Raw genomic sequence first — 43,031 nt, forward strand, 5'->3', positions numbered from 1 at the left:
ATGCAAGCAGTGTCGTTAAGACATGAAGCGTGGTTACGACTGACCGAAAGCGGAACACACGGTCACCTTATCATGCCAATCCTTGTTCATATCTTGGATGAGAGTGGCTCTTCCCCGCTAGAAATCCCCCAAGAAGAACTAGATCAAGTTCTCGACGATGCAGCTGAAGCAATTCCCAATACAGTTATCAATATCTTCCGCTACTGGCGTTCGAAATAGTGTGTCGTAACCTGTACAGCTTCAGATTTTGTTTACACTGAAGGTATATCGGGCGACATTCTTTACAATGCATTTCTAAAGTTGATTTGGTAGCCTAATGCCCCAGAAGCCCCTTGTTGACCTTACCAAGATGTCCCCACCTGAGTTTGCCCAATATGTGATGCAAGCAGATGTTGGTGAGAGAATGGTCTACATGAGGAAAAGACAGGGTGAATCTACACCATTGAAACGTGAGACATTGTACCTTTACGAAGGTGGGTATGTGCTACTGACACAGCGGCGCTGCGAAAAGCCTAACGACAAAGAGTTCGAATACATCGCTACACGAACGAAGAAGGTGGCAAAGAAAATCGGTGCTTAATCGAAAATCTTACTGTTGCCGTGGAAGATGTAACCAGCCTTCCTGAGTGACTTCACTAAGAAGAACCATCGACATGGAAGATGTCATACTTTGCGGAGAGATAGCTTGAAGATTTTATCGGTTTTATGTTTTTCCATTATAGCAATAGTGGCATCACAGGCCGCATTCGCTTCTTGCAATGGGAACAACCCACCTACCATCACATCTGTTAATCCTGCATATGGCTTGATCTCAGGCGGTACCGTTGTAACGATTTCAGGCACTTCACTTGGCTGTGTTAGTGTGAGTTTTGATAACGTTGCAGCCACTAATGTCACTGCCAGCGGTACAACAGTGACCGCCACAAGCCCATCAGGGGCGCAAGGAGTGGTTTCCTTAAAGGTCACCAACCCGAATGTAGGGCTTAACGCCAACGCATTTGATACTGTGCAATTTAATTATATCACTACCCCGACAGCACCTTCATCAGTAGTTGCGACGGGTGGTAACAACCAAGTTTCTGTAACTTTCTCTGCTCCGACTGACAACGGTGGGTCAGCGATTACAGACTACGACTACCAACTTGATGGTGGGTCGTGGGTGAGTGCTTCCACCACAAGCAGCCCTATTGTGATTACAGGTCTGACCAATGGCACCAGCTACTCCATTAAGCTCCGTGCAGTGAATGCTGCTGGGGATGGAACAGCCAGCATTGCAGTTCAAGTGACAACGCCTTCTCCTCAATCTGCATTTGATGCAGTCAAAGATGAAGTAGTGTCGCAGGTTCAAGCCGTAGCGCTTCAAAACTTGCGCAATAGTATTCAGGAAACGACTGATTTCATGTTCTCTACTCGTGATAGGTTTATTGCTTCTAGGCGCATGGACGAAACATCCGTGCTCTCAAGTCGGAATAATGTCCCGTTCGATATTGAAGGGTCTACATCGGTATCTACGAGTTCAGCGAATATTGATGGCAGCTTCTTTGGGCAGTTTGGTGACTTCGACGGAACCTACAGACGCATCACATCTGGAGATTTCAATCTTCAAAGGGATGAAGGTGGGAATACCACTGCTGCTTTGTCGGGCCGTATCGCTTGGGAATACCTAACATCAGACACGGCAATGTTAGGATGGTTCGTTGGTGCCGAATACGTTCAGTCTGACTTGAACGGTACATTCTCGGGTGACCAAACATCCTTTGGAGCTTCAATCGGCGGGTACTTTGTCTCAGAACTTCAGGATCAGCTATACCTAGATGGTCACCTGACACTGAAGCAAAACGAGCATGACTTAATGCTATCAAATGGCATGTTGGACCTAGAAAGCATTTATCACAGCACCACGGTTCTGGGGGGACTGACGCTTACAGGCGTATCAATGATTGATGAGAGTTCAGAACTCTGGCCAACACTTTCCATCAATGCTGCCCAGTCTGATCTAGGAACGATTGGCTTTACGGGTACGGCCTATGGCCTCACGGATAGCACACTCTCAATGGATGGCGGTGCCGTATCATATGCAGATGTGTCCGTTGCACCTAAGTACCGTGTAGCCATGGACGGCCAGACACTGGCAAACAGTCTTCTGGTTGCTACGGTGACACCTAAAGCCATGTGTGAGTACACAGAGCTTGGCAGCATAGCCTCTCGCAATTGTGGTACTGGCGTTGGTCTGGGCATCCTAGGCACAACAGACGATGGCAATGGTACCCTTGAGCTAGAACTAGGGCTGGACAATATCGGAGGTGTTACTCGCCATTCGATGGCTCTGAGTGCTGATCTGCGGTTCTGATTAGCGTCTTTTGCGAGTTTAAACCTAGGGGCGGCCTTCGGGTCGCCTCTTTTCGTTCAACGACACCAACAAGTATGTCTGGTCGTATCATCCTATCGCTTCAAAATACCTAAGCGGCTTGATCACAAGCCTCTCACTTCATCATGATAAAACGACAAGAATTATAATATACTAATCAGTTTAGATTCCGTAAAATGTACAGATTACCAATAGGGTACTTCTTGTATATTTATACATTTTTGGTGTCGTTAACTGGTAGAGTTAAAGGGCTATCGATAGAGCCGTCAGGCTATTTACCAAGCCGCTTGAAGTGTCCTGTTCGACCTCTACCACGTTCACCTGCTACAAATTGATACCCAAGCATCACCAGGTCCCAGTCGTTCTCGAGGATATGTCGATAGCCCCTGAGTTTGAAGCCTACTGCCTGTTCTACCTCGGTGAACGGAACGTCTTCTTTAGGGTGTCGTTCCCTCAAGTAGTTGATGATCTGAGGAATGCGACCAGTGGGTTTGTCGGCGTCGATGTTGGGGTATTCTAGTAGACCTGTCTTACAATCACGGTATTGGGCAGCAAGACGTTCAAAGTAGTTGGCAGAACAAAGGACATAAGCTGTCATAGAGTCGGCTATCGCATTGTCGTCAATTGCACGAACTCTTCCACGACCAATTTGCTGCATCATCGTGTCGATAATCTGAGCATCCCTGATGCGTTGGTAGTTCCCTGCGAGTTTACCACGATTTGCTTCAGCTAAAGCCTCGTCGGTAACTGGTTCATTAGCCAAAGTATGGAACCGTTGCACCGAGACCTGCTGCGGTTTGTAGTCTTCCCAGAGATAAACGACCGCTTCGCAATCCTTAAACTGATTAGAGCCGACAGACCTTGCGTGGGTTGATACCTGTACCGTCTTGCCATGTTTGGTTGTCGTGATCGGGAGGTTTGCAATTTCCCCTTTTTGCGAGATGCCGAGGTATTCTCGAAGACAGGTCTCAAGGACTTGCTTGGGGACAGTAAGGTAAACTGTTGTTTCTGGGATTTCTGATAGCACCCAATCAACATAGGTTGTTACCTCGTTCTTGTGACGCCCCCATATTCTGTACTGCCCGTCAAATGAAGGGGCCGTTAGGCGCACAAGCTTTAAGTTTTGATAGCTCGGCGGCGTCCAATAATGCTTGACGCCTTGGCTTTGGGTAAACGGACCAGCAATGTCGTAGACCATGCCCCCCGTGGCACTGAGAATGACTGTCTTATCGAGGCGTGGGATACCGAGCAGAGCCGCAGAGAACACTGGGTCGTATCTCTTGGCATCAATTGCGCCCTTGGTCAGGAATACCAACCCGACAAGCAAAGCCTCGCAAAACAGCTGTACAGCCCTCATACACTCCATATCATCTATGGTCTGACTGTACCTCTTCAAATCAAGCTGATTGGCAATTTCCTCAACCCAAGACTTGTCGTCGATCGAGGTGGGTGCAAGGTACTTTGCTGCCGATTGTCTCAGGTTTCGGTCAAGATCAGATGCATAATCTGCAAGCTCATTAAATGCTTCAGCAGAGATATTGTTACGTGTCGCCCAACTCCGTGCTTGCAGAATGTGCTCTAGCTTAAGGGTCGCCTCTCCTGTGGCATAGATAGCCTCATCTACAATGAACAGGTCACGATCATCCAACTTCTCTGGGTTGCTGGTGACAAATTGGTGGGTCAGGACGACGACCTGTTTCTTAAGTTCTTCGGCTTTGTCTGTGAAGGAAATGTGATGGAAGTGCCCAACGACATCCTCCCCTATTTGTCTCGCTAACTGTGCAAAGACGTTATCAACCGATTCAGTGTAGGGCGTCAGAAAGCAGATACGTTGTTCAGGGTATTTATGTACGACATCAACGATCCCCCAAATAGCACCTGTCGTTTTGCCTGACCCCGTCGGCATAGGCACATACAGTGGCCCTGTCTCATCGCCAGATGCCAGAGAGCCTATTGCGCCTGCTGTAATATGTGCCGAATGAACCTGCCAATCAGACAAATGGTCTAAGTCGCCATTTTGCTCCCTACGACGTTGAATGGCATCTTGGAACAGTCGGATTGGTCGCTTTTCATCTTCGTTTTGCATGTTCATGCCCAGCGCAATAATTGATCAAACAGTCAAAATATATTGAAGCCTGATCAAGAGACTGGGGTGGATTGCTTATGCTTGTCAAATGCTGATCTGTCGCATCAGGACAACGAAGCAGATTACCGCATTAGACGAAGTTACTGTTCGTCCTGCTTGATCATTTTCCACTGGCGGGATGTTAGGCACTTCACTAATCCTAAATGATGTCGCTTCTCTCTTTCTTGCTGATCGCTGATATGGATGAGGCTTACACATATAACCTGTCCCGCTTGGGTATACTCATCGAGGACACGACAATAGGACAGATATAGTGTCCGATTAGGGTAGCGAATCGTTTTATAAGACAGTATGATGTGAGTGTCTAAGACCCATATAGGACAGTTTCATCATGGCACAGTACGGCTACGCACGTGTGAGTTCGCAACTCCAAGACCTGACAATCCAAAGAGAGGCCCTCATGGCTGCTGGTTGTGATGTGGTCAGGGAGGAAAAGGTATCTGGAACAAGTCGAGATGGTCGCACGGAACTCGACACTCTGTTGCAGTTTATTCGTGAAGGTGACGTTCTGGTCGTTACCCGCCTCGATAGGCTTGCCCGTAGCATCTTGGACTTGTCGTCTATCGTTAAAGAACTTGAGGAAAAGGGTGCTTCACTGAAGGCCACGGAACAACCCGTAGACACTTCCAGTGCAGCAGGGAAAGCCTTCCTTCAGATGTTGGGGGTATTTGCTGAGTTCGAGACGAACCTACGTAAAGAACGACAGATGGAAGGCATCCTTAAGGCCAAGCAGCTTGGTGTCTACAAGGGTCGCCCTCAGAGTATTGATGCAGAACGTGTGAAGGCGATGAAGGCTGAAGGCATGTCCCCGACAGCGATTGCCCGTGAACTCAACATTGCACGGTCGTCAGTCTACAGGATGCTTTAACCTCAGGGCCACAGAGAGGCTCTTAGGGGGCCATAAAGTTTTGTAGTGCACGTAGTTGATTTGGTTCGAGATGCACCTTCATCGGGCCTCAGGATGCCTTGGGACCCTCCAAAAAATAGAGGATGAATCCGTCTGCGCTGGTTTCCCCCTCTACATCCGAGACAAGAAAATAGTTTCGGACAAAAAGACTTTCTCTGCTGATAAGCCTTCGAGGCAAAACAAGGGCTAGACTCAGGGCTAAATAATTTACTCATTTGGTTTCTTATTTAAAATTGATTGAACTGAATGAAATGACGCATTACGCTTTTTTCTAGCGTTGAAGTTATGCTACCCGTTAAAATTGAATTTTCAGTCAAAAATATTGGAGCGCAAAATGGTGATGCGTAGAAACCTGTGCCTAACTATGATAGCCTCGCTAACTATCAGCGGATGTGTAGATGACACACGCCAATCACCGAAGCAACAAAACTTGCAATATGACGTTGTCAGTCAACCTCGGACGGTCTTATCGAAAACAGACACGGAACGACTATGGTCTGCTTATCGGACTGCAGAAACCTGCATGGATCATACCGTTTACGGAGCAGGCCAAGGTTTTTCCATTGAGACCAAAAGCTCGATCTCATTTGAAAATTCACCTTGGCATAATCCTTTCTTTCGAGAGGAAGCTCTTGCAGGCTCCGCTAAGATTTCTGGTCGAAACCCTAATCCGATAATTATCGTGGATTTAGTTGAGGCATATGGAGAACGCTTGGGGGCTGTTGATTATGCAAGGCAGTGGTTTACGAACGCCAATCAACTAATGCTTAGAGAAACAAATATACAATCACGAGAGCAGGTCAAGCAGGTTCTATTAGACTGGGCCAGCCAAGATGCATTGTCAAAAGGCATCCACGTATCTTGGGGCACTAAACCAGTTGATTGGCAAATAATGTCTCTTATTAGCTCCATATTAGTTTCAGCATCAATTATTGGCCCCGATTTAACCCCGAACGAAAGAGTCCTGATCGGGCAGTGGCTAAACCCCTTGGTCCGAGACGTAGCAAAAAGTAGCTGGAGGCACCGCCAAGATAATAAGGCATACATGGCTGCATATATCACGCTTGTATGGGGATATATGACCTCTGACCATCAAGCAATTCAAAGCGCAATCAATGTTTATAAGACTGCAATCAACGATATGAGGCCCGATGGGAGCTTTCCAATCGACAGTCAGCGTGGAGGGATGGGTTTAAAATACAATGCAGACGCCCTAGGGTATCTTGTAATGATTGCAGCATTGGTTAAGAAAAATTCAAATCAAGACCTTTATGACTTTAGCGTAGATGGACGCAGTATACATAATGCAGTAGTGTTTGTTGCTAACGGCATTAAAAATCCATCCGAAACAAATCAAATATATGCAATATCTTGCCCAGATTCTGGTGATAGATGGGGAAGTATATCTCAGCCGAGCTTATATTTCAAAGAAGCCTCAACCTACCTGTCAGTATATGCATGGCATAATCCAAATGAAGAAATATCGGGATTCATTAGAAATTATTACGGCAATAATAAAACACCGTCAGAAGTCTTTGGAGCTGCACCTGTTTATTTAATTAGATAAGTGCTTCGATTATTTACTTTATAAATTGATTTAAGCATCAGTATGTCCATTCTACATTTACGAGAGAGCCACTTTTGACAACCATTTACGCAACTGTTCAACGTCGTAGCCTTGCCCGTACTTTGATCCCATTGTATTGATTGAGGACCACCCCCCAATCTGATCAATCATCTCCAATGGCGCTTCTACTGCTCGAAGTCGATCCCTCATGGTGTGACGAAGGCAATGAGCAGTAAGACCATTAAATCTACCTTTAATCCACTTATTCAGGGCATTGCTGGCGTGAGTAGACACAAAACCATCAGGCTTGAAATACTGAGGGAAAACATATCGCCCATCAGAGCCTCGTAGAGCCTCTCTCATGGCCCTTTCAGCATAGCCCACCAACGGAAGGCTCCGTTCACTACCTGTCGTCTTCAGCCGTCTGTGTGGGTGTGGGCGGATATGGATAATGTTCTTTTCCAGATCGACATCTTCGACCCTAAGGCCAACCACCTCTCCAATACGACACCCAGTTTCGCCTAGGATTGGGAAGAGGACACGGACATGGCTGTTAGAGCATAGTGCTTCAACATATCCCTCACCGAGTTGATCAATCGAGAAAGTCCCTCTCTTCTTCCGATCCTTCCCTTCACCTCTAATAACCACCCTCGTGAAAGGATTGCGCTTATCCACGTCTAGTTCGGCATACGCATAGTTAAGAATTGCCGAGATACTATTTATTCGTCGTCGTATTGTTGACGTGGATACGCCCCTATCCTCTAATGCTTGTACGAACGCCCGTGCATCATCTCGTGTGTAGCCTTCTACACATATATCGCCAGACACGGACGACAAAAGTTGAACTGCTAAACGAGGTGATAGTTCATCAATATCTTTGAGGTGAACGTATTCTTTAGCAATCTCAGACAAAGTGAAGGTTCGAGGTTTGATTGGTCTTATGAGCCTTTGAAAGTCTACGACCACACCAGTTCTAAAACTCGCATCAAGAATATCCGTCATCCGTACGGCTAACGCTCTAGCTTGTCTTTCATCTGAACCAAGATTCAGTCTTATCACTGAACCGTATGCACTTTTAAGTGGTTCTGGCACCCGCCTGTTGTAGTAGAAATTGTTACCTCGGGAAAAAGTGTGCTGAATGTGTGACAAAACTTGCGCTCCCATTTTGTGGAAACACGATATATTTCAGCAACTTAGTGGGATTCTTGGAGCGGGTGACGGGAATCGAACCCGTGTCATCAGCTTGGAAGGCTGAGGTCTTACCATTACACAACACCCGCGTGCAGGACCATATAGTCCAGCCTTTAGGGGAAGTTCAAGACGCAGTTTTCAGCCTTTTTCGCGCCTTATTTCTGCCGAATTACCTACCTAATCGTATACGTGATGCTCCGAATGGGAGCGTATTTCATTTATGGAGGCGATGATGCTTCGAATTGCTATGCTCGCGTCTGTGGCGGTTCTCTCGACGGCTACGATGCTCAATGCCGATAGTGAACAAACCTATCAAACTGTGGTTATCACCGATTTCGGGTTCTTCCCGCTTACCACTTACGTTGATCCAGGCGAAATTGTTCAATTCAATAACCAAGCTGACAACGCCCGCGTGATCAGCGCGATCCCGTTTGAGGACAGCCAAATCGTTCAATGGACCAGCCCTTCGCTGGAAAAAGGTGAAACCTTCCTCATTCAAGTGAACGCAGACACTGTGCTCGAATTCACATCGTCGCTTGCCGAAGAAGAACAGCACGGCGCTTTCAGCTTTGATGAACCCCCGATCGAAGAAGCACCGGACACCACCACGTCCAGCGGCAACAACTGATCATTCGTCTTCGATCAGTGGCTCGATCAGTTCTGGTCCTGTCGCACGATTCGAATTGACGGCTTTGGACACCCGCCGAAGGGAAAGGACCCCTTCTTTGGCGGGTGTCATCAATTTTGCTGCCCCATGTCCCGCTTCACCGAGCCATAGTGCCCAGTCATCAGGCGGCAGGATTAGTGGCAAACGGTGGTGGATCGGCGCCATATCCGCATTGGCATCGGTGGTGACAATCGCGCAGGTCGCCTGATCGCCCCACGTCTGCCAGATCCCGCCAAACACCATCGGCGCACCATCGGTTCGCGTCACCCAATAGGGCAGCGGCGTATCGCCATCACGGTGCCATTCGTAAAACCCATCCGCGGCGATGAGGCAGCGCCTTTGGCGGCAAGCCTCACGAAAGGCGGGCTTTTCCGCAATGGTCTCGGCGCGGGCATTGATCAACAATGGGCCGCCGTTCGGTTTGTCATACCACGACGGAATGAACCCCCAGCGCATTGGCCGCAAATGCCGCACGTTATCGTGGCTGGTCACTGCCGCGATGATGGTTGTCGGACAAACGTTCCAGTTCGGTTCATCCGCTGGCAATGTGTTGGACTTGGCCGCAGAGAACATCTGCGCCATCGCATCATGGGGCAGCGTGATCGCCATACGCCCACACATTAGCGGGCGAAAGCCTTGCGCGACAGATCAATCCGCGCCTCAAGCATCGACATATCCTTGAGCAATTGATGCCGCCGCGTGCGGTCCGACTCTTCGGCCAATTCCTCACGCAGTTTGCGCAACTCACGACCCAAGGTAACGAACTCTGGCACAGCGCCATTTTCGCGGATCACCCGATTGATCAGAGCGTTTTCAGGATCATCACAGGGCGGTAAAGGTTTCCCCGCGCCTTCGAGGTTGTCAAAGGCACCGTCTTTTTCCGCTTCGGCGATGCGGGCGTTGATCAGGTCGAGCAAGGGATGATCCATACCAGCAGTGTGCCACCCTCCCCCGCAAACGAAAAGCCCCCGCCGCATCCGGCAGGGGCCAAGTGTTTAGACAGTGAGGCCAGGATTATTCGCCAACAACCGTGATACGACCGTCAGTGTATGGGGTGAACGGCGATTGCGCGGCCAGGTATTCCGCCAGCACGTCAGCAAGGTCAGGACCAAAGTCATAGACGTTCGCCGCATTGACAAACATGCCATAGCCGTCGCCACCGTTACGCACGTAGTTGTTCGACACAACGCCGTAGGTCGCAGCCGCATCAATCGGCGCACCTGCAACCATCACGTCCGACACACGCTCGCCCGCTGGTTTTGACGGATCAACGGTAAAGCTCATGCCTGCGACCTGCGGGAAACGGCCTGCGCCTTCTTCCCACTGGCTCGCACCGTTTTCGAGAGCTGCAACCATCGTCTCGCCCGACACTTGGAAGGTCGAAAGCGTGTTCTGGAACGGCAGAACGGTCAGCACTTCGCCCATGGTGACAGGGCCCGCATCGATCGACGCACGAATACCACCGCCGTTTTGGATTGCGATCTGGATGCCCTGATCTGCAACACGCTCGAGCATCGCGTCAGCAATCAATGACCCCATCGCGCATTCGCGGGCACGGCAGTCTTCACGCACGCCAACGATTTCGGTCGCGGTTTCAGCCACAACGCGGTTGCGCACTTCTTCGAGCGGAGCCGCCAGTTCGCCGATACGCGCAACAACCGCTGCATCTTCTGCAACTTCGCCGTTGATCAGGATCGGTTGACCCGAAGCCTCGGTCAGGTTGCCGTCGTCGTCAAAGGTGACGTTCAATTCGCCAAGGAACTTGCCGTAAGCATAGGCCGACACAATCGCGGTGTTGTTCACCATGGTCGGATACGGGCCTTCGGCTTTGTCCATGTCACCCAACAAGGTGTTCGAGTGACCACCAACGATCACGTCAACGCCTGTGGTTTCAGCCGCAACGCGTTGGTCCACTGAATAGCCAGAGTGGGACAGAACGATGATCTTGTTCACGCCCTCAGCGGTCAGTTTATCAACCTCGCCCTGAACCGCATCCACAGGATCGGTAAAGATCACGTTCGGACCGGGGCTTGCGAGTTCGTCCGTGTCATGCGGTGTCAAACCGATCAGGCCGATCTTTTCGCCGCCACGTTCGATCACGGTCGACTTCAGCAGTTTGTCCGACAGCAGTGCCTCGCCCGAAAAATCGGCGTTCGACATCAGCACGGGGAATTCAACGCTATCCATAAATCCGCGCAGAACTTCGGGGCCGTCATCGAATTCGTGGTTACCAACGGTCATACCGTCATAACCCAAGAGGTTCATGAACTCCGCAGCCATCGCGCCCTTATAGAAGGTGTAGAACAGCGTGCCTTGGAACTGGTCGCCGCCGTCAACGAGGATAGAGTTGTTCGACCGGGCGCGAGCCTCGGCCACTGCCGTCACCAGACGCGCAGTGCCACCGAAACATTCACCCGCGGTGTTGTCCTCTGCAGAGCAGGTCGAATCGTATTTGCTGATCGGTTCAAAGCGAGCGTGGAAATCGTTCGTGTGCAAAATGGTCAGCGAATAATCCGCCATTGCTGCGCCGGCAGACAGCGCAAGAGCACAAGACGATGCTAGAATACGTGTAATCATTGGGATCCCCCTGGTTGATATTCGATCAGCTTGGGCAGAACTGACTATTGAGTCAAATATTGCCTGCATCCTTTCGACCTATTCCCGCCACGTAACAGGCTGGTGTCAGATGCCTGCCCGAAATTGATGCACTCTTGACCAAATCGGGGGACAAAGGCATCACCGCGCCATGCTGATCTACAAAATCTTCCGCGCCCCAGAGTGGGCAGAGCTGCAGGCCAAGGGCGAAACCCTCGGTGCGCCGATCGACGTGATCGACGGCTATGTGCATTTTTCCACCGCTGAACAGGCCCAAGAAACCGCCGCGAAGCACTTCGCTGGCGAGGACGGTCTGGTCCTTCTCGCGCTTGAGGCAGACAGCCTCGATCCGCTGGTCTGGGAGCCTTCGCGCGGTGGTCAGTTGTTCCCGCATCTCTACCGCCCCCTGCGGATGACCGATATTTTGTGGGACAAACCTCTGCCGCTTGTTGACGGCGCACATCAGTTTCCGGAGCTCGCATGACCCTGCTTGAACAAATCGGGATGCGCGTCCTGCGCTCCACCGACCCCGAAGTGGCGCATGGCCTCGCTCTGAAATCGCTTAACCTCGGCCTCGGCCCCAAGGCTGGCCCGTTCACCACGCCGCGCCTTGCCACCTCGGTTGCTGGCATGTCCCTGCCGAACCCTGTCGGTCTGGCCGCTGGGTTTGATAAGAACGCGACCGCACTGCACGCTTTGGCGAAATGCGGGTTCGGCTTTGTTGAGGTCGGCGCGATCACGCCGCGCCCACAGCCTGGCAACCCGAAACCCCGCCTCTTCCGTCTCACCGAGGATCAGGCCGCGATCAACCGCTTTGGCTTTAACAACGAAGGCATGGAGGCCGCAGCGACCCGCCTCGCCGCTCGTCCGCGTGGGGGCATCATTGGCCTCAACCTCGGCGCCAACAAGGACAGCGAAGATCGCGCGGCAGATTTCGCCCGCGTTCTGGCCCGCTGTGGTGCTCATCTCGATTTCGCGACGGTCAACGTCTCCAGCCCGAACACCGAAAAGCTGCGTGACTTGCAAGGCAAGGACGCGCTCGCAGCACTCTTGGCTGGTGTGATTGAGACGAACGCTGGTCTGGCAAAAACGCTACCCATCTTCCTCAAGATCGCACCGGATCTGACCCACGAAGAACTCGACGACGTGGCCGAAGTCGCCAATGCCTCTGGCATTGCGGGGATCATCGCGACGAACACGACGCTGTCGCGCGATGGTCTGCGGAGCCCGCACAAGGACGAAAAAGGTGGCCTCTCGGGGCAACCTGTCTTTGAAAAATCGACCCGCCTACTGGCGCGTCTGTCTGGACTGACCACCCTTCCGATCATCGGTGTCGGCGGCGTTGGCAGCGCTGAACAAGCCTATCAGAAAATCCGCGCTGGCGCGTCTGCTGTGCAGCTTTACACCGCGCTCGTCTACGGCGGCATCAGCCTCGCGGATGACATCGCACGGGGTCTGGACGCACTGCTGGCCCGCGACGGCTTTGCCAATGTTGCGGAGGCTGTCGGCACTGGACGGGGCGACTGGACATGATCAGCATCTGGCATAATCCCCGCTGTAGTAAGAGCCGCGAGACGCTCGCTCTTTTGACCGACAAAGGGATCGCGCCAGAGGTTCGTCTCTACCTCGACGATGTGCCGACGGCTGATGAACTGCGGTCGGCCCTCGCCACATTGGGCATGACGGCGGGTGAATTGGTGCGGCGCAAAGAGGCGCTGTTTAAGGAACTCGACCTCGCTAATGCCTACGACGATCAACTGATCGATGCGATGGTTGCCAATCCCAAACTGATCGAACGCCCCATCGTGTTTGCCAATGGTCGTGCCGCGCTTGGCCGTCCGCCTGAAAACGTGCTCGCAATCCTTTAGCGCGCTGCTCTTTCCAGCGCGGGGTAGCGGAGCGCAAGCGTCAGACCCCGTGCGCAATAGCTGACCATCATTGCCATCCAGAGCCCGTGATTGCCAAAGGCAGGCATTAGCGCTAGTGCGGAAACCAAATAGAACCCGAGCGACAGAATACTCATATTGCGCATGTCGCGGCTGCGGGTTGCGCCGATGAAAATGCCGTCGAACATGAACGCAGGCAGGCCAAGTATCGGTGCAACCGCCATATACGGCAGGTAAATCCGCGCTTCCTCGCGCACATCAGGTGCGGTGGTCAAAATGTCGATGATCGTGTCACCGCCCAACCAGAACCCTGCCGCCATCAGGACCGACGCCCCCAGCCCCCACGCTGAACTGCGCAACGCGGCCTGACGTAGCTCTGTCGGATCGCGCCGCCCAAAGGCCTTGCCCACCAGCGTTTCCGCCGCAAAAGCGAACCCGTCCAAGGCAAAGGCCGTGACGGAGGTGAACTGTAACAGCACTTGATTAGCCGCCAATGGCACGTCGCCGAACCCTGCGCCCCAAAAAATGAACAGCACGAAAACCGCGAGCAGTCCCAGCGAACGGATCAGAATATCGGTATTCACCGCCGCCATATTCTTTAGCCGCACAGGATCGAGGATCGCAGGCCAACCGACCTTTGTCCGCAGTGCATCACGGCAAAGCCATAGGCCCAGCGCCAACCCCAGCCATTCCGCGATAAAGGTCGCGCCAGCAACGCCAGCCACACCCCAGCCGAGGCCCAAGACGAACAGAACATCGAGCAGGATATTCGCCCCGTTCATCACGATCTGAAGGAGGAGCACCGCCCGCGTCCGCTCTGCCGCGATCAGCCAACCATTCACCGCATAGAGCGCAATCGCCGCTGGGGCCGACCACACACGCACCGACATGTAATCATGAGCCAGCGCCTCTACCCCGATACTTCCCGGCGAGAGGTAGAGCGAAAGCGCGAATATGGGCATTTGCAGCAGGATAATGACCGCCCCAAATCCACCGCCCAGCAGTAGCCCGCGAAAGAGAAGCGCCGAAACCTCGCCGGTGTGCCCTGCCCCGATCGCTTGGCTCGTGAGGCCCGTGGTCCCCATCCGCAGAAACCCGAACACCCAGTAGATCGAGGTGAGGATCATCGCACCAATAGCCACGGCGCCGATAGGCTCTGCCGCGCCCAACTGACCGACCACGCCCGTATCGACCAGCCCCAACAAAGGGACCGTCACATTGGCGAGGACGATAGGAACGGCGATCTTGAGGATGCGCCGATGGCTCAGGTCAGCCATTTCTGGACGGCATGAGGAAATGCCCTGTGGCCTGCGCAAAGAGACGCGACCGATTGTCCTGCCAGCCTTCGACATGAACGCTCGCGTAACGGCGGCCCGACCTGTTGATCGTCGCCCGTGCATAGGCATCACGCGGCAGACCCGACCGCAAGTAATCCACGGTGAAATCAATGGTCTTAGGCAAACGGATCGGCGCATCACCCAGTTGGAAATCTGGGGCAGAGCCGCTTTCCATCTCTTGCCACATCATCCCCCACGCCAATTCGATCAGCGCCGTGGTTTCGAGGAATGCAGCCGTCACGCCACCATGGATCGCTGGCAACATCGGGTTGCCGATCAGTTTGTCGTCAAACGGCAGAATTGCGGTCAATTCATCGCCACGACGGTCAAACTGGATGCCAAGGAACTGAATGTAGGGCACGCCACTGACCAGCTTTTCCAAGGCCGCATCGCGGCGCTGTTTGATCACCTGAACGGGTTCTGGTTTGCGCATCATTTGCCCCCCTTACTGCCGTCGACCGTAAAGGCCCCTGTCGCCGTGGCCACAGGCCGCGCTGTGTCCTCATCCGTCGCGGTCGCGCGCACAAAGGCCACGCTGCGGGTCACGTGATAGCATTCCGCCGTGGCAGTGATCTTTTGACCGGGGGTGGCAGGGCGCATGTAATCAATCCGCAAATCCAAGGTCGCCGTCCCACCCCCACAGGACGGATGGCTCATCACCGCCGCCCCACCGCAGGTGTCCATCAGTGCGGACACCGCACCACCGTGAATCACGCCCGTTTCGGGGTCGCCAATGAACCGCGTGTCATAATCCATCTCAATCGTCGCCATCCCATCCCCGATAGCTGTCATCCGCATCCCCAATGCCTTTGCGTGTGGCAGGGTCGCGATGAACTGGTCGGCAAGCCGAGCCTTGCGTTCTTGATGGTCTTGCGGTGCGTCAGTCATGAGCATTCCTTTCGGTTGCTCCATTGGTTCACGATCCAGAGCAAACGCGCAAGACTTGGTCTTAGATTTACCGTCGCGTCAGGAGCGGTTGCCCATCGTTTTTTTTCGCCCTAGTGTAGCCGCAAGGGAGAGATAGATGCCGGATACACGTCTGACATTCAAAGAAATGTGCGCGAAGTTCGATGTAACGCCGCGGACCCTACGCTATTACGAATATATCGAACTCATCTCCCCTGTTCGCGAAGGTCGGTCACGGTTCTACGGGGCCCGCGAGATCGCCCGAATGACGCTGATCCTACGTGGCCGCCGCTTTGGTTTTGCGCTCGAAGACATCCGTCAGTGGCTGTTGATCTACGAAAAAGAAGGCACCGACGCGCAGATGCGCCGCTGGGTCGAAATGGCGAATGGTCAGCTCGCTGAATTGGCAGAGCAAAAGATCCAGCTTGAACAGACCATCGCAGAGCTGGAATCACTCCGCGACGACACGCTGGCCTCGCTCGGCTAAACTGCCCCAAATTGAAAATTCGCGTTTCGCGTGTGGAAATTGATTTTCCGCACGCTCACATTATTTCGCCTTACGTAACGACAGCTTTAATGACCTTTCGTCATACTGAAAAATGACGCAGCGTTTCGTTTACGTTCTGGTAAACTTGGCTTGTATGGTGAAACTGTCTTTGCCGATTGCGCTACCATCACGTCAACGCATGAGTGAGACGAAAATGAACGAAACGAACAACCAGACCATGACCATCCGCGAGATGTGCGACGCCTACGACGTAACACCTCGCACTTTGCGGTTCTACGAGGCCAAAGAGCTGTTGTTTCCGATCCGTGACGGGCAAAAGCGCCTGTTTACCAAACGCGATCGGGCTCGCTTGAAACTGATCCTGCGCGGTAAGCGCTTCGGTTTCTCGCTGGAAAAAATCCGGCAGCTCCTCGACCTCTACGAACTGGACGACCAGCAAGAAACCCAGCTGGTTAAGACCTACGAAGTGGCCAAACAACATCTGGCCGAGATGGAGCAACAAAAGGCCGAGTTGGAAACCGCCATCGACGATCTCCGACAGCAGATCGAATGGGGTCGCCAACATCTGGCGAAATTACGCGCGGAACGGGCTGCTTAAGGCGCCCTTCCCACACCACCGGAGGAGAAGACCGCACAATGCCCAGCTACACCGCCCCCATCAAAGATATCCAATTCGTGCTGCACGACCTGTTGAAGGTTTCGGAACAAGATATCGCCGGATACGACGAGCTGGACCGCGATTTCACTTCTGCCGTGCTCGAAGAAGCTGGCAAAATCGCGTCGGAAGTTTTGGCCCCGCTGAATGCGGTTGGCGACACCGAAGGCTGCACCTATGAAAACGGTGTCGTCCGCACGCCGACTGGGTTCAAAGCGGCCTTTGACCAAATGAAAGAAGGCGGTTGGACCGCGCTCGACTGTGACCCCGAATACGGCGGTCAGGGTCTGCCCTATGTGTTCAACACCGCCGTGATGGAACCCTTCGTGTCGGCCAACATGGCCTTTAACATGTATCAGGGCCTCACCCACGGCGCATACTCCGCCATCCACGCCCACGCCTCGGACGACCTAAAGGCGAAATTCCTGCCCAAGATGGTCACCTGTGACTGGACTGGCACGATGAACCTGACCGAACCACATTGCGGCACCGATCTGGGCCTCATGCGGACCAAGGCAGAGCCGCAGGACGACGGCAGCTACAAAATCACTGGCCAAAAGATCTTTATCTCGGCAGGCGACCACGATCTGTCCGAGAACGTCATCCACCTCGTTCTGGCAAAAATCGTGGGCGGTCCCGAAGGCATCAAAGGCGTCTCGCTCTTCATCGTGCCGAAAATCATGGTGAACGATGACGGTTCACTCGGCGACCGCAACGCGGTTTCGGTCGGTAAGATCGAAGAGAAAATGGGCATCCACGGCAACGCGACCTGCGTGATGAACTACGACGGTGCGACGGGCTATCTGGTGGGCGAGGCGCACAAAGGCATGCGCGCCATGTTCACCATGATGAACGAGGCCCGTTTGGGTGTTGGCCTTCAGGGTTACGCCCAGTCCGAGGCGGCCTACCAAAACGCCGTCGCCTATGCCAAAGACCGCCTGCAGGGCCGCGCGGTCACGGGCGCTGAAAATCCCAACGGTCCAGCCGACCCGCTGATCGTGCACCCCGATATCCGCCGCAATCTGATGGACCAAAAGTCCTTTACCGAAGGCGCGCGGGCATTGACCTACTGGGGCGCAAACCTGATCGACCGTGCGCACCGCTCTGGTGATGCAGCAGCCGATGGCCTCGTCTCGCTCCTCACCCCTGTGATCAAGGGCTTCCAGACCGACAAAGGCTTTGAAATGGCCGTGCAGGCCCAACAGGTTTACGGCGGTCATGGCTATATCGAAGAATGGGGCATGTCCCAATTCGCCCGCGATGCGCGGATTGCGATGATCTATGAGGGTGCGAACGGCATCCAAGCGCTCGACCTCGTTGGCCGCAAACTGGCCCAAGACGGCGGCAAACACGTCATGGCCTTCTTTGAGATGGTCAAGGCAGAGTGCAAGTCCCACACCGATGAGCGGATGCAAACCTTTGTCGAGGCCCTGAAAAACGCGTCAAAACAGATGCAAGCGGCGGGCATGTATTTCATGCAGAACGGCATGAAAAACCCGAACAACGCGCTCTCTGGTTCTTACGACTTCATGCACCTCATGGGTCATGTTTGCCTCGGCCTGATGTGGACCCGTATGGCGGCAGCGTCTTACACCGCGCTCGACAACGGCGCCTCTGACACCGCGTTCTACGAAGGCAAAATCGCAACTGGCAAATACTACATGGCACGTCAACTGCCCGCCTGTGCGATGCACCTAGCCCGCATTGAAACGGGTGCAGAGACTGTCATGGATTTGTCAGCAGAGCAGTTCTAGAGTTTGGCATGTTACCGCCCTGCCCCGCGGTCGGAGCCTCCGGCGGGAGTTGTTACGGCAAGGTGAAACGAGAGTTCCACCCTGCCCGCGACATTCTCTCGGAGGACGCGGGACAGGGCTTCACCTTGCAGGGCCCTGGGTTCTCCAACCTGTACCTTGGGGTTTGAATAAGAGGGTGGCGTTAAAAAAGGATAAAGGTGGCCAGTTCACCTTGCTGCAACAACTCTCCGGGGGTCCGGGGGTGGAAAACCCCCGGCGCTCACGGTGAACTGAGGAGGATGAGACAGTGACCAAACAACTCTATTGTTTTGGGGAAAGCGGCCATTCGTACAAAGTGGCGCTAGCCCTGACCTTGGCCGAGGTCAATTGGGACCCGATTTTTGTTGATTTCTTCGCAGGTGGATCGCGCAGCCCAGAGTTCCGCTCCGTGAACGAAATGGGCGAATGCCCCGTTTATGTGGATGACGATCTGGTGCTGACCCAATCGGGCGTGATCTTGGATCACCTCTCAAAAGAGACAGGCAAATTCGGTGGCGCGAACGACCGCGAGGCCTCTGAAATTCTGCGCTGGGTTCTGTGGGACAACCACAAATTCTCGTCCCAAGCGGGGATGCTGCGGTTCCTGATGAATTTCCTACCCGAGGACAAACGCCCGCAAGAGGTCATCGCTTTTGTCAGCGGTCGACTAAAGACGGCTTTCGCAACGCTAGAGGCGCACCTTGAGGGACGCGAGTGGATCGTGGGCGACACGATCACCAATGCTGATCTGTCCTGCTGTGCTTACCTTTATTACCCTGAACCCTTTGGGTTCGAGCGCAAGGATTATCCCAATATCGACCGTTGGCTCGACCGCATTGCGGCCCTGCCCGGTTGGAAACACCCATACGATTTGATGCGCCGCGCATTTCCTGCGGCCTGAGGAGGACTGAATGACCGAAGCCTATATTTACGACGCGATCCGAACGCCGCGGGGCAAGGGCCGCAAAGACGGCAGCCTGCACGAAGTGACCTCGGCCCGTTTGTCGGCAAATGTGTTGAACGCACTGAAATACCGCAATGGCCTTGATGGTCACGCGGTTGAAGACGTGATCTGGGGCAACGTGACCCAAGTTGGCGAACAGGGCGGCTGTTTGGCGCGCACTGCAGTTTTGGCCTCTGACCTTGATCAATCAATACCCGGCCTTGCCATCAACCGGTTCTGCGCCTCGGGCATGGAAGCCGTGAACCTCGCCGCAAACCAGATCAAGGGCGGCGCGGGTATGGCCTATATCGCGGGCGGCGTTGAAATGATGGGCCGCGTTGCGATGGGCAGTGACGGTGCCGCAATTGCGGTTGATCCGTCGATCGCGATGGACACCTATTTCGTCCCCCAAGGCATTTCGGCAGACATCATTGCCACCGAATACGGGTTTAGCCGTGAGGACGCAGACGCGCTCGCCGTTGAATCCCAGCGCCGCGCAAAAGCCGCATGGGACGATAACCGCTTTGCCAAATCCGTGGTGCCTGTGATTGACCAAAACGGTCTCACCATCCTCGACCACGACGAATACATGCGCCCTGGCACGACCGCAGAGATGCTCGGCGCGCTGAAGGCGTCGTTCAAGGACATGGGCGAGGTGATGCCGGGCTTTGATAAAGTGGCCCTGATGAAATACCCGCATCTTGAGCGGATCAACCACATCCACCATGCAGGGAACTCATCAGGCATCGTGGACGGCTCGGCCGGCGTTCTGATCGGCAACAAAGAGTTCGGCGAAAAATACGACCTCAAACCGCGTGCCCGCATCCGCGCCACCGCGAAAATCGGCACCGATCCGACGATCATGCTGACAGGTCCTGTTCCTGTGACCGAAAAGATCCTCGCTGACAGCGGCATGTCGATCTCTGACATTGATCTGTTTGAAGTGAACGAAGCCTTCGCGTCGGTCGTTCTGCGCTTTATGCAGGCGTTCAACGTTGATCCGTCGGTCGTAAACGTCAACGGCGGTTCGATTGCGATGGGTCACCCATTGGGCGCGACAGGCGCGATCATCATCGGCACCTTGCTCGATGAACTTGAACGCACGGGCAAGGGCACTGGCCTCGCCACTCTGTGCATCGCATCCGGCATGGGTGCAGCAACCATCATCGAACGCGTCTGAGGGAGGTAAGACCATGACCGATTTCACCATGACCACAGACGCCGATGGCGTTGCCGTAATCACGTGGGACGTTCCCAACAAATCCATGAACGTGCTGAGCCTCGAAGGACTGGCGCATCTCTCTGATCTTATCGATCAGGCCCATGCCGACGAAGCCGTCAAAGGCATCGTAATCACCTCTGGCAAAGACACCTTTGCGGGCGGCATGGACCTCAACGTCATCGCCAAGATGAAAGAGAGCGCGGGCGACGATCCCGCAAAAGGCCTCTTTGAAGGCACCATGCAGATGCACGCGATCCTGCGCAAAATCGAACTCGCAGGGATGGATCCGAAAACCCAAAAGGGTGGCAAACCGACAGCAGCAGCTCTCCCTGGCACCGCTCTTGGCATTGGCCTCGAACTGCCACTGTCCACCCACCGTATTTTCGCGGCGGACAATCCAAAGGCCAAAATCGGCCTGCCTGAAATCCTCGTCGGTATTTTCCCAGGCGCTGGCGGCACCACACGCCTGTCGCGCAAGCTCGGCGCGATGGCAGCATCGCCGTTGTTGCTTGAAGGTAAACTGAACGACCCCAAGAAAGCCAAAGCCGCGGGCGTCATCGACGAAGTGGTGCAAGCCGATGACCTCTTGTCCGCAGCCAAGGCATGGGTGCTAGAAGCCAAAGACGCTGATCTGGTGAAACCGTGGGATCAAAAGGGATTCAAGATTCCGGGCGGCACGCCCTACCACCCCGCAGGCTTCATGACCTACGTCGGCGCCTCTGCGATGGTGAATGGCAAGACCCAAGGCGTCTACCCTGCCGCCAAAGCCATGCTCTCTGCCGTCTATGAAGGCGCAATGGTGCCGTTTGATACGGCCCTCAAAATCGAAGCCCGTTGGTTCACCAACGTTCTGATGAACCCGTCGTCTGGCGCGATGATCCGCAGCCTCTTTATCAACAAAGAAGCACTGGAAAAGGGCGCGAACCGTCCGAAGGTCGAGGACCAGAAGGTCAAAAAACTCGGCGTGATCGGCGCGGGCATGATGGGCGCGGGTATCACGCTCGTCTCTGCGCAGGCAGGCATGGAGGTCGTACTCATTGACGCGACCCAAGAGGCCGCAGACCGTGGCAAAGCCTACACCGAAAAATACATGGACGCGGGCATCGCCAAACGCAAAGCCACGCCAGAGAAGAAAGAACAGGTTCTGTCGCTGATCACCGCGACCACCGACTATGCGGCGCTTGCTGGCTGTGACCTGATTATTGAGGCCGTGTTCGAAGACCCAACCGTGAAGGCTGACGTGACGGCCAAGGTTGAGGCCGCCGTGGGCGAGGATTGCATCTTTGCCTCCAACACCTCGACCCTGCCAATCTCGATGCTGGCAAAAGCGTCCAAGCGTCCAGAGCAGTTCATCGGCATCCACTTCTTCTCGCCCGTCGAGAAAATGATGCTCGTTGAGATCATCAAGGGCAAAGCAACAGGCGAACGCGCCGTGGCTAAGGCTCTCGATTACGTGCGCCAGATCCGCAAGACCCCGATCGTGGTCAATGACGCCCGGTTCTTCTACGCGAACCGCTGCATCATCCCCTACATCAACGAAGGCATCCGCATGGTTGCCGAAGGGGTTGAACCTGCACTGATCGAAAACGCCGCGAAACTGGTCGGTATGCCGCTCGGCCCGCTGCAGTTGGTGGATGAAACCTCCATCGACCTCGGCGTCAAAATCGCCAAAGCGACCAAAGCCGCGATGGGCGACGCCTACCCCGATGGCGCTGTGGACGAGGTTCTGTTCTGGATGGCCGACGAAGGGCGTCTGGGTCGCAAAACCGCGGCTGGTTTCTATGCCTACGACGAAAAAGGCAAACGTCAGGGCCTCTGGACGGGCCTCGCCGCGAAATACCCTGTGGCCGACGAACAGCCTGATCTGCACACGGTTCAGCACCGCCTGCTCTTTGCTCAGGTCCTAGAAGCGGTCCGCGCGCTCGAAGAAGGCGTTCTCGAAGACATCCGCGAAGGTGACGTGGGCGCGATCCTCGGCTGGGGCTTTGCTCCGTGGTCTGGCGGTCCGTTCAGCTGGCTCGACATCATCGGCACGCCTTATGCGGCAGAGGTCTGTGATCAACTGACCGAAACCTACGGCGACCGCTTTGCCTGCCCCGCGTTGCTGCGTGAAATGGCGGATAAGGGCCAAGAGTTCTACAACCGCTTCGCCGCAGAGCAAGCAGCCTAAAACAACAAAGGGCGGGGAAATTCCCCGCCCTTTCTCTATCTGAAAACTTGCTGCTTACGCGTAAGCGAAGGTCAGCGCGGGAACGTCCGCCATGGTCAGACCTTTGAGGTAGACCATCGAATAAATCTCGCCGCTCCAATCGTCGGTCACAGTGACCATCAGACCGTCGTCGTCCTCTTTGAAGCCAAGGAAGTCGTCGATGTTGTCTTCGGTGATGTGGGTCAGACCCAGATCAAAGACGAGAACGTCTTCTTCGGGATCAAAGTCCTCAATCGTGGCCTCAGTCGCGATGTCGCCCATCACAACCTCATCCGCACCCGCGCCCAAGGTCAGACTCTCAACGACCGAACCATAGCCGAGCGTAACGCTGTCGTCACCCGCGCCGAGGTCAAGCTCATCCACGTGCGACCCGAAATCACCCTTCAGCTCAACAGTGTCGTCGTCAGCGCCCGCATCAACGGTGTTAGTGCTGTCCAGACCGTCCTGCTCTGCCGCGCCATCTAGGGTGATGTCGTCGTTGCCGTTGCCGCCGCTGATGTCAAAGCTGTAGACCACGTCTTCGTTGGTGTAGTCGTCTTCTTCGTCGTTGGTTTCAGCAACGATGGTATCGTCACCTTCGCCGCCATCAGCAGTGCCCTCATTGGTCAGTGTGATCAGATCGTCAAAGAAGCTGGAAAGATCAGTAGTCGCCGCGAGGTCGTCAGATTGCTCGTCAGCCGGCGCACTATCACCGTCTGTCTGCCCCATTAGCTCAGGGATCACGAGACCACTTGCGGCCGCAGCACCCAACAGTAGAAACAGGAAACCCATTCGAAACTCCAGCGAAACGAAATAGCACTATCTGCTGATCGCGTGGATACATCATATTTATCGAAGGTTTAAGATAGACTATCCTTTTGAATGCAAATCTCGGTGAATTTGTCAGTATTTTGACGAAATACACTCTATAGGTGCGCGAATTTTCAGAGTAGCGCACGTTATGAGTGAATACCAGCTGTGTCAGCGCCCTACAGCTTCGACTCAGGCCGCCAGTTGGGCGCACGTCGGAGCGACCGAACCATAGGTTTCGCTTTCGAGTTCGAGGAAGCTGACCAACAGATCGGCTTGCTCTTGCGACAGCACCGAATAGGACGGCTCATCCTTGTCAAAGAGATCCGACAGGATGTCAGTCGCCTTGGGGCAGTAGAACAATGCACCTGTGTTCGCGAAAACGATCTCGTCGCCAGCAAAGTGCAGGGTAACGATTTCGATGCGGTCGGCAGGGCGTGACGGTGTGATGCCACGGAAGCCTTCAAGTGACGCTACAGGGATCAACGCAAAGGGATCACCGAACACGTCCTCAGCGGTATCGCTTTCGATGAGAACAGCCTGACGGGCGGGGATACGCATCTCTTCGCGGTTGCCCAGTGCGCCAGCGGGAACCAACATCGGCCAGTCCTCAATGGCCGCTGCGGTTTCACCAGCAAAGATCACCTGACGGCGCACAGCCACAACAGTCTGCAAACCACCATCGAAAGTCAGCACTTGATCGCCTTCGCAGATCGCCTCAACCCGACGCCAGCCCATCGCGGTCGCGACGCGGGTACCAGCCAGCATCCCGTGATCTACATCGGAAAGGGTCGCATCATGGCCGAGAGCGGCATGGGCGTTTGTCCAGCTTTTGTCGTTCCAAGCATACATCGGCGTCTTCCTTAACCGTCGGGGCACGTTCTGCGTTCCCGTTAAAGAAGAATTCACCTATTCCCGCGTCAGAGTTTGGGACGGATCGTGGTTTAATTGGGGCATTGTTCGGAGATATGCGGCAAAACCCAGACCAAGCCCCCAGATTTCACCACAATCTCTCAACAATCGAACCGATATCCAAAGCGTTCGATGTCCGCAGCGCAGAGTGATTCCACGACCGCTTTGGTTGATTCTTCGTAATATCCGCGCCAGTCTTTTTCGCGCGTTGACGTGTTCACCACGGGAATTTCTGGCACAAATTCAAGGTGATCAGACAAACCCGCCAAATCCTCACCCAAATGTTCGATCCGGATGTAGGCGTTGCAATGCTCAACCCCAGCGGTATCCCTCATGTAGCTGTCATAGGGCGATGATTTCAGGCTCGCGTGAGTATGCGGATGGGCCATGAACCCCGTGAAATCCGTGGTCTTTGCCAGTGTCACAGCGGGATGGTCGAACGTTTGAGCCTGCAACCAGTGGTAATAACTCACCATCCGATCCCAAGGGTTCCGCACCAGCGTAAAGGTGAAATATTCCGCCATCTGCTGACGCGTGACCAAGCCTTCGATATCGGCCAGCCGCGAGTGTTTCCACAGCCGCCCCGAGCTCTCTACCCCGCGCAACCGACGCCGCCGTTTGATCGCCTTGGGCGTATCCCCAATCAACACATCATCCGCCATCGCCCGCGCCTCGAGCGCGAGAGCCAGCGAGGTTCCGCCGGTTTTGGGAATATGGACAAAGATATAACGACGACCGTGCGAGATTATCATTCCACGATGTTATCGGTTCTTGCCATCGGGGGCGAGTCTGTACGGATCGCAATGATGATCCCAGAGGCCGCAATCATCAGCAAACCGACGATCATCAGCGGCGTCGGGAATTCGCCCCAAAGAACCGCTGCCCAGATCGTCGCGAAAACCAGCAACGTGTTTTCAAACACCGACACGAATGTGGCGTCAGCGGCTTGATACGCGCGAATGGTCAGCCCCACGCCCAAGAGCGATCCAAAGCCGTGCAAGACGATCAGGCCAAGGAACACGCCAACAGGGGCAACCCATCCACGGGTCACATAACCCGCAGGGCCACCCACATCAGGCACCGCCATCCACGTCACAATCATGAGCCCAACAGCGCCCCAGATCGTGATCATCACCGTGTAGCCCGTCAAAAGCGACAGCGTCGTTTCGCCCTCGCACCAACGGCGCGTCGCCATATTCCCCATGGCATAGGCCGCCCCCGCAAGGATCGGCAGCAGACTGACCAATGACAGCTCCCCTGCCCCGCCGCCCAAGGCCAACACAGCACCGGTAAAACCGATCACCACTGCAAAAATGCGCCGTGGCCCGACCTTTTCGCCAAAGAACACCACCGAAATCAGGATCACCCAGATCGGAGAGGTAAAGAGCCCCGCAACGGCTTGGGCGATGGGCATGATGCCGAGGCAAGCAAAGTAAAGAACCAGCGCCCCCGATGACACCACAGAGCGCGCATAGACATTTCGCCGCCGCTTGGGTTTGAGGCTATAGCCCGTCACCAACGAAATCGCGCCCAGTCCTGCCAATGCGACCACACCGCGCAACAATTGGAACTGCCACAACCCTGCCTCTTCGGCGACCAAACGTACGAAGTTATCGATCAAACCGAACCACGCCATAGCGGACATGATCAGGAACGCGGCCAATCCAGCGCGGTTATGCGACGAGGCAGAGAGTGCAGTCATAAATTTCCCTCAAACTGTTGCTAGGGTTATGCAAAACCTAAAACGACCTGACTTGTCCCTTAGCGACATATTTGATCAAATTTTGTCCGATTGTCCGCCCTATCCAATATCGCTGGGACAGGTTAAAGTGACGCAAAATAGAATAAGAGCAGATGACAGCACTTAAACAGTATACTCGGTTAGAAAGTTTGGGCCTTTGGCGGGCCGACGGACAGGCACAGCGCCGCGAGGTGGCTGTGTGCTTTGGCGATGCCACATTGATCATCCGCGACACGGCCAATCGGCCTCTGACCCACTGGTCCCTCCCCGCGATTGAACGCCTGAACCCTAACGAAGTGCCTGCTCTCTTTGCACCCGATGACAGCGGTGATGAAACGCTGGAAATCGACGACGAACTGATGATCGAAGCGATTGAAAAGGTGCGCAAAGCGCTCTCCAAACGCCGTCCGAAACCGGGGCGTCTGCGCGGTGCGGGACTGTCGTTCTCTATCGCTGCGGTGCTGGCCTTGGGCGTTCTGTGGCTGCCCTCCGCGCTACGCACCCATACGCTCTCTGCGGTATCCCAAGCCAGCCGAGCCTCGATTGGCGCGACGCTCTTGGGGCATGTGCAGCGACTGACGGGATCCGTCTGCCGCAGCCCTCGTGGTATCCAAGCCCTCGAACGGCTTAAAGATCGCGCCTTGGGCGCTGACAGTGATGTGCGTGTGCTCATCGTCCCCGAAGGCATCGCAACCACCCTCGCCCTGCCTGGCGGGATCATCCTGATGAACCGCGCCCTCGTCGAAGATTACGAGGACCCAGGCGTCCCCACAGGGTTCCTGATCGCCGCCGAATTGGCGCGTCAGTCCGACGACCCATTGGGCCATTTGATGAAAACCTCGGGTATTCAGGCGACTTTCCAACTGCTGACCACGGGCGACATGAGCAGCGCGACCCTGCGCGACTATGCCGAAATCGCCGTGACCGACAAAGCGCCACCCATCTCGACCGATAGCCTGATCAAGGCCTTCGCTGACTCAGAGGTTTCAACGAAACCCTTCGCTTTTGCCTTGGATATCACGGGGGAACGCACGCTCGACCTGATCGAGGCCGATCCGGTGGACCCGTCTCAAGCGCCACTCATTTTGTCAGATGGTGATTGGGTCGCGTTGCAAGGGATCTGCGGAAACTAAGCCCAGCGGCTTAGTAGCCAGTCAAACCGCGCTGCGGGTTCAAACGACCGTCCGTCCACGCGCCGATATATCCTTCGGGTGGCGAGTAAGGTCCAACGCTGCTCACGCCCACTGGGTTCGATGCGGGCACAACAGGCCCGAACAACCCGCTCCCCGTCACAATCGAAGTCGCACGTGTCGCGTCCACACCCACAGCGCCCGTCACATAACGGCTGGCCGATGGGGACTGTTGTTGCGGGGTGCAGCGGACACCAGCGCCCCCTGCATATTGAGCGCTTACGCTGTCAAAATTGCAGCCGCTCGACCGCACAGCGGGGGCAGGCACGGTCACGGTCGGGACCGAGACAACAGGCGCAGCCATGGCAGGCTGGCGCGGCACATAGGTCGTCGTCGATACGCCGCTTGGAGCGGTGGTGTTGATCGCAACAGGATTGCTCGCTGGAACGCGGTTGCTGTAGCGCGAAATGGTTTGGGTCTGCGGACCACAGCGGACAGCCATGCCCGCGCCGCCCGTCAAATACGCCTGACCAATCGACGGACAGGCCGAGCCCCCCACCGACGGCACCATTGTCGGCGCAACAGTGGCAACCGCGACAGGACGCGCTGGACCGCAGTTGATCGGTTGACCATTTGCGGCATTCACATAGCCCGCCAAAATCCCACTCTGCCCCTGACAAATCTCAGCCAAGGTCACACGACGCGGCTCTGGCCGTGTCACTTGCGGCGTTGCAACAACGGGCGCAGGTGCAGGCGCGACGACACGCGGGGACACGCCAATCGACGCAACAGTCTGGATCGGATCACGGGTCGCAGCAGGCGCCACAACAGCAGGCGCCGCAGCCGCAACAGTGGTCGTCGGTTCGCTCACACCAATGATCGGCACATCCGCAGGCAGCGGCGACGCAACGCGGCCCCCAATCGACGGTTCAAACCCGCACAATTGCTTGCGATCACGGTTTACACGCGGCACCCAATTCAACGACCCCGCAAGGCCCGCACGAATGAACACGCAGCCCTTGCTGTCAACGTATTGGTTACCCGTAAAGGACGCGGGTGGGATTTCCGCAGGAAGTGTATCGGCCAGTACGCCTTGCGATTGAACGGCAAGACCAACAACGACAGCTGCAATAAAACGAAAATCCGACATGAATGTCCCCATTAATTAGCGGTGACAATGCCGCAGATCGGTGAATCTGTAAAGAGTGTGCACCCGCTAAACGCTAGTTTGCGCCCATTATTTTGTGCCAAACATACGGTCACCCGCATCCCCTAGACCCGGAACAATATATCCATGGTCATTCAGACGCTCGTCTACCGATGCTGTCACGATCGGAACGTCAGGATGCGCTTCTTTCATCCGCTCAACCCCTTCGGGTGCCGCGAGCAAGCAGAGGAACCGAATATCCTTAGCGCCCGCCTGTTTGATCAGGTCAATCGCCGCCGCCGAAGAGTTCCCCGTCGCCAACATCGGATCAACGACAATCACCGTGCGATCCTCTAGCTGGGTTGGCACTTTGAAGTAATACTGCACAGGCTGCAGCGTTTCCTCATCGCGATAGAGCCCGACAAAGCCAACACGCGCGGCGGGGATCAGCTCTAGAATACCGTCCAGCAACCCGTTTCCTGCCCGCAGGATCGATACCAGCGCGAGCTTCTTACCCTCGATCTGCGGGGCCTCCATGCTGCACATCGGTGTTTCAATCGTCCGCGTGGTCATCGGCAACCCGCGCGTCACCTCATAGGCCAGCAGCAGGGAAATCTCGCGCAGCAACTGACGGAACTGCGCTGTGGACGTGCGGGACTCGCGCATCAAGGTCAGTTTGTGTTGAACCAGCGGGTGATCCACAACAGTCAGATGGTCGGTCATTGGGCAGTCTCCAATCGTTTGATGATGATGTCGCGGGTGGCTGCATCGCAGAACGCAGCCTCAATCGCGGTCTTGTTCAATTCGTCAAAGTCCTCGTCACCCCAGCCAAAGGTCTGGGCCAACATGTCGTATTCTTTGGTCATAGTGGTGTGGAAAAATGGCGGGTCATCGGTGGACACGGTGACCTTAACACCCGCATCGCGGAGCGGTTTGATCGGGTGATCCGCCCAATCGCCCGACGCACCGAGGAACACGTTCGACCCTGGACAGACCTCCAGGACGATCCCTGCTTCAGTGATATCATCGACCAATTTGCGGTCCTTCATCGCGTTGATGCCGTGGCCGATGCGTTCGACCTTTAGATCGCGGATGGTGTCAGCCACCATATCTGGCCCGCCCCATTCGCCCGCATGACAGGTCAGACGCAGCCCAGCCTCGCGCCCCATGTCGAACGAATACGCGAAATCACCAGGGCGGTGCATCATCTCTGCCCCACCCATGCCGAGCCCGACGATAAAGTCACCCTTCGTCTCAGCCGCACAGAGCGCCGCCTTTTTCGCCTGTTCAGGTCCGAAATGGCGGATCGGCGTCACGATCCCACGCAGCGTGATGCCCATGTCGCGATCAGCCTTGTCCGCCGCTTCCTCGATCGCGTGCAAATATTCGCGCCACGCGCTCACATCCGCGCCACCGCAGAAATCGGGCGATAGGAACGTCTCGCAATAGACCACACCGTTTTCCGCGCTGCGTTCTAGCACCGCAGAGCAGAGCCGCGCAAAATGCTCTGGCGTTTTCAGGACCGAGGTCGCCGCCTCATAGACCTCAAGGAAATGGTCAAAGTCGCGGTATTTATAGCTGCCGTCCTCGTTGAAAATCTTGGACAAATCAACCTTCTGCTCAAACGCCAATTGGCGAATGAAATCAGGCGGTGCAGCCCCTTCGAAATGGAGGTGAAGCTCGACCTTTGGGGTGGATTTATAGCTCATATCACTGATTTTCCTGTGCCTTGGGCTGGAACGCCCAGATGGGCGGCAATCGTCGCGGCCACGTCGGAGAACCCGATATGCCCCAGCGCGCGCGGCCCGAAACCGTGGATCAAAACGGGCACTCGTTCACGGGTGTGGTCCGTGCCTGTCCATGTCGGATCATTGCCGTGATCGGCGGTGACAACCAGCAGGTCGCCGTCCCGCAGTCGCGGCAAAATCTCATTTAGTTTAACGCTAAACCATTCAAGGTGTGCCGCATACCCTGCCACATCCCGACGATGCCCATATTCGCTGTCGAACTCGACGAAATTGGCAAAGGTCAGCGATCCATCGACCGCCTCATCGACCAGATCGGACAGATGCCCCATCAGCACATCATCGCGGCCCTTTCGAACCTCATTGATGCCCCGCATAGAGAAAATATCTCCAATCTTACCAACGGCATAGACATGCCGTCCAGCGCCCTGCACCCACTCGCAGAGTGTCGACGCAGGCGGTTCAATCGCGAAATCTTTGCGGTTTGCGGTGCGGGTAAAGGCGCCGACCTCACCCACAAAAGGCCGCGCAATCACGCGCCCGATTTTCATCTCGTGCAGCATCGGCGCGATGCCTTTGCAGAGGTCCAACAACCGCTCTAGACCAAATGCCTCTTCATGCGCTGCGATCTGAAACACGCTATCGGCAGAGGTATAACAGATTGGATAGCCCGTCCGCAGATGCTCTGCCCCTAGGCGGGCGATGATCTCTGTCCCAGAGGCGTGGCAGTTGCCCAAAATCCCATCGACGCCCGCGACCTTACAGACCTCGGCAATCACGGCCTCGGGGAACGAATTCTCGTGATCTGTGAAATAGCCCCAGTCCCACGGCACGGGCACCCCCGCCAATTCCCAGTGACCTGACGGCGTATCTTTGCCCTTGGACACCTCGGTCGCTGCAGCCCACGCGCCCACGGGGTCAGCGCCTAGACCTTCGACCTCTAACCCAGAGGCCAGCCGCAACGCCGCGCCCAATCCCAGCGCATCCAAGGTCCCGACCTGCAACGGTTTCCCCGCCGCCGCCATCGCCTGCGCGATATGGCCAACGGTATTCGCGCCCGTATCAGGCCGCCCGTCGTTGAAATAGCTGTCCGCATCGGGCGCGCCACCAATCCCGACAGAGTCGATCACGACCAGAAACGCGCGGCTCATGGGTCGATCCTTTCATGCACCAAGGGGTGATCAGGGTCCGTCCCGCCAATCGTGATCGCCGCCTGAACTTCAGCCACCGCCCGGGCCGCATCGTCGTCTCGCCGCGCATGAACAAAGGCAATCGGATCGCCCTTTTGCACCTCACGGCCCAGCGGGATTGCAGCCGACAGACCGACCGCAGGATCGACCTTATCCGTCTCAACCTGACGTCCGCCGCCCACTCCTACACCGGTGAGCCCCAATGCCTGACCATTCCATCCAGTGACCAGTCCAGCCTCGGGCGCGGGCACAGGAACCACAAACGGCGCATTGGGCAAATGGGTGCGCCAGTCTTTGTCCATGTCAGGCGGTCCGCCCATCTCGAACACCATCTGGGCAAAGCGATCCATCGCGGCACCGCTTTCAATCGCAGCGCGGATTTTCTCTTCGCCCTCACCTTCGGCCCCGCCAGCCAACGCCAAAAGCCGCCCGCCCAGCGCAACCGTCAGGTCAAAGAGTCGAGGCGCCGCGAGCCGATCCCCACCCATCACCTCCAAACACGTCGCAACCTCGAGCGCATTGCCCAATGTCGGCGCGAGCGGTTCGTTCATGTCGGTGATCATCGCGGCCGTCGGGCACCCTGCGCCGTTCGCCGTAGCCACTAACGACCGCGCCAAGGCCCGCGCCTCGTCCGGTGTTTTCATAAACGCACCCGTGCCGACTTTCACGTCGAGGATCAGCCCCTCTAGACCTGCCGCCAATTTCTTGGACAGGATCGACGCGGTGATCAGATCAACACTTTCCACCGCCGCGCATACGTCCCGCACCGCATAGAGCCGTTTATCCGCAGGCGCGATTGACCCAGTGGCACCTACGACTGCACAGCCAACCTTGGCCACGATGCGGCGCAACTCTGCCTCGGAAATCTGAGCCGTCACACCGGGGATGGCTTCCATTTTGTCTAATGTGCCGCCCGTATGTCCCAGCCCCCGACCAGAGATCATCGGAACGAACACACCACAGGCCGCCAGCGCTGGCGCGAGGATCAACGACACGCAATCCCCGACGCCGCCCGTCGAATGTTTGTCCATCACAGGACCATCCATCCGCCATTTCAGCACATCACCAGAATCGCGCATACCGAGCGTCAGAGCGATCCGCCCCTCTTCGCCCAGCCCATTCAACAGCGCCGCCATCGCAAAGGCTCCCGCCTGCGCGTCCGATACCGCGCCAGAGGCAAGCCCATTGGCAAACCACCGCAGCTCTTCGGTCGTGGGCGACTGGCGGTCGCGAACTTTGGCAATGATTGCGCGGGCGTCCATTTTAGGTATTGGCCATATGATCTGCGGTGAACACACCAGGCAGCAGCTGCGCCACGGTCATATCCAGCTGCGCCCCACCCGTCGTATACATCCGCACGATCGTGTCAGGCTGCGCAAATTCTGCGATTTTCTGACGGCATCCGCCACAAGGCGTCACAGGCGTTGGGCTATCGGCGATCACCGCGACCTCAACAATCTTGCGGTCACCCGCCGCACACATGGCCGCAATAGCGCCCGCTTCGGCGCAGGTGCCTTCGGGATAGGCGACGTTTTCAACGTTGACGCCTGTATAGATCGTCCCGCTCGCGGTCTGGACCGCCGCGCCTACCTTAAAATTGGAATAGGGCGCATAGGCATTTTCGCGAACGGCTTTGGCATGATCGAGCAACGACATAGGACCCTCTTTGATCGTTTGGTAAAATGTGCAGCGCCAAGCGGACGGTTGCAAGCGCTATGACTTAAATACCGACTATATCAGCCGATAAGGTTTGCAACGAGAGGTCAATCCCCTGTATGGAGGCATTGGACCAACAGAAAATTTAGTTTAACGTTAAATAAAAAAGAATGACCACATGACCGACAAGAGCAAGGACAACCTGCGTCAGGCAGCGCTGGACTACCACCAGTTCCCGAAACCAGGGAAACTGGAAATCCGCGCAACCAAACCTCTGGCAAACGGACGTGACCTTGCCCGCGCCTACAGCCCCGGCGTGGCCGAAGCCTGCCTCGAGATCAAGGCCGACGCGGACACCGCACGCGCTTATACCTCGCGCGGCAACCTTGTTGGCGTTGTGACGAACGGCACGGCAGTTCTGGGCCTCGGCAATATCGGTGCCTTGGCGTCCAAGCCCGTTATGGAAGGCAAGGCTGTCCTCTTTAAGAAGTTCGCGAACATCGACTGTTTCGACATCGAACTGAACGAACCCGATCCCTACAAACTGGCCGAGATTGTCTGTTCGCTCGAACCGACCTTTGGCGCGATCAACCTCGAAGATATCAAAGCGCCCGACTGCTTTATCGTTGAAAAGATCTGCCGCGAACGCATGAACATTCCTGTGTTCCACGACGACCAGCACGGAACCGCGATTGTTGTGGGTGCTGCCGCCACCAACGCGCTGCACGTCGCAGGCAAGAAATTCGAAGACATTAAGGTCGTATCCACTGGCGGCGGCGCGGCAGGCATTGCCTGCCTCAACATGCTCCTGAAGCTCGGCGTAAAGCGTGAAAACGTATGGCTCTGCGACATCGCGGGTCTGGTCTATCAGGGCCGCACCGAAGAAATGACCCCGCAGAAAGAAGCCTACGCACAGGCCTCTGACCTGCGTACACTGGACGAGGTGATCGAAAGCGCGGACCTCTTCCTCGGCCTGTCTGGTCCGGGTGTTCTGAAACCCGAGATGGTCAAGAAAATGGCGACCCGCCCGATCGTCTTTGCGCTGGCGAACCCGACACCCGAAATCCTGCCCGACCTCGCCCGCGAAGCCTCGCCCGATGCGATCATCGCGACAGGCCGTTCGGACTACCCAAACCAAGTCAACAACGTGCTCTGCTTCCCGTTCATCTTCCGCGGTGCCCTCGACGTGGGCGCAACAGAGATCAACGACGAAATGCAAATCGCTTGCGTTGAAGGCATCGCCGCCCTCGCCCGCGCAACCACCAGCGCCGAAGCCGCTGCCGCGTATCAAGGCGAGAAACTGACATTTGGCGCCGACTACCTGATCCCCAAACCCTTTGACCCGCGCCTCATGGGCGTTGTGGCCTCTGCCGTGGCAAAGGCCGCGATGGAAACGGGCGTTGCGAAAACCCCGCTCGACGATATGGCAGAGTATAAGAAACGCCTCGATGGGTCGGTCTTTAAGTCCGCGCTCCTCATGCGTCCTGTCTTCGAAGCCGCCCGCACCGCGTCGCGCCGCATCGTATTCTCTGAGGGCGAAGACGAACGCGTTCTGCGCGCCGCTCAGGCCGTTCTCGAAGAAACCACAGAGACCCCGATCCTCATCGGTCGTCCCGAGGTCATCGAACGCCGCTGCGAACGCGCTGGCTTGAAAATCCGTCCGCAGGTCGATTTTGAGATCGTGAACCCCGAAAACGATCCGCGCTACTACGACTACTGGACCACCTACCACAGCCTGATGGAACGTCAGGGCGTCACGCCCGATCTGGCAAAGGCCATCATGCGCACCAACACCACCGCGATTGCGGCGATCATGGTGCAACGTGGCGAGGCCGACAGCATGATCTGTGGCACCTTTGGTCAATACCTCTGGCACCTCAACTACGTGACCCAAGTGCTGGGCCGTGACGGACATGAACCGACTGCCGCTTTGTCGATGATGATCCTTGAGGACGGCCCGCTGTTCATCGCAGACACCCACCTGCACCCTGAACCGACCCCCGCGCAGATCGCGAAAACCGTGATCGGTGCGGCACGTCACGCGAAGCGCTTTGGCATCACGCCGAACATCGCGCTGTGTTCGCATTCGCAGTTCGGTAGCCTCGACATTGACTCGGGCCGTCGGATGCGGGCCGCGATGGCGCTTTTGGACGCAGAGACACGTGATTTCTGCTATGAGGGTGAAATGCACATCGACGCCGCCCTTGATCCCGAACTGCGCGAACGCATCTTCCCGCAGAGCCGCATGAAGGGCTCGGCTAACGTGCTGATCTTTGCAAACTCTGACGCGGCCTCTGGCGTGCGCAACATTCTCAAAATGAAAGGTGGCGGCCTTGAGGTCGGTCCAATCCTCATGGGCATGGGCAACCGCGCCCACATCGTCACCCCGTCGATCACTGCACGCGGTCTGCTGAACATGTCGGCAATCGCGGGCACGCCAGTGTCGCACTACGGCTAAATTCGGGTTGTGGCGCTCTTGGCAACAGGGGCGCCACAGCTAGAATCTCTGCAAAGACAGATTTACAAAATCTGACACTAAACTTTGCAAACCTCGCCTATTTTTACCGAAATCCGTATATTTCTGTAAAGTTTGCAAAAGTTTGCAACCCACATCGCCGCTTTTCTGCAAATTTTTTGCGCCAAAGCGTCGCTCTGGACGCTAACATTGTTGCTTGCCTGATCCCCTCTCGCTTAGACCATTACCCAAGCAAGAGGAGGAGCTCTTATGACCTACAAAGACGTATACGACAGCTGGAAATCTGATCCCGAAGGGTTCTGGATGGAACAGGCCAAGGCAATCGACTGGGTCGAGGCTCCGACCAAGGCACTGTTTGATGACAACGCTCCGATTTACGAATGGTTCTCGGACGCGAAAGTGAACACCTGCTACAACGCCGTTGACCGCCACGTAGAGGCAGGTCGCGGCGAACAGGCTGCGATCATCTACGACAGCCCGATCACTCACACCAAACGGTCGATCTCTTACGTCGAACTACGCAATCGCGTGGCATCGCTTGCTGGTGCGCTCCGTGCCAAAGGCATCGAAAAAGGCGACCGCGTCATCATCTACATGCCGATGATCCCCGAAGCGCTTGAGGCGATGCTGGCCTGTGCCCGTATTGGCGCGATCCACTCGGTCGTGTTCGGTGGTTTTGCGGCACACGAACTGGCTGTTCGGATCGACGACGCGAAACCCAAAGCGATCATCGCGGCATCCTGTGGTTTGGAACCAAACCGCGTTGTGCACTACAAACCGCTCCTCGACGGTGCCATCGAACAAGCCACTCACAAGCCTGACTTCTGCGTTATTTTCCAGCGCGAACAAGAAGTCGCCGAACTGATCCCAGGTCGTGACTTTAACTGGCACGGCTTCCAATTCGGTGTTGAGCCTGCGGAATGTGTCCCTGTTGAGGGCAACCACCCCGCCTACATCCTCTACACCTCGGGCACCACAGGTCAGCCGAAAGGCGTCGTTCGTCCGACCGCAGGCCATCTGGTCGCGCTGAACTGGACGATGAAGAACATCTATAACGTCGATCCAGGCGATGTGTTCTGGGCTGCATCGGACGTGGGCTGGGTCGTAGGTCACTCCTACATCACCTACGGTCCGCTGGTGCACGGCAACACCACCATCGTCTTTGAAGGCAAACCCGTCGGCACCCCCGACGCTGGCACCTTCTGGCGCGTGATCGAAGAACACAACGTCCGTTCCTTCTTTACCGCACCGACCGCGTTCCGCGCGATCAAACGCGAAGACCCGAAGGGCGAATTCATTAAGAAATACGACACCTCCTGCCTGCGTGCGCTCTACCTCGCTGGGGAACGCGCTGACCCTGACACCATCGTCTGGGCGCAGAACATTCTGGGCGTTCCAGTGTATGACCACTGGTGGCAGACCGAAACGGGCTGGACCATCGCGGGCAACCCCGCAGGGATCGAAGCGCTCCCTGTTAAGATCGGCTCCCCAACCGTTCCGATGCCGGGTTATGACGTGCAGATCCTCGACGATGCTGGCCACCCTGTCCCAGACGGAGAGCTTGGCGCGATTGCGGTGAAACTCCCGCTGCCTCCGGGCACGCTGCCGACCCTGTGGAACGCCGAAGAACGTTTCCGCAAGTCCTACCTGAACACCTTCCCCGGTTACTATGAAACGGGCGATGCAGGGATGAAGGACGAGGACGGCTACCTCTACATCATGGCCCGCACCGATGACGTGATCAACGTCGCAGGCCACCGCCTGTCCACAGGCGCGATGGAAGAAGTGCTCGCCTCGCATGAGGACGTTGCAGAATGTGCTGTGATCGGCGTGAGCGATGACCTCAAAGGTCAGTTGCCGATGGGCTTCCTCTGCCTCAACTCGGGCTGCAACCGCCCGCACGATGAGATCATCAAAGAGGTCGTCAAACTGGTCCGCGACCAGATCGGCCCAGTGGCTGCGTTCAAACTCGCAACCGTGGTGGACCGCCTGCCGAAAACCCGTTCGGGCAAAATCCTGCGCGCGACGATGGTGAAAATCGCGGACGGCGAAGAGTTCAAGATGCCCGCTACCATCGACGATCCTGCGATCTTGGATGAGATCCGCGCGGCTCTGATCCCGATGGGCTATGCGAAGTCGTAAGCGACCGACAGACCAATAGACAAAGGCGGTAGGATCACCCTACCGCCTTTTCTTATTCTATACGAACTGTTCTTGGATCAGACGTTCCTCTAACCCGTGGCCCGGGTCGAACATGATGCGGTGCACCACATCCGTCGCCGTCTTAATCCGAACGCGTGCAACATCCCGCACCGACCGCCCATCCGCGTCCGCCATCACGGGACGCTTTTTAGGGTCGATCACATCGAACTGAACCTCTGCCGATTTCGGCAACAACGCCCCGCGCCACCGCCGTGGACGGAACGCAGCCACAGCAGTCAATGCCAGCACATCCGCACCAATCGGCAAAATCGGACCGTGGGCAGAATAGTTATAGGCCGTGGATCCCGCAGGCGTCGCAAGCAGCGCACCATCACAGACCAGTTCAGCCATCCGCAGCTTTCCATCGACAGTGATCCGCAAACGCGCCGCCTGAGGCCCCTCACGCAAGAGCGACACCTCGTTAATCGCTAGCGCATGATGCACTTTGCCATCATTGGTCTCTGCCGTCATGGAAAGCGGGTTGAACTGCTCTTCCTCTGCCGCGGCGAGACGGAACAACAGATCGTCCTCGTGATATTCGTTCATCAAAAACCCGACCGTGCCACGGTTCATCCCGTAAACAGGCAGGTCCAGATGTTCGGTCCCGTGCAAGGTCTGCAACATGAACCCATCCCCGCCCAAGGCGACGATGACCTCAGCCTCTTCGACGGGCACCGATTTATAACGCGCCAAAAGACGCTCCAGAGCATTCTGGGCGGTGGGTGCATCACTGGCAACAAAGGCAATTTTCGTCATTGTCCCCTCCGGTCAATGATCAATGGGTAGCAAAGGAACCGTCGCCCTGCACCGCCAAAGTTGCCTATGCGCGAAAATATCCCCGATCATGACCCCCTTTCCCGCCTTTGCTTCGCTTTCATGATGATTATGACGTTTTCGCGACTTTCCCCGCGGCGCTAGAACCCCTAAACAACACTCAATCAAAACTCCTACTCTGAGGACGTGCGTATGACTGCCACCGACGCTGGTTTTTTCACCGAAAGCCTTGAAACCCGTGACCCCGATCTTTTTGCTGCGATCCGCTCTGAATTGGGCCGTCAGCGCCACGAGATCGAACTGATCGCTTCGGAAAACATCGTATCCAAAGCTGTGATGGAAGCCCAAGGCTCTGTCATGACCAACAAATACGCCGAAGGTTATGCTGGTAAGCGTTACTACGGCGGCTGCGAATACGTAGACATCGCTGAAACCCTCGCGATCGAACGCGCAAAACAGCTGTTCAACTGTGAATTCGCAAACGTTCAGCCGAACTCTGGTTCGCAAGCGAACCAAGGCGTGTTCCAAGCCCTCCTCCAGCCGGGTGACACCATCCTCGGCATGTCGCTGGACGCTGGCGGCCACCTGACCCACGGCGCAAAGCCGAACCAGTCGGGCAAATGGTTCAACGCGATCCAATACGGCGTTCGCCAGCAAGACAGCCAGATCGACTACGACCAGATCCAAGCTCTTGCCACCGAACACCAGCCGAAGATGATCATCGCAGGTGGCTCGGCTATCCCGCGCATCATCGACTTCGCTAAAATGCGCGAAATCGCAGACAGCGTTGGCGCATACCTCCTCGTCGACATGGCACACTTTGCGGGTCTCGTGGCTGCTGGCCTCTACCCGTCGCCGTTCCCGCATGCACATGTTGCCACCACCACCACCCACAAGACTCTCCGTGGTCCGCGCGGCGGCATGATCGTCACCAACGACGAAGCCATCGCAAAGAAACTGAACTCGGCGATCTTCCCGGGTATTCAGGGTGGCCCGCTGATGCACGTCATCGCAGGCAAAGCGGTTGCCTTCGGTGAAGCACTGCGCCCCGAATTCAAAGAGTATCAGAAGCAGGTTGTTGCAAACGCTCAGGCGCTCGCTGACCAGCTGATGAAAGGTGGCCTCGACATCGTAACTGGCGGTACCGACAGCCACCTGATGCTCGTTGACCTGCGCCCCAAAGGCGTAAAAGGCAACGAAACCGAAGCCGCTCTGGGTCGCGCAAACATCACCTGCAACAAAAACGGCATCCCGTTTGACCCTGAAAAACCGACCGTAACCTCGGGCGTTCGTCTGGGTTCGCCAGCTGGCACCACCCGCGGCTTCAAAGAAGCAGAGTTCCGTCAGATCGCTGACTGGATCGTTGAGGTTGTTGACGGTCTGGCTGCTAACGGCGCCGACGGCAACGCAGAAGTCGAAGCTAAGGTCAAAGCCGAGGTCGAAGCCCTGTGCGAAAAGTTCCCGCTCTACCCGACCCTCTAAGGTCACCAGAGCTACATGATCAAAGGGGTCGCGATGCATGTCGCGGCCCTTTTTCTTTGCCCTATCGGTCGATATACCTGTGCCAAATTGGGGAAAGATTATGCTGAACACGATCCGTCACGGCGAACCGACCGACAAACCAAACCTCTTGATTGCGCACGGACTTTTCGGGTCAGGCCGCAATTGGGGCGTGATCGCGAAACGTCTTTCAGATGAACGTGAGGTCGTAGCCGTCGATATGCGCAACCACGGCAGCAGCCCTTGGAATGACAGCCACACCTATCCCGAACTGGCCGACGACATCGCGGAAGTCATTGAAAATAAATGGAGTATCCTTGGCCACTCCATGGGTGGCAAGGCGGCGATGATGGTGGCTTTGAATTACCCTGAAAAGGTTAACAGGCTGATTGTGGCAGATATAGCGCCGATTGCTTACAGCCATACGCAGACACAAAATATTGATGCGATGCGGGCTGTGGACCTAGATATTGTGGAAAAGCGGCAAGATGCGGTGGCTCAGCTGGCGCATTTGGACGAAGGGCTGCAAGCGTTTTTCCTGCAATCCCTTGATTTAAAAGAGAAACGTTGGAAGCTCAATCTGGATGCGCTTGAGGCGAATATGCCTGCGATTTTGGGCTTTCCAGACGTCACGGGCAAGCGATTTGAGGGCGAAACGCTGTTCCTGTCGGGCGCAAATTCCACCTATGTCCTGCCAGAATACCGAAACAAAATCAAAGAGTTATTCCCCAACGCGCATTTCGCTAAAATCCCTGGAACGGGGCATTGGCTGCATGCGGAAAAGCCGCGGGAATTTGAAATGGCGGTCAGGACGTTCCTCAACTTAGATTATTGAGGACGAATAGACCGCAGCGACCGATAAAGCGCTGATAATAAAGAGATAAATCGTTGGCATTGGCGTCTCCTTTATAGGTAAACGCCGATGCCACTGATTTCCGTCGAGATTTATGCGTTCTGGATCGCTTTAGCGACCAGCCACGTCACGGGCAGCGCCGCGACAAAGCCCACGCCAGCCGCCATCAGAATGGGGTTCAGCGTGTCGTAACCCATTGTAAGTGCTGCAACAACGAGCGAACCCGCGAGGGTGGTGCCGATCAAAGAATAAAGAATAGATGCAAGGCGGAGCATGGATGCCTCCTGTCAACAAATGCCAATGCATCAAGATTAACTCATATTAACGCCACTCCGCGTTGATCTGCATCAATCCCTACATCTTGTGGCCCCACCCCCTCCGCACGGTGGTGTAACGGGACGTTAGGAGCGTTTTGGTAAACCTAATCGCACCTGTTTGAGGCAAATACAGGACGTATTAACCGTGCACCGTCACGGTCCGTTACTGGGCCAAAACCCCGTAAAGAGTCCGATTTTCCGCAAAACAGGACGTATTTTGAATTCCTCATGGAAGGTTTTGCCCCAAATGCACCTCGACCCGTTGCCTCAGTTCAAAAAAGTGTCGCTCACCACGTTCCGCACCCGCGCCAATGCCTATGTCGAATGGATCGACCGCATGGGCACCCACGTCTGGATCACCAAACATCGCCGCCTCGTAGCAGGAGTGGTGCCGTTCTACCAACTCCGCGCGATGGAGCGGCTGATGGGCAAAGACATCACCGACCACGAACGAGACATCGACGCCAAACGCCGCCGCGTGATGTGGGCGGCCTACGACCACCAGATCGAGATGCTGATGCGCGAGCAGGAGTTGCGGACGCGGAAGAAGTGAGAGGCGGGCAGCGCCCGACCCGAGGGCGGAAAGCGAAGCGCCCGCCCGTGGGGGCGGGTCGGGCGCTGCCCGCTACGCGGGCTTTAGGATAAATTTGACAACTCCAGTGCTATCCTGTAGAAATAAAGCAACCCGATGCTACGGCGGTCGGTAAACAGATGGTACATAATCCACCGGATGGAGCCGCTAGGCTCCATTTTTGTTTTCAAGGCAATAGCTTGTACCCATAACCACGAATTTTCCCGTAGCGAGACCGGTCATACTTATTTTCGTTTAGAATGCTGATGGTTTCCGAAGCAAACGCCCCTAACTCAACTGCATGTCCTTCCATATAACGTACATTCATGTGACTAGGGTGGGCTAAAAGATCGCACAATTGTAAACCAGCGATGTTATCACCCTTGAATCGGAACTTAAGTTTTGAAGCACGAATATGGCTCTGAATGGTTGAAGAATTCACGTAGTGCGTTCCATTCTCGCGAACATACGAAAAAGCTTCTTGCAGCGCAGTGTCTTTCTTACCACGCCGCCCCTCAGGCATAATATCCCCTATATCATTGGCACGTTTGAGAAACTGAGCGTACTTTTCTACCATTACTTCCATCAAATAATGATAAGGGTGCTTGTTTTGCCAATGTGGCTGTCGAGTCATTTCTAGTTTATCAACCAAGATTGTGATGACTTTGTAATCGACGTCGCTGAACAGTTCCCTGACATGATTATCGAACTTTTGGCGCAGATCATTTTCATTTAACCGACCGAATACTCCCCTCCTCCGAACAATATCACTTCGGTGAAGGCAAATTGGTGGATCATCAGGATCAGGGGAAAAACAGTCATTTTGAATTGCGTTGATCTTGGGCTGCAAGACTTGTGTGACGTGCGAAATTTCAACAATGACACCCGTCAAACTAAAGAAACGATGATTATCTTCATCGAGCTTTACCAAATCATCTGTTCCGACTTCATCAAGGTACAAACGGAACATCAAAAGACCCCAGCTCAATCATAGATTGATCTGTGAGTACTATATCGAATTGGAACCGGCAAGTTCGAGATAAAAAAGCCCCGCTTCGGCGGGGCTTTTCGTATCAATCGTCCATTTTCAACGCAGAGATGAAGGCTTCCTGCGGGATTTCGACTTTGCCGAACTGACGCATCTTCTTC

At 55.6% G+C, this 43,031-nt stretch carries 42 protein-coding genes and 1 tRNA gene; 20 read left to right on the forward strand and 23 right to left on the reverse strand.

Annotation, left to right across the window (positions count from 1 at the left end):
- On the forward strand, positions 1-219 hold a 219-nt coding region (locus AC1QQ2_RS11435), incomplete at its 5' end, for a hypothetical protein (RefSeq protein WP_479713228.1).
- 444 nt (positions 220-663) lie between these two features.
- On the opposite strand, the gene AC1QQ2_RS11440 is transcribed toward AC1QQ2_RS11435, so the two are convergent.
- Positions 664-888, reverse strand: a complete 225-nt coding sequence (locus tag AC1QQ2_RS11440; protein ID WP_479713258.1) for a hypothetical protein — start codon at positions 886-888, stop codon at positions 664-666.
- On the opposite strand from AC1QQ2_RS11440, the gene AC1QQ2_RS11445 reads away from it, so the two are divergent.
- Complete coding sequence (locus AC1QQ2_RS11445; protein WP_479713256.1) at positions 806-2,350, forward strand: fibronectin type III domain-containing protein; 1,545 nt, start codon at positions 806-808, stop codon at positions 2,348-2,350. The genes AC1QQ2_RS11440 and AC1QQ2_RS11445 overlap by 83 nt on opposite strands.
- 289 nt (positions 2,351-2,639) lie before the next feature.
- Here the strand turns inward: AC1QQ2_RS11445 and AC1QQ2_RS11450 are convergent, their stop codons facing one another.
- A complete protein-coding gene (locus tag AC1QQ2_RS11450) occupies positions 2,640-4,454 on the reverse strand; it encodes a DEAD/DEAH box helicase (protein ID WP_479713229.1) in 1,815 nt (604 codons plus the stop codon).
- 391 nt (positions 4,455-4,845) lie between these two features.
- Between AC1QQ2_RS11450 and AC1QQ2_RS11455 the strand changes: the two genes are divergently transcribed.
- Together AC1QQ2_RS11455 and AC1QQ2_RS11460 are read left to right on the forward strand one after the other, a co-directional pair.
- Positions 4,846-5,382 (forward strand): recombinase family protein, encoded by a 537-nt coding sequence (locus AC1QQ2_RS11455; protein ID WP_249944841.1) that lies wholly within the window; start codon positions 4,846-4,848, stop codon positions 5,380-5,382.
- A 562-nt stretch (positions 5,383-5,944) separates the two neighbouring features.
- Positions 5,945-6,988 (forward strand): alginate lyase family protein, encoded by a 1,044-nt coding sequence (locus AC1QQ2_RS11460; protein ID WP_479713230.1) that lies wholly within the window; start codon positions 5,945-5,947, stop codon positions 6,986-6,988.
- A gap of 57 nt (positions 6,989-7,045) precedes the next feature.
- Here the strand turns inward: AC1QQ2_RS11460 and AC1QQ2_RS11465 are convergent, their stop codons facing one another.
- The gene (locus AC1QQ2_RS11465; RefSeq protein WP_479713231.1) at positions 7,046-8,152 is read right to left on the reverse strand and encodes a tyrosine-type recombinase/integrase; all 1,107 of its coding nucleotides are present in this window, start codon (positions 8,150-8,152) and stop codon (positions 7,046-7,048) included.
- Positions 8,153-8,194: 42 nt separating this feature from the next.
- Positions 8,195-8,268, reverse strand: a tRNA-Gly gene (locus AC1QQ2_RS11470).
- Positions 8,269-8,411: 143 nt separating this feature from the next.
- Between AC1QQ2_RS11470 and AC1QQ2_RS11475 the strand changes: the two genes are divergently transcribed.
- Positions 8,412-8,807, forward strand: coding sequence for a hypothetical protein (locus AC1QQ2_RS11475; protein ID WP_158664535.1), 396 nt, complete (start codon positions 8,412-8,414; stop codon positions 8,805-8,807).
- Here the strand turns inward: AC1QQ2_RS11475 and AC1QQ2_RS11480 are convergent, their stop codons facing one another.
- The 3 genes from AC1QQ2_RS11480 to AC1QQ2_RS11490 all read right to left on the reverse strand — a co-directional run bounded on the left by AC1QQ2_RS11480 (position 8,808) and on the right by AC1QQ2_RS11490 (position 11,423).
- A complete protein-coding gene (locus AC1QQ2_RS11480) occupies positions 8,808-9,455 on the reverse strand; it encodes an SOS response-associated peptidase (protein WP_479713232.1) in 648 nt (215 codons plus the stop codon).
- Between the two features lie 11 nt (positions 9,456-9,466).
- On the reverse strand, positions 9,467-9,775 hold the full coding sequence (locus tag AC1QQ2_RS11485) for a DnaJ family domain-containing protein (RefSeq protein WP_105235482.1): 309 nt from the start codon (positions 9,773-9,775) through the stop codon (positions 9,467-9,469).
- Positions 9,776-9,860: 85 nt separating this feature from the next.
- On the reverse strand, positions 9,861-11,423 hold the full coding sequence (locus AC1QQ2_RS11490; RefSeq protein ID WP_479713233.1) for a bifunctional metallophosphatase/5'-nucleotidase: 1,563 nt from the start codon (positions 11,421-11,423) through the stop codon (positions 9,861-9,863).
- A gap of 169 nt (positions 11,424-11,592) precedes the next feature.
- Between AC1QQ2_RS11490 and AC1QQ2_RS11495 the strand changes: the two genes are divergently transcribed.
- The 3 genes from AC1QQ2_RS11495 to arsC are packed head-to-tail and all read left to right on the forward strand — an operon-like array spanning position 11,593 to position 13,309.
- On the forward strand, positions 11,593-11,925 hold the full coding sequence (locus AC1QQ2_RS11495) for a DUF952 domain-containing protein (RefSeq protein ID WP_105235484.1): 333 nt from the start codon (positions 11,593-11,595) through the stop codon (positions 11,923-11,925).
- Positions 11,922-12,974: a quinone-dependent dihydroorotate dehydrogenase gene (locus tag AC1QQ2_RS11500; protein WP_479713234.1), complete on the forward strand. Its 1,053-nt coding sequence runs from the start codon at positions 11,922-11,924 to the stop codon at positions 12,972-12,974. Before AC1QQ2_RS11495 ends, AC1QQ2_RS11500 begins: the two co-directional genes overlap by 4 nt.
- On the forward strand, positions 12,971-13,309 hold the full coding sequence (gene arsC / locus AC1QQ2_RS11505; RefSeq protein WP_479713235.1) for an arsenate reductase (glutaredoxin): 339 nt from the start codon (positions 12,971-12,973) through the stop codon (positions 13,307-13,309). Before AC1QQ2_RS11500 ends, arsC begins: the two co-directional genes overlap by 4 nt.
- Here arsC and AC1QQ2_RS11510 read toward each other — a convergent pair.
- From AC1QQ2_RS11510 to AC1QQ2_RS11520, 3 genes are read right to left on the reverse strand one after another with little or no spacing between them, the layout of a single operon-like run.
- Positions 13,306-14,604, reverse strand: coding sequence for an MATE family efflux transporter (locus tag AC1QQ2_RS11510; RefSeq protein WP_479713236.1), 1,299 nt, complete (start codon positions 14,602-14,604; stop codon positions 13,306-13,308). The genes arsC and AC1QQ2_RS11510 overlap by 4 nt on opposite strands.
- Positions 14,597-15,100, reverse strand: a complete 504-nt coding sequence (locus tag AC1QQ2_RS11515) for a PaaI family thioesterase (protein ID WP_479713237.1) — start codon at positions 15,098-15,100, stop codon at positions 14,597-14,599. The genes AC1QQ2_RS11510 and AC1QQ2_RS11515 overlap by 8 nt, the downstream gene beginning before the upstream one ends.
- Positions 15,097-15,552: a PaaI family thioesterase gene (locus AC1QQ2_RS11520; RefSeq protein WP_479713238.1), complete on the reverse strand. Its 456-nt coding sequence runs from the start codon at positions 15,550-15,552 to the stop codon at positions 15,097-15,099. Before AC1QQ2_RS11520 ends, AC1QQ2_RS11515 begins: the two co-directional genes overlap by 4 nt.
- A 136-nt stretch (positions 15,553-15,688) precedes the next feature.
- Here AC1QQ2_RS11520 and AC1QQ2_RS11525 point away from each other — a divergent pair, with 136 nt between their 5' ends.
- From AC1QQ2_RS11525 to AC1QQ2_RS11550, 6 genes are all read left to right on the forward strand, one after another.
- Positions 15,689-16,057, forward strand: a complete 369-nt coding sequence (locus AC1QQ2_RS11525) for a MerR family transcriptional regulator (RefSeq protein ID WP_105235490.1) — start codon at positions 15,689-15,691, stop codon at positions 16,055-16,057.
- Positions 16,058-16,256: 199 nt separating this feature from the next.
- On the forward strand, positions 16,257-16,676 hold the full coding sequence (locus tag AC1QQ2_RS11530; protein WP_479713239.1) for a MerR family transcriptional regulator: 420 nt from the start codon (positions 16,257-16,259) through the stop codon (positions 16,674-16,676).
- Positions 16,677-16,714: 38 nt separating this feature from the next.
- Entirely contained in the window at positions 16,715-18,487 is a 1,773-nt protein-coding gene (locus AC1QQ2_RS11535; RefSeq protein ID WP_479713240.1) for an acyl-CoA dehydrogenase C-terminal domain-containing protein, read from the forward strand.
- A 286-nt stretch (positions 18,488-18,773) separates the two neighbouring features.
- Entirely contained in the window at positions 18,774-19,406 is a 633-nt protein-coding gene (locus tag AC1QQ2_RS11540) for a glutathione S-transferase family protein (RefSeq protein ID WP_479713241.1), read from the forward strand.
- Positions 19,407-19,416: 10 nt separating this feature from the next.
- On the forward strand, positions 19,417-20,628 hold the full coding sequence (locus AC1QQ2_RS11545) for an acetyl-CoA C-acetyltransferase (protein WP_249946491.1): 1,212 nt from the start codon (positions 19,417-19,419) through the stop codon (positions 20,626-20,628).
- 13 nt (positions 20,629-20,641) lie between these two features.
- On the forward strand, positions 20,642-22,840 hold the full coding sequence (locus tag AC1QQ2_RS11550; protein WP_479713242.1) for a 3-hydroxyacyl-CoA dehydrogenase NAD-binding domain-containing protein: 2,199 nt from the start codon (positions 20,642-20,644) through the stop codon (positions 22,838-22,840).
- 54 nt (positions 22,841-22,894) lie between these two features.
- Here AC1QQ2_RS11550 and AC1QQ2_RS11555 read toward each other — a convergent pair whose 3' ends face one another.
- The 4 genes from AC1QQ2_RS11555 to AC1QQ2_RS11570 all read right to left on the reverse strand — a co-directional run bounded on the left by AC1QQ2_RS11555 (position 22,895) and on the right by AC1QQ2_RS11570 (position 26,282).
- Complete coding sequence (locus AC1QQ2_RS11555; RefSeq protein ID WP_479713243.1) at positions 22,895-23,650, reverse strand: hypothetical protein; 756 nt, start codon at positions 23,648-23,650, stop codon at positions 22,895-22,897.
- Between the two features lie 210 nt (positions 23,651-23,860).
- On the reverse strand, positions 23,861-24,520 hold the full coding sequence (locus AC1QQ2_RS11560) for a Hint domain-containing protein (RefSeq protein WP_479713244.1): 660 nt from the start codon (positions 24,518-24,520) through the stop codon (positions 23,861-23,863).
- Positions 24,521-24,681: 161 nt separating this feature from the next.
- Positions 24,682-25,332: a sulfotransferase family 2 domain-containing protein gene (locus tag AC1QQ2_RS11565; protein WP_479713245.1), complete on the reverse strand. Its 651-nt coding sequence runs from the start codon at positions 25,330-25,332 to the stop codon at positions 24,682-24,684.
- Positions 25,329-26,282 carry a DMT family transporter gene (locus AC1QQ2_RS11570; protein ID WP_479713246.1) on the reverse strand — a complete coding sequence of 318 codons (954 nt, stop codon included), beginning with the start codon at positions 26,280-26,282 and terminating at the stop codon, positions 25,329-25,331. The genes AC1QQ2_RS11565 and AC1QQ2_RS11570 overlap by 4 nt, the downstream gene beginning before the upstream one ends.
- A gap of 152 nt (positions 26,283-26,434) precedes the next feature.
- On the opposite strand from AC1QQ2_RS11570, the gene AC1QQ2_RS11575 reads away from it, so the two are divergent.
- Complete coding sequence (locus AC1QQ2_RS11575) at positions 26,435-27,454, forward strand: hypothetical protein (RefSeq protein ID WP_479713247.1); 1,020 nt, start codon at positions 26,435-26,437, stop codon at positions 27,452-27,454.
- Between the two features lie 10 nt (positions 27,455-27,464).
- On the opposite strand, the gene AC1QQ2_RS11580 is transcribed toward AC1QQ2_RS11575, so the two are convergent.
- The 6 genes from AC1QQ2_RS11580 to AC1QQ2_RS11605 all read right to left on the reverse strand — a co-directional run bounded on the left by AC1QQ2_RS11580 (position 27,465) and on the right by AC1QQ2_RS11605 (position 33,189).
- Positions 27,465-28,601, reverse strand: coding sequence for a hypothetical protein (locus AC1QQ2_RS11580; protein ID WP_479713248.1), 1,137 nt, complete (start codon positions 28,599-28,601; stop codon positions 27,465-27,467).
- Between the two features lie 87 nt (positions 28,602-28,688).
- Positions 28,689-29,321 carry a uracil phosphoribosyltransferase gene (gene upp, locus AC1QQ2_RS11585; protein WP_067549546.1) on the reverse strand — a complete coding sequence of 211 codons (633 nt, stop codon included), beginning with the start codon at positions 29,319-29,321 and terminating at the stop codon, positions 28,689-28,691.
- Positions 29,318-30,307: an adenosine deaminase gene (locus AC1QQ2_RS11590; protein ID WP_479713249.1), complete on the reverse strand. Its 990-nt coding sequence runs from the start codon at positions 30,305-30,307 to the stop codon at positions 29,318-29,320. Before AC1QQ2_RS11590 ends, upp begins: the two co-directional genes overlap by 4 nt.
- The gene (locus tag AC1QQ2_RS11595) at positions 30,304-31,494 is read right to left on the reverse strand and encodes a phosphopentomutase (protein ID WP_479713250.1); all 1,191 of its coding nucleotides are present in this window, start codon (positions 31,492-31,494) and stop codon (positions 30,304-30,306) included. Before AC1QQ2_RS11595 ends, AC1QQ2_RS11590 begins: the two co-directional genes overlap by 4 nt.
- The gene (locus AC1QQ2_RS11600; RefSeq protein ID WP_479713251.1) at positions 31,491-32,795 is read right to left on the reverse strand and encodes a thymidine phosphorylase; all 1,305 of its coding nucleotides are present in this window, start codon (positions 32,793-32,795) and stop codon (positions 31,491-31,493) included. Before AC1QQ2_RS11600 ends, AC1QQ2_RS11595 begins: the two co-directional genes overlap by 4 nt.
- A gap of 1 nt (position 32,796) precedes the next feature.
- A complete protein-coding gene (locus AC1QQ2_RS11605; protein ID WP_105235506.1) occupies positions 32,797-33,189 on the reverse strand; it encodes a cytidine deaminase in 393 nt (130 codons plus the stop codon).
- A gap of 178 nt (positions 33,190-33,367) precedes the next feature.
- On the opposite strand from AC1QQ2_RS11605, the gene AC1QQ2_RS11610 reads away from it, so the two are divergent.
- Positions 33,368-35,647, forward strand: coding sequence for an NADP-dependent malic enzyme (locus AC1QQ2_RS11610; protein WP_479713252.1), 2,280 nt, complete (start codon positions 33,368-33,370; stop codon positions 35,645-35,647).
- A gap of 267 nt (positions 35,648-35,914) precedes the next feature.
- Entirely contained in the window at positions 35,915-37,807 is a 1,893-nt protein-coding gene (gene prpE, locus AC1QQ2_RS11615; protein WP_479713253.1) for a propionate-CoA ligase PrpE, read from the forward strand.
- Between the two features lie 57 nt (positions 37,808-37,864).
- Here prpE and AC1QQ2_RS11620 read toward each other — a convergent pair whose 3' ends face one another.
- Positions 37,865-38,623, reverse strand: coding sequence for an NAD kinase (locus AC1QQ2_RS11620; protein WP_105235509.1), 759 nt, complete (start codon positions 38,621-38,623; stop codon positions 37,865-37,867).
- 210 nt (positions 38,624-38,833) lie between these two features.
- Here AC1QQ2_RS11620 and glyA point away from each other — a divergent pair, with 210 nt between their 5' ends.
- Together glyA and AC1QQ2_RS11630 are read left to right on the forward strand one after the other, a co-directional pair.
- Complete coding sequence (gene glyA / locus AC1QQ2_RS11625; protein ID WP_105235510.1) at positions 38,834-40,123, forward strand: serine hydroxymethyltransferase; 1,290 nt, start codon at positions 38,834-38,836, stop codon at positions 40,121-40,123.
- 100 nt (positions 40,124-40,223) lie between these two features.
- On the forward strand, positions 40,224-40,976 hold the full coding sequence (locus AC1QQ2_RS11630; protein WP_479713257.1) for an alpha/beta fold hydrolase: 753 nt from the start codon (positions 40,224-40,226) through the stop codon (positions 40,974-40,976).
- A gap of 110 nt (positions 40,977-41,086) precedes the next feature.
- Here AC1QQ2_RS11630 and AC1QQ2_RS11635 read toward each other — a convergent pair whose 3' ends face one another.
- On the reverse strand, positions 41,087-41,269 hold the full coding sequence (locus AC1QQ2_RS11635; protein WP_479713254.1) for a CTP synthetase: 183 nt from the start codon (positions 41,267-41,269) through the stop codon (positions 41,087-41,089).
- 289 nt (positions 41,270-41,558) lie between these two features.
- Here AC1QQ2_RS11635 and AC1QQ2_RS11640 point away from each other — a divergent pair, with 289 nt between their 5' ends.
- A complete protein-coding gene (locus AC1QQ2_RS11640; RefSeq protein ID WP_249946505.1) occupies positions 41,559-41,864 on the forward strand; it encodes a hypothetical protein in 306 nt (101 codons plus the stop codon).
- Between the two features lie 205 nt (positions 41,865-42,069).
- Here the strand turns inward: AC1QQ2_RS11640 and AC1QQ2_RS11645 are convergent, their stop codons facing one another.
- Complete coding sequence (locus AC1QQ2_RS11645; RefSeq protein ID WP_479713255.1) at positions 42,070-42,852, reverse strand: DUF3800 domain-containing protein; 783 nt, start codon at positions 42,850-42,852, stop codon at positions 42,070-42,072.
- Positions 42,853-43,031: the final 179 nt, after the last annotated feature.

Origin of the sequence: Aestuarium sp. (assembly GCF_023253315.1) — a bacterium.
GTDB classification, from domain to species: domain Bacteria; phylum Pseudomonadota; class Alphaproteobacteria; order Rhodobacterales; family Rhodobacteraceae; genus Marivivens; species Marivivens donghaensis.

Bases quoted from the DNA above. Each gene is read 5' to 3' on its own strand.
- AC1QQ2_RS11450 (WP_479713229.1), bottom strand. From the start codon at position 4,454: ATGCAAAACGAAGATGAAAAGCGACCAATCCGACTGTTCCAAGATGCC.
- AC1QQ2_RS11455 (WP_249944841.1), top strand. From the start codon at position 4,846: ATGGCACAGTACGGCTACGCACGTGTGAGTTCGCAACTCCAAGACCTG.
- AC1QQ2_RS11460 (WP_479713230.1), top strand. From the start codon at position 5,945: ATGGATCATACCGTTTACGGAGCAGGCCAAGGTTTTTCCATTGAGACC.
- AC1QQ2_RS11465 (WP_479713231.1), bottom strand. From the start codon at position 8,152: ATGGGAGCGCAAGTTTTGTCACACATTCAGCACACTTTTTCCCGAGGT.
- AC1QQ2_RS11475 (WP_158664535.1), top strand. From the start codon at position 8,412: ATGCTTCGAATTGCTATGCTCGCGTCTGTGGCGGTTCTCTCGACGGCT.
- AC1QQ2_RS11480 (WP_479713232.1), bottom strand. From the start codon at position 9,455: ATGGCGATCACGCTGCCCCATGATGCGATGGCGCAGATGTTCTCTGCG.
- AC1QQ2_RS11485 (WP_105235482.1), bottom strand. From the start codon at position 9,775: ATGGATCATCCCTTGCTCGACCTGATCAACGCCCGCATCGCCGAAGCG.
- AC1QQ2_RS11490 (WP_479713233.1), bottom strand. From the start codon at position 11,423: ATGATTACACGTATTCTAGCATCGTCTTGTGCTCTTGCGCTGTCTGCC.
- AC1QQ2_RS11495 (WP_105235484.1), top strand. From the start codon at position 11,593: ATGCTGATCTACAAAATCTTCCGCGCCCCAGAGTGGGCAGAGCTGCAG.
- AC1QQ2_RS11500 (WP_479713234.1), top strand. From the start codon at position 11,922: ATGACCCTGCTTGAACAAATCGGGATGCGCGTCCTGCGCTCCACCGAC.
- arsC (WP_479713235.1), top strand. From the start codon at position 12,971: ATGATCAGCATCTGGCATAATCCCCGCTGTAGTAAGAGCCGCGAGACG.
- AC1QQ2_RS11510 (WP_479713236.1), bottom strand. From the start codon at position 14,604: ATGGCTGACCTGAGCCATCGGCGCATCCTCAAGATCGCCGTTCCTATC.
- AC1QQ2_RS11515 (WP_479713237.1), bottom strand. From the start codon at position 15,100: ATGATGCGCAAACCAGAACCCGTTCAGGTGATCAAACAGCGCCGCGAT.
- AC1QQ2_RS11520 (WP_479713238.1), bottom strand. From the start codon at position 15,552: ATGACTGACGCACCGCAAGACCATCAAGAACGCAAGGCTCGGCTTGCC.
- AC1QQ2_RS11525 (WP_105235490.1), top strand. From the start codon at position 15,689: ATGCCGGATACACGTCTGACATTCAAAGAAATGTGCGCGAAGTTCGAT.
- AC1QQ2_RS11530 (WP_479713239.1), top strand. From the start codon at position 16,257: ATGAGTGAGACGAAAATGAACGAAACGAACAACCAGACCATGACCATC.
- AC1QQ2_RS11535 (WP_479713240.1), top strand. From the start codon at position 16,715: ATGCCCAGCTACACCGCCCCCATCAAAGATATCCAATTCGTGCTGCAC.
- AC1QQ2_RS11545 (WP_249946491.1), top strand. From the start codon at position 19,417: ATGACCGAAGCCTATATTTACGACGCGATCCGAACGCCGCGGGGCAAG.
- AC1QQ2_RS11550 (WP_479713242.1), top strand. From the start codon at position 20,642: ATGACCGATTTCACCATGACCACAGACGCCGATGGCGTTGCCGTAATC.
- AC1QQ2_RS11555 (WP_479713243.1), bottom strand. From the start codon at position 23,650: ATGGGTTTCCTGTTTCTACTGTTGGGTGCTGCGGCCGCAAGTGGTCTC.
- AC1QQ2_RS11560 (WP_479713244.1), bottom strand. From the start codon at position 24,520: ATGTATGCTTGGAACGACAAAAGCTGGACAAACGCCCATGCCGCTCTC.
- AC1QQ2_RS11565 (WP_479713245.1), bottom strand. From the start codon at position 25,332: ATGATAATCTCGCACGGTCGTCGTTATATCTTTGTCCATATTCCCAAA.
- AC1QQ2_RS11570 (WP_479713246.1), bottom strand. From the start codon at position 26,282: ATGACTGCACTCTCTGCCTCGTCGCATAACCGCGCTGGATTGGCCGCG.
- AC1QQ2_RS11575 (WP_479713247.1), top strand. From the start codon at position 26,435: ATGACAGCACTTAAACAGTATACTCGGTTAGAAAGTTTGGGCCTTTGG.
- AC1QQ2_RS11580 (WP_479713248.1), bottom strand. From the start codon at position 28,601: ATGTCGGATTTTCGTTTTATTGCAGCTGTCGTTGTTGGTCTTGCCGTT.
- upp (WP_067549546.1), bottom strand. From the start codon at position 29,321: ATGACCGACCATCTGACTGTTGTGGATCACCCGCTGGTTCAACACAAA.
- AC1QQ2_RS11590 (WP_479713249.1), bottom strand. From the start codon at position 30,307: ATGAGCTATAAATCCACCCCAAAGGTCGAGCTTCACCTCCATTTCGAA.
- AC1QQ2_RS11595 (WP_479713250.1), bottom strand. From the start codon at position 31,494: ATGAGCCGCGCGTTTCTGGTCGTGATCGACTCTGTCGGGATTGGTGGC.
- AC1QQ2_RS11600 (WP_479713251.1), bottom strand. From the start codon at position 32,795: ATGGACGCCCGCGCAATCATTGCCAAAGTTCGCGACCGCCAGTCGCCC.
- AC1QQ2_RS11605 (WP_105235506.1), bottom strand. From the start codon at position 33,189: ATGTCGTTGCTCGATCATGCCAAAGCCGTTCGCGAAAATGCCTATGCG.
- AC1QQ2_RS11610 (WP_479713252.1), top strand. From the start codon at position 33,368: ATGACCGACAAGAGCAAGGACAACCTGCGTCAGGCAGCGCTGGACTAC.
- prpE (WP_479713253.1), top strand. From the start codon at position 35,915: ATGACCTACAAAGACGTATACGACAGCTGGAAATCTGATCCCGAAGGG.
- AC1QQ2_RS11620 (WP_105235509.1), bottom strand. From the start codon at position 38,623: ATGACGAAAATTGCCTTTGTTGCCAGTGATGCACCCACCGCCCAGAAT.
- glyA (WP_105235510.1), top strand. From the start codon at position 38,834: ATGACTGCCACCGACGCTGGTTTTTTCACCGAAAGCCTTGAAACCCGT.
- AC1QQ2_RS11630 (WP_479713257.1), top strand. From the start codon at position 40,224: ATGCTGAACACGATCCGTCACGGCGAACCGACCGACAAACCAAACCTC.
- AC1QQ2_RS11635 (WP_479713254.1), bottom strand. From the start codon at position 41,269: ATGCTCCGCCTTGCATCTATTCTTTATTCTTTGATCGGCACCACCCTC.
- AC1QQ2_RS11640 (WP_249946505.1), top strand. From the start codon at position 41,559: ATGCACCTCGACCCGTTGCCTCAGTTCAAAAAAGTGTCGCTCACCACG.
- AC1QQ2_RS11645 (WP_479713255.1), bottom strand. From the start codon at position 42,852: ATGTTCCGTTTGTACCTTGATGAAGTCGGAACAGATGATTTGGTAAAG.